A 57671-nucleotide genomic window follows, 5' to 3' on the forward strand; every position below is an offset into this window, starting at 1 on the left:
GGGTGGGGCAAAGCTGCCGCTTTGCCCTGACTTTGGCCTTCACCGCCGGCCTCTCAAATGAAACCGCCCCCCGAAAAACACAGCTCTCCCTGTCCTCAGTCTTGTTCATTCACCCTTTATAGACTTGTGGGTAATGCTCAGCCTCAACGGCGTGAGGGTGAGAACATCAAAAGCATTACCCCTGAATCTACGCTTTCTCAGAATGCACTATCCCTCTATCTTTTTCGCGTGGCAAAACCGCAACACATGGAACTCGGCGAAGGCCGGAACATCACGCGCATCCCCATTCTCTATGAGGATCGCTCCGTCATGGCCATTGATAAACCCGCTGGCTGGCTCCTCGTCCCCTTCTCCTGGCAACGCACGCAGCGAAATCTCCAAGCCGCGGTCACGTCCTCCATCTCCGCTGGTCACTTCTGGGCACGCTCGCGTAATCTGAAGTTCCTCCGCCACGTCCATCGACTCGATGGCGACACCAGCGGCATCCTCCTTTTCGCGAAAAGCCTCGGCGCCGTGGATACCTACAGCGACCTCTTCGAAACCCGTCAGATGGAGAAAACCTATCTGGTCGTCGTCCACGGCGTTCCCAAGCAAACCGAATGGACCTGTACCGCCAAGCTCGCTTCCGATCCGCAACAGGTCGGGCGCATGCGTGTGGATAACAAAGAGGGCAAAGACTGCGAAACCTCTTTCCGCGTCCGTGATACCAATGGCACCTGGAGCCTCGTCGAAGCCTTCCCAGTGACCGGTCGCACACATCAGATTCGTGTCCACCTATTAGATTCGGGTCATGCCGTCGTAGGCGATGATTACTACGGCCCCGACGCTGGCGATGGCCATAAACACCTGCCACCTCAACGCACCCCCTACCCCTTAGGCCTCCGCGCCGCCACTCTCGCCTACTTCGATCCTTTCCTACGCAAGAACACCCGCATCAAGGCTCCGATGGACGACTTCATCACCGCCTTCGGTTTCCAACCTCCTCCTAAACCAACCAAGCCGGAGGCACGCACTGGTCCCCATCTGAAAACTGAAAACTGAAAACTTAGAACTCTTTCCTCATTCCTTCGTCATTCTTTGGCCGTATGGCTCGATGTGTACCAAGACATCCTCCACCTGTGGCATCGCACTTTTGATCCTGTCTTTCACCTGATGTGCGATATCATGAGCGCTCAAGACGGTCATCTGCGGGTCCACTTGCACATGAATATCCACAAAGAGATGTGGACCCGCTTTGCGGATCAGACACTTCTCAATATCTTTCACGCCCTCCACTGCTCCGCCCAAAGACCTCACTTGCCTCTCGATCTCTGGATCCGCTTTGACATCCATCAATTCATTGGCGGCATTACGAAAAAGTCGTGAACCATTCCAGCCAATGATACCCGCAGCAAAAAACGCAGCCCAATCATCAGCCGCTTCGTAGCCTGGACCACCGAGCAAGGCCACAGCGATGCCGATGAAGGCGGCAGCGGAAGTAAGCGCATCGCTCCGATGATGCCAGGCATCCGTCTCCACAGCCGTGCTCTCAACCGTGGCCGATTCCTTTAGCACATGACGAAAAAGGGTTTCCTTCACCAACACGACGCCAAGCAAAACGATCAAGGTGAATGGAGCGGGCATGGAATGCGGCGTGAGAATCTCCCGGACCGCCGTGATGCCGATCCAGACGGCGGCAAAGATGAGCATCGTGGACACCACAGCAGCCGCGATCGGTTCGGCTTTGCCATGACCGTAGGGATGATCCTTGTCCGCCGGCTCCTTCGCCACTACCAACCCGCGCCACACGATCACCGAGCTGAATACATCCGCCAGCGATTCCACCCCATCCGCAACCAAGGCATGCGAATGCCCCACCACACCGGCGATCGTCTTGCCTGCGGCCAATACCGTGTTCACGATCATGCCGATGAATGTCACCCGTAGACTGCGCTGTAAACGATCCATTTCCATGCGACCAATAGCTTTGTCACTCTACCATTCCATCTCCCCCTCGGTAATGGCAAGCCAGTCAATGTTAGGCAAACCAATGAATTTGCCTCCTCCGCACTTCGTCAAACCCCGAGATTTCGGTCACGATTCACAGGCCTTTTGCATTGACCGCCCATCGCTCAAAACTAACATTCACCTCCATCGCTATGACCCGGTTCAAAACGTTGCCATTTTTGTTCTCTTTGCTGCTCTGCACCGCCTGTGCCACTACGGATAAAGGTGCTTCCACCCCCCGCAAAACCACTGGCGTCAAGATTACTAAGGATGATACCGCGCTCAGCATCAAAGTGAACGGTGCCCTCTTCAGCGTTTACAACTACAATGCCGACGGCGCGAAACGCCCCTACTTCTATCCCGTCTACGGTCCCAGCGGCAAACTGACCGTTCGCAACTGGCCGATGAAGGAAGTGCCCAACGAAGAACGAGATCACCCGCACCATCAAGGCATCTGGTTCGGCCATCGCGAGGTCAACGGCATGACCTTCTGGGATAACAACACGAACGGTGGCTACCAGGTCCACGAGAAGTTCGTCGATATCAGTAGTGGCAAGAAAGCGGGCCAGTTCACCGAAAAAGTCCGCTGGGATGATAAGGATGGCAAGGAAGTCTGCCGCGATGTCCGCACCATCACCATCCTGAACAAGCCCGAGGGCTACTTCATGGACTTCGAGATCACCCTCTTCGCTACCGGCGGCAAACTCCATTTCGGCGATGACAAGGATGGTCTTATGGCCATCCGCGTGGCCGAATCCATGCGCCTGAAAATCCCGAACGAATGGAACAAAGCCAAGTCCGGCACTAAAGCAGGTGAAGGCCACATCGTCGTAAGCGATGGTTCACGCGATGATTCCGCCTGGGGCAAGAAAGGCCCTTGGTGCGATTACTACGGCCCCGTTAACGGCGAGACCATCGGCGTCGCCATCTTCGATCACCCGGACAACCTCCGTTATCCCACCTGGTGGCACGTTCGTGATTATGGCCTCTTCGCCGCCAATCCCTTCGGTAAACGCCATTTCGAGAAGCTTGCCGACACCAAGGCGGGCGACTTCGAACTCCCCGCAGGCAAAAGCATCACCTTCAAATACCGCTTTTACTTCCACAAAGGCGATGAAAAGCAGGCCCGCGTGGCCGATCATTACGCCGATTATCTGCGCGAAACCTCTTTGCGCCTGACCAGCCGTTGATTTAGACTGTCCCCATTCTCCTATGAAGAACCAAACACGTCGTAACTTCTTGAAGACCTCCCTCTTCGCCGGAGCCACCATCGCGTGGACCGCGAAGTCCTGGGCGCAAGTCCCGGGTGCCAACAGCTCCATCCGCGTTGCTACTGTCGGCTTCCGTGGCCGTGGTAAAGATCACATCGGCGGCATGCTCAAGCTCGCCCCGGAAGGTGTGAAATACGTCGCCCTGTGCGATGTGGACCAGAAAGTTTTGGATAGCGGCAAAGACGCCTTCGCCAAGATGAAGGAACCGCTGACGGTGGATACCTACACCGACATGCGGAAGATGTATGACCGCAAGGACATCGATGTCGTCACCATCGCCACGCCGAATCACTGGCACGCTCTGGCTGCCATCTGGGCCATCCAGGCGGGAAAAGATGTGTATGTGGAGAAGCCCGTTTCTCACAACGTCTGGGAAGGCCGCAAGATCGTCGAAGCCGCCCGCAAGTACAACAAGATCGTCCAGACCGGCACGCAAAGCCGCTCCAGCCATGCGATCAAGGAAACGATCGCTTGGGTGAAAGCTGGCAACCTCGGCAAGATGAAGGTCGCCCGTGGTCTGTGCTACAAGCCCCGCGCCAGCATCGGAGACACCGAAGGCGCACAAACCGTTCCTGAAACCGTCAATTACGACATCTGGTGCGGCCCCGCCCCGCTCACGCCGCCGATGCGTAACAGCAAGACCTACGGCCCCATCCACTATGAGTGGCACTGGTTCTGGGCTTACGGCAATGGCGACTTGGGCAACCAAGGCATCCATCAGATGGACATCGCCCGTTGGTTCCTCGGCGTCGATCACCTTTCACCCAAAGTGTTCAGCGTCGGTGGCCGTCTTGGTTACAAAGACGATGCCGAAACCCCGAATACACAGATCGTCTATCATGACTACGAAGGCACACCCTTGATCTTCGAAGTCCGTGGTTTGCCCCAAAAGACCGGGGCCAAAGAAATGGACAAATATAAGGGCGGCAGTGTGGCGGTTATCATTGAATGTGAAGGCGGCCACGTCACCGTGCCGAACTACACCAGTGCCACGGCGGTGGATAAGGACGGCAAGACCATCAAGGAATGGAAAGGTGCCACCGACCACTACGATAACTTCATCCAATGCGTGAAGAGCCGCAAGGCATCTGACCTGCACGCGGACATCTGGGAAGGCCACCTCTCCAGCGCCCTCTGCCACACTGGCAACATCTCTTATCGTCTCGGCAAGAAATCCTCGCCGGACGAGATCAAGGAAACCATCAAGGGCAGCCCGGATGCCGTTCCGACCTTTGAGCGCATGGCCGAACACCTCGCTGCCAACGGCGTGGACATCAAGGCTGACAACTTGACCGTTGGTCCCGTGCTCACGATGGACCCCAAGACCGAGAAGTTCGTCGGCAATGCCGAGGCAGACAAGATGCTGACCCGCGAGTATCGCGCGCCTTACGTGGTGCCCGAACGCGTGTAAGCGGAATTCTCTTCAAATCAAAACCGGGTTTCGGCGAAATGCTGAAACCCGGTTTTTCTTTTTCTGAAATCTTACACCTTACGATTTGATGTCACGCAATTGAAACACCGTGCAGCCTACCACCAGAAAGGTCAGGTTGAACCCTGTCAAAATACTCACTGACTCCCAGATTCGCGCCACGGGGATAGGCTGCGCCAGCATAAGCTGCCAGAGGTTAAGATGATAAGTGAGAAACCAATGCTGAATATCTTCAAAAAACGGGATATTCATCAGTATTATGTTCAGAAAAATGAACGAGAGCCCCAGTATGGTTGCTGCTGCGGGTTTCACGTTGAAACAGGAAAACATGAATGCCAAGGTCATGATCGTGGTCGCATTTAACGCCATCATCAACACCGCCCATGTATAATGGATAAGCCCATCGCTCGGCGAAAAAACGCTGAACAAGCCCGGCATAAACGCGAACATCCCTCCCCACGGGAACAGGATTTGTGCAAACAAAACTCCAAATGCCCCCAGACAGATCGCGCAAGAGATGGAGAAGATCACTCCAGCCAGCCATTTGACCATCAACAAACGCAAGCGGCTGATGGGCCGGGACAATATCATGCGCAATGTTCCATCTTCCGCTTCCTTGGCCACCATGTCTCCCCCCACCAAAGATACGTAGAGCGGTAACATCATCATCGCTATGGGGATAAGCATGAGAGTTGCCACCGTCAGACTGGTGATGAACTCTTCCGGAGCATAACCGTTTCCAACCAAGGTGCTCCTCATGTTTTTGAGACCTTGAAATTTCGCGATGAGCACGACTGTGCATTGCGTCAGCAGAAACATCAGGAAGCCAATATACGTCCGCTTCTTCCCGAACAGTTTCCAGAGTTCATTGCGTAATTGCAGCCAAAGCATCTTATGTCCCTCAGTTCTTTTTCCCCGCTGCTTTCACCAGTGATAGATAAAAATCCTCCAGCGTCGCCTGATGCGGTGCCATCTCCTGCACGCGGAACCCTCGTTCCACCACGCACTCCACCAACTGATCCGGCGTGACCTTGTCTGCCAGCGCAAACAGATCTCCCTCCCTTTCATCCACCACCATCCGCATATGCTTCAATTGTGCTCGCAAGCGTTCCGGCTCCGAAGTCCTCAGTCGCACCCAAGTCTTATCCCCGCGCACATCCTTCAAGGTGCCTTCAAACACTTTCACCCCTTTCTGCATCACCGCTATACGCGTGCAAAGTTGCTCCACTTCATTGAGCAGATGCGAGGAAAGCAAAATAGTTAGGCCCAATTCGCGTTGCAGCCGCAAGATCGTCTGCCGCATTTCATGGATTCCCTCGGGGTCCAGACCATCACTCGGCTCATCCAAAATGAGCAGTTCCGGATTCGGCAGAAGGGCTTGGGCCAAAGCCAACCGTGTCCGCATGCCATGCGAATAGGTCCTCACTGCCGCTTTGTCACGTCCCGTCAACCCCACCCACTCTATCACTTCCCGCAAACGCTCCGGCGGAGTAGGTGCTGTGTAATGGCTGAGTATCTCCAAATTCCTCCAGCCACTGAGGTAATCGTAGAAGACCGGCGTCTCGAAGATGGCACCCACTTTTTCCAAAGCCTTCTGACGATGCTGTGTCACATCATGACCGCAGACCCGCACCTCACCCTCTGTCGGCCATACCTGCCCCAGCATCATGCCGATGCATGTGCTCTTGCCCGCCCCATTGTGACCCAGCAAACCAAATATCTCTCCCTTCGGCACGGTCAGATCGATCCGCTCCACGGCAGCCCTTTGCCCGAACACCTTGCGCACCCCTTTGAGCTCGATCACTTGGTTCCCTCCACAGCCAGCAGGTTTTTCAAATGCCCGTCAGCATACAGATAGTTCACCGCTTTATCTTCACCTTTTGCCCGGTGAAACGATTCCTTATCAAAGAACAAAGGCACTTGGTACGATTTGAAATTCATCGAAAAAATACGGAACCGGTCTTCCGCCTGCCCATTCACGAGCACATTCCATGCATAGCTCGAGCCGGTTTGCTGAAAAAGTTGCTTGTCATCCGAGGGGCAACGCCACACCTGGGCCGCACCGACGAAGTTCGAGAGAATCCGATCCGGACTGCTCGGAAAGTTCGTCATGAACGTGTTCGTGCTCACCGGGCGATCATACATCACCGGCATGCGTTGCTTGTTCTGATCCACATAGAGCTGCAAGCCGATGCCCAGTTGCCTCAGATTGCTCAGACACTGAGTGGCTTTCGCTGATTCCTTGGCTTTGGAGATCACCGGCAAAAGCATGGAAACCAAAATACCGATCACCGCGATCACCACCAGCAACTCCACCAAGGTGAAAGCTTTATGGGATGTGCGATGTGCTCTCATGCTTAACGCCGGAACAACCGGCCGCTCTCCATTGTTTTCTGCAACTCTTCCATGAAAGGTGCCAGCTCGGCCTTCGTCTGGGCTGAACTGTCTTTGTAAAAAGAGTTCAACCCCATCTTCATCACCTTCGCTTGAAGTTCCGGCGTCAATTCCGGTTCACGCTCACGCCGTTTGGCTTTTTCTTTGCTCTTTTCATCACCTGCAGATGCCATCTCCGTATCTTGCTCTTCGCGCGCTTTCTTCATCCGCTTGATCGCCTCACTCACCGCTTTCTGCCGCTTGTCCTCCGGCATTTCTTCAAACGCCGTCATCATCTGTTTGAAGCCCGTCGGCAATGTATCCTCCAAAAATTGCTCCTTCTCCGCATCGGTCATCTGCTTGAAAAGCCGCCCCCATTCATCATCCATCCGGGCACGCCGACGGTCTTCGTAACCAAGTGCATTCAACATGGCGGCAAGTTTCTTCAGCCGTTTTAACCTTTCTTCCGGAGAAAGGCTGCTGAGATCGGTGTCATGAAGGGAAGTGACGATCTTTTCCACCGTCACCTTCGCATTGCGCGCGAGGACAAAGCCAGTGATCGCCACCACCCACACCGCCACAAAGACGGATACGGCGATCATCACCACTCGTTTTTGTCTTTGGGTCACAGCCATAGCTTATGCCAAACCAGATTGGATGCCACTGAAAAACTACGATTGCGATTTGCCGAAAAACAAATCTGCAGTTATGCATCCTGTGTGCGACGCTCCTTCTGTCACGCTCTCGACTGGCTGGCCATCCAGTTAGCCTGTCGAAGTCCGCAACGTGGCATCCATCTGCCTGAGCCGCATAATCGCATCACCAACTTGCTGGCTCTTCCCGATTTCTTTTCCGATCAAGTCGCACCATTGGCTGAGATACATTTTGACGGCGATCATCATTTCTCCTTTCCCTCGCCGCTGCCTTGTCCTTGGCCTGCCAATAATACTGTTCACGGCAGGATCTATCGTTCGGAGAACGAGTGGATGAAGCGCCCTGTTGTGCTTCTACTTCACGGTTGGAACGGGGAATTGAATTATGAGCTGCTCTTTCCTTGGATGGGTCGCAGACTGGCTGCGGAAGGTGTGACCGCACTTAGCGTCCTGCTGCCTTATCATGGCAATCGCAAACCGAATGAACCGGGAGCCATCCGTAATTTCATCTGTGATGACGTCGGTTCCGTCCTGGCTGCCGCCCGTCAAAGCATTGCCGACTGCCGCGCACTGATCCGTTGGCTGCATGCGCAAGGCTGTCCTCACATCAGCGTATTTGGATTGTCCTTCGGTGGCTGGCTGACGGGGTTGCTAGCTTGTCATGAACCACTTCTCTCCAGCGCCATCCTAGGCACGCCCATCAATCGCATGGATCGCTCCTTGCGTGAACTTGCCTTTTGCCAGCCCCTTAAGGAAAAACTTGAAGAACACCAACTCGGCGTGACTCAGTTTGATCTCGCTAATCAAAAGCCGCTGCTATCGCCGAAACAGATACTTCTCCTTGAATCCACTCACGACCTGTTCACCCCTGCCGAAGCCGTTGAGGAACTCTGGCAAACTTGGCAGCAGCCGGAGATATGGCGCGTTCCTCACGGTCATATCAGCGTCCTTTTCTCCAGGAAAATCATGACCCAAGTGTGCGATTGGATCGTCCAGCAATCCCAGATCAACAACAAGCCCGCACGATAAGCAAAACAGCCGCCAGAAGTTCATCTGGCGGCTGTCGCTGATAAACTTTTCAGGTCCGCCTAAATCACCGTCCCGCTCGGCACCACGCCATTTTTCGGGATGATGACGATACCATCACGCACATAATAGAGCGGATGATCGATGTCTCCCGTTTTGCCATCAGCAGTGATCGTCACGTTGTCACCGATACGCGCATTCTTATCGATGATGGCATTCTCGATCTTGCAGTTCTTGCCGATACCGATCGGCGGACGCCCCTTCTCGCTGTTCTGCTGGATGGATTCCATGGACTCGTAATAGTCCGAGCCCAGCAGGATACTGCGATGAATACGTGAACCCGCTCCCACCAAACTTCGGATGCCCACCAGTGTGTGGCTGATGCTCGCGTAGTTCAAAATACAACCGTCCGAAATGATCGAGTGGCTTACTTCGGCACCATTGATCTTCGTCGCCGGCAGGAAGCGCGGACGCGTGAAGATCGGAGCCGTCATGTCGAAGAAGTTGAAGCGCGGCAGCTCTGCCGTGAGATCAATGTTCGCATTGAAGAACGAACGGATAGTTCCAATGTCCTCCCAATAGCCTTGGAAGACATAGGAGAACACCTTGTGCGTGTTGATGGCACCCGGGATGATGTGCTTGCCGAAATCCGTCAGATCATTCTCCAGCAATTTCAGCATCACATCACGGTTGAAGACATAGATGCCCATCGACGCGAGAAACAGTTCGCCATCCCCTTCGATGCCCAGCTCGGGATACCAATCTTTTTCCAACACCAACGTATCCTGCACAGCGGGATCTTTCGGCTTCTCGACGAAGCGCGTTATCCGGCGTTCCTCGTTGATCTGCATGATCCCCAATGCGGAGGCATCCCCACGTGCCACCGGTATGGTCGCGATGGTCAACTCCGCACCTGTAGCCTGATGCTGGGCCACGATCTTCGCGAAATCCATGCGATAGAGCTGGTCACCGCTCAAGATCAAGGCGTAGTCGAAATCATGATTGCGGAAATGCATCAAATTCTTCCGCACGGCATCAGCCGTTCCTTGATACCAGGTAGTGTCTGTAAAAGTCTGTTCCGCCGCGAGCAATTCCACGAAGCCACCGGAAAAATGATCGAACTTGTAGGACTGCGAGATATGCCGGTGCAGGGAGGCTGAGTTGAACTGCGTAAGCAAGTATATCTTGTTCACGCCTGAGTTCAGGCAGTTGGAAATGGGGATATCGACCAGACGGTACTTCCCCGCCAACGGCACGGCGGGTTTCGCGCGCTCTTTCGTCAGCGGAAAAAGCCGCGTCCCTTGCCCGCCACCCATGATGATGGCCAGGACTTTCAGAGGTTTACCAGTTGGCACAGCCGTTCCATTGGGCATAGAATCCTTTTTCTTGCGGTTCGTTTGACCGTCTCTATACCCTGCTCTATCAGTTGAGGGCAACGAGATTCGTTTATCTCAATTTGTTCAAAGCTTTATAAATCATGTGCGGAATCATCGGATACGTCGGCAAGCAACAAGCCACCCCCATCCTGCTGGAAGGTCTCCGGCGTCTGGAGTATCGCGGCTATGACAGTGCCGGTGTTGTAGTCAGTCAGAATGGCGACCTTGCAACCCGCAAGAAGAAGGGGAAAATTGATGAGGGCCTCTCACGCCTCGTCACTCAACAACCAGTTCAAGGAAACACTGGTGTAGGCCATACCCGCTGGGCGACCCATGGTGCCCCTTGCGATGAAAACTCCCACCCCCACCTGGATCAATCCGGCAAGATCGCCCTCGTCCATAATGGCGTCATCGAGAACTACGAACGCCTGAAAGCCCGCTTCCTGAAGGCCGGACACATATTTCATTCGTCCACAGATACTGAAGTCCTCGCACATCTGGTTGGCGAACATTACGAAAAGCTGAATGGCCATGCCGCACCTGGTTCCAAACTTGCCCAAGCCGTGGCGAACGCACTCCGTGAAGTGATCGGCACCTACGGCATCGCCGTCATCTGCAAGGATGAACCCGGCGTCATCGTCGGGGCTCGGCGCGGATCACCCCTCATCATCGGCGTGGGCGAAGGTGAAAACTTCCTCGCCAGTGATTCCAGCGCCATCGTCGCTCACACTCAAAAGGTCGTTTACTTGAACGACTACGATGTGGTGACGCTGGATAAGGACGACTTTAAAGTCATCAACCTCGGCACGGACACTGCCAAAGTCCAAATCAGCCAGATCGAGTTCAATGCTGATGCTGTGGAGCGTGGTGAATATGCCCACTTCATGCTCAAGGAGATCTTTGAACAGCCCCGCACCGTGGAAAATGCCATGCGTGGCCGAATCGATCTCGATGAAGCCATGGCCAAATTCGGCGGCCTGAACATGACCAGCGCTGAATTGCGGGGCGTGGACCGTGTCGTCATCTCCGCCTGCGGCACAAGTTGGCACGCAGCTCTAGTGGGTGAATACCTTTTCGAAGAATTTGCCCATTTGCCGACCGAAGTGGAATACGCCAGCGAGTTTCGCTACCGCAACGCTCCCATTGAAAAACACACTCTTGTCCTCGTCATCACCCAATCCGGCGAAACCGCAGACACTCTGGCATGCTTGCGCGAGGCCCGCCGTCGCGGTCACAAAGTTCTGAGCATCTGCAATGTCGTCGGCAGCACGATCGCTCGTGAAGCCGATGGCGGCATCTACCTGCATGCCGGGCCTGAGATCGGTGTCGCCTCTACCAAAGCGTTCACCTCACAGGTCACAGTCCTTACCTTGCTTGCGCTCTACATGGGCCGTCTGCGCATGCTCTCTCATGGTCGCGGCCAGCAGATCATCAAGGCGCTGGAGGCCGTGCCCAAGCAGATCGAATCCTTACTGGCACAGAACGAGCGCATCAAGCAGATCGCCCTCAAGTATTCGCACGTGGAAGACTTCTTCTTCCTTGGCCGCCAATACACCTTCCCCGTCGCGCTTGAAGGTGCCTTAAAGCTCAAGGAAATCTCCTACATTCACGCGGAAGGCTATCCTGCCGCTGAGATGAAGCACGGCCCTATCGCGATGATCGACGAACGCACACCAACCGTGTTCATCATTCCGAGCGATGGCCTCTATGAGAAGACCTACAGCAATCTCCAGGAGATCAAGGCCCGCAAAGGCCCCATCATTGCGCTCGCCACGGAAGGCAACAAGGACATCAGCACGAACGTGGAGGATGTCATCTATCTTCCCGCCACGCTGGAGCCGATCTTCCCTTTGTTGGCCGTTGTGCCGCTGCAACTGCTCTCTTATCACATCGCCGTGGCACGCGGTTGCGATGTGGACAAGCCACGCAATCTGGCTAAGAGCGTGACGGTGGAGTAATCATTTCCTTTCAACCAAGATCCACACCATGGCAACCAATCGCATCGGTATCATCGGCGGCAGCGGCCTGTATCACATCGAGGGCTTCACCAATCAGAAATGGGTGAAGGTCAAGACACCCTTCGGCGATCCTTCAGATGAATTTCTTACCGGCACACTCGCCGGTCGCGAAGTCGTCTTCCTGCCCCGCCATGCTCGTGGTCATCGCATTTTGCCTGCTGAGTTGAATCATCGCGCGAATATCTGGGCGATGAAAAAACTCGGCGTGCACTGGATCATCAGCGTGAGTGCCGTGGGTTCCTTGCAAGCGAAGTATAAGCCGTGCGACATCGTGCTCATTGATCAATTCCTTGATCGCACCAAGCAATCATTAAACCACACCTTCTTCGGGCGCGGGATCGTCGCCCACATCGCCTTTGCCGATCCAATCTGTGAAGAGCTCCGTCAGATCCTTTACAAGACCGCGAAATCCTGTAAAGCGCGCGCACACAATGGCGGCACCTATGTGAACATGGAAGGTCCCGCCTTCAGCACACGCGCCGAATCCCTTACTAATCACGACCTCGGCTACGATGTCATCGGCATGACGAATCTAGGCGAGGCAAAGTGCGCTCGTGAAGCCGAAATCGCCTACGCCACCATGGCGATGGTCACCGACTACGATTGCTGGAAGACGGATGAAGCGCACGTGACCTTGGAAATGGTCATCGAGTATCTCCATCGCAATGCGTCCAAGGCGAAAGAGATCGTCACCAAGGCCATCGCTCAAATCCCGCAAGAACCAAACTGGTCCTGCCACAGTGCGTTACACAACGCCATCATCACAGACAAGAAACTGTGGCCGAAGAAGACAGTGAAAGAACTGCAACCCGTTCTGGCAAAATATCTCTGACCATCACTCCAACGTGTGCCCGGCGACAGTGCACGTGGCTTTATTGGTCAGCGAGTTGATCGCATAATTGCCATTGTTTGGACAGCCGATCGCGTATCGGAAATAAGGTTGCAACTCCGCCATGGTGGGTGTGTCGCCTCCCTCTTTTTGGTGCTCCACAGCCCATTGCTGCTTCACGTTTTCCAACTGCCGCAGATTGGCCAAGCACGTCACCAGTTGAGCACGCTCCCTTGGTTTGGAAACGGTGACAATCGCAATCGCAGCCAACAAGCCCAATATCCCCGCCACAATCATGACCTCGATCAAGGTCATGCCTTGGCAACCCTGCTTTGCGGTTATTCTCACTCTTTGCATGATAGCATTTTACCGGCCAACAAGCCATATGGAATAATTCCAAATGAATCCAGACATCTGCCCCTGTTGTAAAAGATGACAAACAAGATGGCATTCCCTCCATTTTCGTTCTAAGTTGCACAACATGAGCATGTTCCCCGTGAGCCATGAAAAGGAAGATCAGCTCAATCAACGCATGTCTGCCCTGGGAATCAACGAGGCGGACATTGAGGAATCCTTTGTCCGTTCCGGCGGTCATGGCGGGCAGAACGTGAACAAAGTGGCCACCTGCGTCATGCTTTTGCATCGCCCTACCGGCATTCAAGTGAAGTGCCAGGATACCCGTCAGCAAGGCATGAATCGCTTCCTCGCCCGAAAACTCCTGCTCGATAAGATCGAAGCAGAGCGCAAAGGCAGGATTGATGCAGAACGTTCTCGCGTAGAGAAACTCCGCCGCCAGAAGCGCGGTCGCAGTCGTGGTGCCAAACAACGCATCCTCGCAGACAAAGCCCGCAACTCCGTGAAGAAAAGTTTTCGACGCCGTCCAGCCGATGATTGACGTAGCCGCCGAAGTAATAAGGCGGAACTAACTGACCCCTATGAAAAAGCTGCTCTCCCTTCTGATGATGCTTTTCACCACCAGCATCCTCGCACAACAACCCGCTCCCCCTCGTCTCATCGTCCGAGCCGATGACATGGGCTACTCTCACGCTGGCAACGAAGCCATCTTGAAATCCTATAAGGAAGGCATCGCCACCTCCGTCGAGATCATCGTCCCCTCCCCGTGGTTTCCTGAAGCCGTGAAACTCCTCACCGAAAACCCGAATGTCGATGTCGGCATCCACCTCGCCCTCACGGCGGAATGGGACAATGTGAAATGGCGACCTCTCACCGATTGCCCCAGCCTCCGCGATCCCGATGGTTACTTCTTCCCTATGGTCTATCCGAACAAAAACTATCCCGGCCGCTCCATCGCCGAGAACGCGTGGAAGCTCGAAGACATCGAGCAAGAAGTCCGCGCCCAAATCAAGATGGCCAAGAAGAAAATCCCTCGCATCAGCCATGTCTCCGCACACATGGGCTTCACCTCGCTTGATCCCAAAGTGCGCGCCCTCGTCGAACGCCTTAGTAAAGAATACGGCCTCATGTTCGACACCGCCGGAGCCGATGTAAAACGCGCCACCTACCTCGGCCCCAAGAAAACTTCGGCAGAGAAAATCACCAGCTTCATCAAGATGATTGAAAGCCTCGAACCCGGAAAAACCTACCTCTTCGTCGATCACCCCGGCCTAGCCCCCCCGAAGTCCGCGCCATCCATCACCTAGGCTACGAGGATGTAGCGATAGACCGACAAGGCGTCACCGACACCATGATCAGTCCCAAAGTAAAAGAAGCCATCAAAACTAAAGGAATCCAATTGATCAGCTACAAAGATTTGAAAAAGTGATGCTCTTGCAGGAAGTAAATTTTACATCTTGGCAGGCACATTAAGATTCATTCAAATCACAGCATGAGGTTGTTGTTCCTCCTGATATTTTGCAGCTCACTCGCTGGCGCTCATGCGCAAACGGAAAACGATGCTGTCGCGCAAAGGAATTCTGAGCTCAGGCTGTTGCGGGCCCGCGCTGTCAAAGGAGATCCCGAGGCCCAAACGCGATTGGGCATGAAACATTCCTATGGCGATGGCATTGCCCAGAATGAAGCGGAAGCAGCCATATGGTTTCGCAAGGCTGCACTCCAAGGCAATCCGCTGGCCCAGTATGAACTGGGAGTTTTACACACCCTCGGAGGCGGTGTTGTCAAAGATTATGATGAAGCGTTCAAATGGTTGCGCATGTCCGCCGATCAAGGTCATCCGGACGGAATGATGGCATTAGGGCTCGCATACAGTTTTGGGCGGGGCACAGCCAAGAATGACGCGGAGGCTGCCAAATGGTACCGGCAGGCCGCAGAGAAAGGCAACGCACAGGCCCAGCAAAACTTGGGCACAGCTCTACTGAACGGGCTCGGTGTGCCAATCGATGAAATCGAAGGAATCAAGTGGGCACGTAAAGCAGCGGACCAAGGACGCGCCGATGCACAATATAACATGGGTGTCGCTTGTCGCGATGGGCTTGGTGGCACGAAAATCGATACGTCTGAAGCAGTGAAATGGTTCCGCATGTCAGCCGTTCAGGGACTCGCTGACTCTCAGATGAGCCTTGGTGCATGCTATGAGACTGGAACAGGTGTCGCCATAGATTGGGCGGAATCGGTCAGGTGGTATCGCATGGCTGCGACACAAAACAACATTGAGGGCCAATTCTACCTCGGCAGGGCTTATACTTATGGTTCCGGGATAGCCAGAGACGAGGCCGAAGGGGCCAAATGGTTCCGCAAAGCCATTGCTCAAGGACATACCCGTGCCATGTATGAGCTGGCGCTTATGTACCGCTCAGGCCGCGGAGTGCCTGAAAATGATGAAGAAGCTCTAAAGCTCCTGCAACAGTCTGCCAAAGAAGGCTACGATCAGGCAGAAGCATTCATTGGTTCCTTGTATCTCAGGGGAGATTCAGTCCCTAAAGACGAACGTCTTGGCTTGGAATACCTGAATAAGGCGCTCGCCAAAGATTCCTCAGAAGCCAAATATTTTCTCGGGGTCGCTTACGCAGAGGGGTTAGGTGTCCCTAAAGACAACACCAAAGCCATCCACTATTTTAAACAATCGGCAGAACAAGGATACCACACCGCTCGCGTGATATTAGGCGATTGTTATTCGCGAGGCGCCGGCGTTTCTCAAGACCACATCGAATCGGTGAAATGGTATCGCCTCGCAGCAGAACAAGGTGACCGCGAAGCCCAGTTCCAACTAGCCAAATCCTATCGCTTCGGCATCGGGGTTCAGAAAGATGAAGTCGAAGCGGGAAAGTGGAATCTACAAGCAGCGAACCAGCACCATGGTGCGGCACAGTATCGACTGGGGCTCATGCATGCCGCTGGCGAAGGAGTGCCGAAAGACTTCGTGCAAGCCTACAAATGGCTTTTGCTCGCTAAAAAAAATGAAGAAAAAGAGCCGCAAGTAGGAATGGCTGCATTGAATCATGCAATCTCTGACATAGAGAAATCACTGACTGAAGAACAGATCGCCCAAGCTCAAAAGCTTTCACGTGAATTTAGAACAGGCCGCGTAAAGTAAGTGATATATCGACGAAACCCACGCCATCCTCGTATATCAACAGGGTGAAAAAGTGGTGGGCTGGGCGAGACTCGAACTCGCAACCAACGGCTTAAAAGGCCGCTGCTCTACCATTGAGCTACCGGCCCACCGAAGAGGGGCGAAAACTAAGCTCCAAACGCCTCAAGCGCAAGCATCATTTCTTGGGGCCTTTTAAAAAATCAGCGGATTATCCTTAAAATATTCCAGCCGTTGTAACAGGCTAATTTGTCACCCTGCCGGGTTCTCTTACCCCGTTTCCTTTTCGATTAGTCAAGGAATCCCCCAAATCTTCCCGAGCCAGCTCTGCCAACTGCTGCAATCGCACAACGATTTCCGGGTTCTTGGCAGCCACATTCGTCGTTTCACTCAAGTCATTCTTTAAATCGTACAGCTCCAATTCTGTCTTCGCATTTTGATACTCTGCCGGCTTGCCGTCCGTGCCGCCAGATTTGTCACCCAGCGTGCGATATGTATGCGGGAAGAACAGCTTCCACTGTCCGCTGATCACGGCTTGAAGCTGGTTGTTCGCGTAGTAGATGTAATACGCCTCATGCGGACTCTTCGCCTGCGCATCGCCCTTTAGGAGAGGCCAGATATCTTTCCCATCGATCTTCTTCTCAGGCAGCGGTGCTCCCACCAATCCCGCAATCGTCGGTAACAGATCGATAGTCATCGTTGGAATTTCACTCACACGGTTCTGCGGAATCTTTCCCGGCCAACGCGCGATGAACGGAACCCGCACACCACCTTCCCACGACGTCCCCTTGCCTTCTCTCAAAGGCCCTGCTGAACCTGCATGCGTTCCATAAGAAAGCCACGGTCCGTTATCCGATGTAAAGATCACCAGCGTGTTCTCATCCAACCCATTCACGCTGAGCGTTCGCAAAATCTCCCCCACCGACCAATCAATCTCCATCAGCACATCTCCGAGCACACCCTTCTCCGATTTGCCTTTGAACTTGTCGGAAACATAGAGCGGCACATGCGGCATATTATGCGCCACATACAGGAAGAACGGTTTGGCCTTGTTCTTCTCAATGAATTTCACCGCCCGTTCCGTATACCAAGTCGTAAGCTGTGTCTGATCTTCGGGTGTCAGCTTGGGATTCACCACCTTGTCTCCTTCGATCATCGGCAAGTCAGGCCAACGCTTTTTCTTCGGAGAATCGTCCGGCAGATCAACCACCTCCGGGTGGAACGGCCACATATCGTTGGAATACGGGATTCCGAAATACTCTTCGAAACCCTGTTTCACCGGCAGCAATGAAGGATGATCGCCCAGATGCCATTTGCCGAACATGCCTGTGGCATAACCTTTTTGCTTCACTACCTCGGCGATGGTCATTTCAGAAGGATTCAACCCCACTTTCGCTCCCGGCCCTAACGCGCCATGGATGCCCAGACGGTTGTTGTAACATCCCGTGAGCAATGCCGCGCGGGAAGCGGAACACACCGCTTGGCTCACATGAAAGTTGACGAAGCGAATCCCCTCCTTCGCCATACGATCAAGGTTTGGTGTTTTAAAACCCCTGCCACCGAACACGCCGACATCCGCATAGCCCAAGTCATCCGTGAAGATGATGACCACATTAGGCGGGCGTGTCTCCGCCCTGATTGCCGAATTACCGATCCACAAGCCAACCACCAGCAACAGACACAACACTGTCAGTCGCCGTCCGACAAAGGGCAGATGAGTCCCGGTTTTGCTCATTTGCCTATTTTGCTTCTGCGGACTTCTCCGCGGCCGGAGCCGCATCTTCAGTCGAAGCATTGATTTGCAATAACGCGCCTTGCGCTGCTCCGCTGATTTCCTCGTTTCGGGATTTGGCAAGTTTTTGAAGGATTGGCAAAGCCTCTTTGGACTTGGCACCATATGAGCCTAGTGCGGACGCCGAGTTCGCCACCACACCAGTATCTTTGTCATCCAGCAAGGCAATCAAAGCTGGGATCGCCATTTCTGGATTCACTTGAGCCTTGCCCACCGCTTTCGCCATCCAGCTCCGAGTATTGCCGTCGGGGTCTTGCAACCCTTTCATCAGGGCATCCGAGGCGGAAACACCTTCGCCTGTTTTCATGCGGGCAAACGCTGCAGCGGCCATCGCGCGGACTTGAGCATCACTGCTCTTAAAACTTTCAGTCAATGCCGGGATCGCATCTTTTCCGATGGATGCCAATGCGCCAGCCGTATCCAGACCGGCATCCTTGTCACCCAGCAACGGGATCAACTGCGGGATGATGGGTGCCGCCGAAGCGCCCAGAAATGAAATCGCCCGGTTGGCGCTCAATCTCAAACCATAGGCCGGTACATACTCTACTTTCAACACAGTTGACCATTTTTGACGTTCCTCCGAATCTTTAGCGTTCATCATGCCTGCCAGGTGCGGCAAAAATTCTTTCACATTGCTTTGCAACGACTGCTTCGCCTTCTCCCGGACCGCCCCATCACGCGAAGCCAGTTCCTCAGTCCACACCACCACACGTTTCCCCTCCACCTTGGGGCCGCTCAAGTTCGAAACCACCACTCCATATCCGATGGCCAGAATGGCAACGAACACGATGACACCAATGATAAAGGGCTTTTTCATGATTTCGTCCTTAATGCGTCAAACCGCCTTTTCCGACAAGCAAATCTTCTCGTCTGGGCCATAATGGCTTAATTTTATTTCTTGCGGCAAGTCGTGATGATGGCCCCGATCACCAGCGCATTCCCCACCCAAAACCACAAACTGGCTCCTGCAGCACTGCTCTGCAGATATTTCCCACCCCAATCATACAAGAGCAGCAACCCGGCCGCGCCGATACCGAAAGCCCGCCACCAGCGCGCCCCATCCCAGATCGGATGCGCCACCATGAGCAGTATGGCCATCAATAGTATCAGCGATCTCCCAGCCGGAAACTTGTTGATATGCGCCCATGAAAGCAAAAACGTGTTCGCCCCCGGCAACTTCACTTTGAGTTTACCATCCACGCGTTGGAAATTTTTATCCGCCTGTGGGCTCATCACCTCGTTCGTCTTGGTTGCCACCCATACATGACTGAGATTCCCCACAATCCGAACCTCCTCAAATCCGCGTGACTTCAGAATGCTCGCGGCTAAAACTGCCAGTCCGTCACAATCTTCCCTTTTGCTCTCCCATACTTCCGTCACAGTCGGCCAGTAATCTGTGTTGCCCCAGACATCCCAATCGTAACCATACTTCACCTCGCGATACACAAACCGCTCCACCGTCTTCAACTCCTCCAATTTCGTTCCATCCGGCTTCAACTGTTCATCGATCTTCTTATTGATTTCCACCATGAAGGGCACATCCGTTTCGATGAGCGAATCCGGATTCTTCCAGCGCGGAAATTGTTTCACCAACTGATCTGGTCGCGGAAAGAAAACCGCCAGCGTGAACAGCCCAAGCAAGAGCGCCTTGATGAAAACGCGTTTCCCTAAAGGCTGCACCGCCAGCCAATCCCACGCGGATTTAAGCCGTTGCTTCAAGCCTTCGCCTCCAAGTAACCGCGCAACGTCGCTAAGTCCTTGCGATACGCCTCTCGCAACACCTTCACATCTTCCGGCAAAGGATACTCCACATGCAGCAAGATCGGCGGGTGATAGCCGCTCGCCTTCACCATCTGATAAAACTTCGGATTCACCATCCCCTCACCGAGCGGCACGTTCTGCGCCACCTTGCCCTGCCACGCAAAATCCTTCGCATAAACCAGGCCGAGATGCGATTTGATGAGATTGAAATTCAACTCCCAAGCCGTCCCGCCTTCCACCGTCGCATGCCGGATATCAAACGCGATGGCGATGCGCTTCGGATCATACTCCTTGAACAAACTGTAGATATCCCACACAGCTGCACCGAAATAACTCGCCCCTGAATGCACCTGATAAAGAGCCGTCAGCCCCAGCTCCTTGTTCAATGCCACGATGTCCTTCACCACCGGCCGCATCGCCTCCACCTGCGCCGCGATCGGCTTCTTCAAATCATACTTCCACGCTCCCAAGCGATACCGCTTCACCCCCAACTTCGCCGCTATCTTCAACACCTTCTGCGATAACGGATCAGATACATCCGTTATCGCCGTCGTGAGTTCCGTGATCTCCAACTTCCTTTGCTTCAACACCTCCACCAGTTTCGGCAAATCTTCTTCCACGCGCTCTGGCAAGACACGACCTTTGGGCCTCACCGTCGTCGCCACGCCCATGAAACCCAGCTCCGCCAGCATATCCGCCATCTGTTCCGCAGTTAGATGCTGCATCGCCTTCTCAAACGCCGCGATGGGATATGCCTTCTCTGCCGCCAATGAACTCAGTGGAAAATTCGCGATCGCTGCCGAAGCGACAGCCGCACGCTCAAGAAAATTTCGCCGAGAAACGTGTTCGCTATGGGAAAGCATGCCTCTCTTTTAGCAGCACAGAAACAACGTCCAAGGCAAAAGCACCGCAGCCGCCCTCGACTGCTTCCTCCATGTAGTGGGACAGCGCCACCGCATGCAGTGCCCCGTACCTCTGGTCGGGGTCCAGTCTCCCCAGCTTAACTCAGCCTCCGAATTTGCTCACCCGTTCTCAACCCCTCACTCAACTCTCTCACCGTCTTCCCCTGCCCGACCAAAACCAACTCCGGCGCAATCTCCGCCAGCGGCACCAGCACAAACTGCCGCAGATGCGCCCGTGGATGCGGCACCACCAACGCCGCCGTATTCCTCTCCTCATCCCCAAACACAATGATATCCAGATCCAACGGCCTCGCTTCATTCATCACCTTCTTCGGCCGCCGCCCAAACTCCTTCTCCAACGCCTGCAACTTCTCCAGCAAACTCGCCGGCGTCTCACTAGCTCTCGGCACCAAGCCCACCACCGCATTCACAAAATCCGGTGAACCCGGCGGACAATCCACCGGCGAAGTAGCCCATAGTGAAGAAAGCAAAAGCGGCTGGTCTGATAACTCAGCCAGCCGCTTCATCGCTTCCGTTAAGATTTGGACAGAATCACCTAAGTTGGACCCCAGTGCAATGTAAGCCCTTTCGATGTTGGACGTTCGATGTTTTGGCCAGCCGGTGCAACCGGTGTTCGATGTTTTTGAATTACTCAAGATTCGAAATCAAACCGATCGCATCCAAATGTTCTCCCTCTCCTCTAATGAGGAGAGGGCCGGGGTGAGGAGTGAGCGAGCCAAGCGCTACCCACTACTTCAACCCCAACACATCCTGCATGCTATAAATCCCCGGTGCTTTGCCCACGACCCACTGCGACGCGCGCAATGCCCCGTTCGCAAACGTATCGCGGCTCGACGCCTTGTGCGTCAACTCCACCCGCTCGCCGATGGCCGCGAACATGACCGTGTGATCACCCACTACATCGCCGCCGCGCACCGCATGGATGCCGATCTCGCTGCTCGTGCGCTCACCCACGATGCCCTTGCGCCCATGCCGCAATTCTTCCTCAAGCTGCACCTTGCGCACATCGCCGAGGATTTCCAGCAACGTCGTCGCCGTGCCGCTCGGAGCGTCTTTTTTCAAGCGATGATGCATCTCCACCACTTCGAGATCGAAGCTCGGTCCGAGGATTTCCGCCGCCTTGCGCGTAAGCCAGAACAGCGTGTTCACGCCCGTGGAATAGTTCGATGCCCACACAATGGGGATCGACGCCTTGCACGCCGTGATGCGCTTCTTGTCTTCCTCGTTATGACCCGTCGTGCCGATGACCAACGCCTTCTTATGCTCCACGCACAATTCTGCGATGCCCGCCGTCGCATTGTGAAAGCTGAAATCAATCACCGCATCGCACTTGTCGATGATCGTACTGATATCATCGCCTTGATCGATCAGGCCGACGACTTCCAACCCCGCAATGTTCTTCGCGCAAGTCTGCAAGGCCACACCCATGCGGCCCTTCGCGCCCGTGATGATAATCTTCGTCGTGCTCATACGCGCTCCTACTTACTTGATCACTCCACACTGCTTCATCGTCGCCGTGAGCACTTCCTGGCTCTTCGGCGCGAGCGACACCAACGGCAACCGCACGCCACCTTCGATGACACCCATCATCTCCAACGAGGCCTTCACCGGCACCGGGTTGGATTCGATGAACAGGTTCTTGAACAGCGGATAATACTTCGTGTGCAGCTTCAGCGCTACAGCGGGCTTGCCTGCGGCGAACGCATTGACCATCTGGCTCACCTGCTTCGGGATCACGTTGGACGCTACACTCACCACGCCATCCGCACCGACGGCCATAAAGGTCAGCGTCAACGAATCATCACCGCTCAGGATGACGAAATCCTTGTCCACCACCTGGCGCAACTGGCTCACGCGCTCCGGCGTACCGCCCGCTTCCTTGATGCCCACGATATTCTTATGCGCATCGGCCAGGCGCTTCACCGTGTCGATGCCGATCTCGATGCCACAACGGCCGGGAATGCTATAGAGCACCAGCGGCAGCTTCGTGGCCTTCGCGATGGCGGAAAAATGTTGGAACAGGCCTTCCTGCGTCGGCTTGTTGTAATACGGCGCGACTTGCAGGGAACCATCCGCGCCCACTTCCTCGGCGCGCTTCGTCAGATAGATCGCTTCCTTCGTGGAATTGGCGCCCGTGCCCGCCATCACCTTGACCTTGCCCTTGGCGAATTTCACCGCCAGCTCGATGATGCGGATATGTTCATCATAATCAACGGTCGGCGACTCGCCCGTGGTGCCCACAGGGACGATACCATCGACGCCACCTTTGATCTGGAGCTTGATGAGGCGCTCCAGCGCAGCTTCGTCGAGGACGCCATTCTTGAACGGCGTGACAATCGCAGTATAGGTTCCAGTAAACATTTTAGTTACAAATGGAGGGCGAGATTTGGGCAAATCCCCCCTTTTGGCGAGTGTTTTTTCACACGCATTCCGTCCCTTTTACCCCTCTTTCGCATTTCCAACCGCCTCCGCCTCAGTTACAACCATGGCCATGTCAACCCGTTGTCTCGCCCTCGGCCTGGCTCTCCTGACCGCCAGCCCGCTTCTAGCCGCCCCTTTTGCTGACAATCTCGTGGTGCAAGGCGTGCCGCAAATCACTGCCGAACTACAAAAGGAAGTGGGCCGTTATCTGGAATTCCGCGGGGCTGGCATGGCGGATTGGCACCCGACCAAACGCGAAATGCTCATTGCCACGCGCTTCGCCGATACCCCCCAGCTTCATTATGTGAAGTTCCCCGGTGGTAACCGCAAGCAGATGACCTTTCTGTCCGAACCGATCGGTGGCGGCTCGTTCAAGCCCAAGACGGGTGAATTCATCGTCTTTGCCCAAGACAAGGGCGGCAATGAGTTCTATCAATTCTACCGGTTCGATTTAAAGGATGGTCGGATCACATTGCTCACGGATGGGGCCTCACGCAACACGGGTGCCAAATGGTCCACCAGCGGCAAGGAGATCGCCTATACCTCCACACGTCGCACGGGTCGCGATAATGACCTCTATCTGATTAATCCCGCTAATCCAAAGAGTGATCGCAAGCTCATCGACCTCAAGGGCGGTGGCTGGGGCGTGGCGGATTGGTCGCCAGATGATCAGAGCATCCTGCTCGCGGAATACGTCTCCATCAATGAGAGCTACCTGCACAAGCTGGACATCGCCACGGGTAAGATAGAACTGCTCACGCCGAAAGGTGCGACCAAGATCGCTTATGGCGGGGCCAAGTTCACGAAAGATGGCAAGTGCCTGATCGTCACCACGGATCAAGATTCCGAGTTTCAACGCCTTGGCCGATTCGATCTCGTTACGAAGGCATTCACGCCTTACACCTCGCATATCAAGTGGGATGTGGATGAGTTCGAGTTGTCCAAGGATGGCAATACCATCGCACTGGTCACGAATGAAGACGGTGCGGGCATCTTGCGCTTGATGGACGCCAAGACAGGCAAGGAACATAAGACGCCGAAACTGCCCATCGGCACCGTCTCCAGCCTGAACTGGCATGAGAACAATCGTGATCTCGCCTTCAACCTTAGCTCTTCTAAAGCGCCGTTCGATGTCTATTCATTGGATGTGAAGGATGGCAAGGTAGAGCGCTGGACGGAGAGCGAAACAGGCGGTCTTGATTCTTCCACCTTCTCGGAACCGGAGATGATCCGCGTGAAGAGCTTCGATGGCTTGGAAGTCTCCGGCTTTATCTATCGCCCGGATGCGAAGAAGTTCCCCGGACCGCACCCGGTCATCGTGTCCATCCACGGCGGACCGGAAAGCCAGTCGCGCCCGCGCTTCCAAGCGCGCTTGAACTATTACCTGAACGAGATGGGCATCGCCCTGCTCTACCCGAACGTGCGCGGCTCAGCGGGTTACGGGAAAACATTCCTCACGCTGGACAATGGTTTCAAACGCGAGGATTCGGTGAAAGATATCGGCGCGTTCCTCGACTGGATCGACCGTGATGGCAAGCTGGACAAGCAACGCATCGCCGTGATGGGCGGCAGCTATGGCGGCTACATGACGCTCGCGTGCATGGTGCATTACAATGACCGCATCCGCTGCGGCAATGACATCGTGGGCATCTCGAACTTCGTCACATTCTTGAACAACACTCAGGATTATCGCCGCGATCTGCGCCGCGTGGAATACGGTGATGAGCGTGATCCCAAGATGCGCGAACATCTGGAGAAAATTTCACCGAATCGCAATGCGGATAAGATCAAAAAGCCGCTCTTCGTAGTGCAAGGCCAGCAAGACCCGCGCGTGCCTTACACGGAAGCAGAGCAGATGGTGGAAGCCATCCGCAAGAATGGCGGCAAGGTCTGGTACATGATGGCCACGGACGAAGGCCACGGCTTCGGAAAAAAGAAAAACGCGGACACGCAATTCCTTGCGACAATCATGTTTTTGCAAGAGAACTTGTTGAAGTAAGCCTATGCTGAACACACCTAAACGCACCCGTCACTTCGCGAGCGATAACTACGCCGGCATTTGCCCGGAGGCTTGGAAAGCATTGGAGGAAGCGAACACAGGCCATTGCCCCGCATACGGTGAAGATGAATGGACTCGCAAAGCGTCCGATCTCATCCGCGAGATCTTTGAAACGGAGTGCGAGGTGTTTTTTGCGTTCAGCGGCACGGCGGCGAATTCCCTCTCGCTCGCATCCACCTGCCAATCGTATCACAGCATCATCGCACATGAGACGGCGCATATCGAGACGCATGAGTGCGGTGCGCCGGAGTTCTTCTCCAACGGCACCAAACTACAACTCGTCTCCGGCCCGAACGGCAAGATGAGTGCGGCCTCCATCGAGCACGTCATCACGCGCCGGAACGACATTCATTATCCGAAGCCCAAGGCCATCAGCCTTACGCAATCGACGGAGTTCGGCGCGGCTTACACACCGGATGAACTGAAGGCGATCTGGTCCGTGGCGCGAAAACATAACGTGAAGATCCAGATGGATGGCGCGCGCTTCGCCAATGCCGTCGCCTCGCTCGGTGTGAAGCCCAAGGAGATCACCTGGCAGACGGGCGTGGACGTCCTCTGCTTCGGCGGCACTAAGAACGGTCTGCACGTCGGTGAAGCCATCGTGTTCTTCAACAAGCAGATGGCAGCGGAGTTCGACTATCGCTGCAAACAGGCCGGTCAGCTTTGTTCCAAGATGCGTTTCATGTCTGCGCCGTGGCTCGGTGTGCTACAGAACGGCGTCTGGCTCAAGCACGCGCGTCACGCGAATGCTATGGCCAAGTTGCTGGAATCCAAGCTGCGCGACCTGCCCGGCCTGCGCCTCGAAGTGAAGACGGAGACGAACATGGTCTTCGTGGAAATGCCTAAATCGGCCATCGAGGCGATGTATGCGAAGGGATGGAAATTCTACACCACGTTCGGGGATTGCGGCTGCCGATTGGTCTGCTCATGGGATACGACGACGGAGGATATCGAATCCTTCATCGGCGATCTTACCCCACTGCTTTAAAGGCCGACTTCGAACACATCCAATATCTCGCGCATGGCTTCCATGAGGCGCACGATCTTACCGCCAATGGTGTGCACCAAGAAGCTTCATCGACATCAGCAATAGTCCTACTGCACCCTTTGTATCCGCTTAAAACGGCTCGATTCGATCTGCTCCATCTTGCCGTCCTTCAACTGCACGATAAGTGCAGCCGTGTTCGTCTTTTCCTCGATGAATTTCATCCCCTTCTCAGCACCCAACACACTGGCAGCTGTATCAAAGGCATCGCTGTCGGTCGCATGTTTCGCGATGACGGTCACTCCGATCCGCTCGCGCAAGCCGATGCCCGTCTTTGGATCCACGATGTGCGAGTAGCGCTGACCATCGATCACCGTGAACTGCTCGGTATCGCCCGAAGTGGAAAGGCCGCAATTCTTCACGCTCACAATGCGCGAGTGCTTGCCCTCGGCTGCATCAATGGAATCGATGCCGATATTCCAGCCTTCACGTCCGGGCGGCGCATCACCGATCGCCAAGTCCCCGCTCGCTGCCACCATGGCGCGAGTTATCCCTTGCTGCTTCAACACTTTGAGAGCTTCTTCTGCTGTGTAACCTTTGGCGATGCCACCTAAATCCAACACCATGTCCGGCTTGAGCAATGTTGCGGTACGTTTTTTGGCATCCAGTTTCAGATTCTGATAACCGGAAGCTAACTTAGCAGCCGCGATGAATTCTCCCGGCGGCAATTCCCGCTGACGTCTCGCCCGTCGCCATAAACGGATGATTGGTCCGAGCGTGATATCGAATGCACCATCCGTCTGTTCTGCCACCCACTGCGCCTTGGCAATGACTGAAAACAAATCCTCACTCAACTTCACTGGCTGGCCATGAGGCGAAAGGCAGAAACGCATCAATTCACTGTCACGATTATAATCCGTCATCATATCGTTCAACTGCACGACGCGCGCAAACGCCGCATCCGCTGCTTGCTTTCCCCTTGCTTCATCTGGCGCGTACAGCGTGATGGTGAACACCGTACCCATCGCCCCTTTATGAAAAACAAAGCGCTGCAACTCAGCCGATGAACTCACAGGTATCACCGAACGACACCCCGCCAGCACGAACGCACCGCCCACGCCCATCAGCCAAGTGCGTCTGTTCACAGCATTTGTTTTCACACTTCTAATCACCTTGAAAATGACAACACCCGCACGAGTTGCCGTGCGGGTGTTGCCTGTAATATTCAAACGCTTATCAGATGACCACCGTCTTACCCGGCACCGGCAACTGGTAGTAACCATCCTTGCCCGGCAATGTCGGCGGATTCATCTTCAACGCCTCGGCAAAGGACACCTTGTCGATGCCCGGCACCATCGTGTCGATCTTCGATTTAATAGCCGCATCCCATTCGATCTCCTTGCCGGAGTAGGTGGCCATACGACCCAGAACTGCAGTCATGGAGCTGGTCGCGCCGTATTCCGCTTCGTTGAACGGTTTGTTGTTACGGATCGCGTCGAACAAGTCGTCGTGCTCCTGCTGATAAGGATCCACCTTCTTCTCCTCACGGAAGCGCCACGGAGTATCACCTGTGATGACGTAGCGATGGATTTCGCTGCGGCCCTTCGTGCCCACGGCGTATTCGGAAACTTCGTTCCAGCAACCGAGCTGGTGACGGCACATGCTGTGGCAGATGGAACCATCCGCATAGGTGAACTCGACCGAGTGATGATCGAATATCTCGCCGTAGTCGATGCCCTTGCGGGTCTCGCAACCGCCCATGCCGCGCGCCTTCACCGGCGGGCCCTTCTTGAGCCAGTTGATCACGTCGATGTTATGGATGTGCTGCTCGCAGATATGATCACCGCACAGCCACACGAAGTAATACCAGTTGCGAAGCTGGTATTCCATTTCCGTCATCTTGCGATTGGCCTGTTTCTCGAGTTCCGCACGGGGGCGCACCCAAGGCGTGTTGCCGTTCCAGTAGCAGCGCATGCTCACGATGTCACCAATGGCACCATCATGCAGGCGCTTCATCGTTTCGATGTAGCCTGGTTGGTGATGGCGTTGCAGACCGACACCCACCTTCAAATTCTTCTTTTTGGCTTCCTGTGCGGCCGCCATGAACTTCTGGAAGCCCGGAGCGTCCACGCACACCGGTTTCTCGGTGAACACGTGCTTGCCCTGCTTCACCGCCTCTTCGAACATCATCGGACGGAAGCCCGGAGGTGTCGCGAGGATGACCACGTCCGCTTGGGCGATGGCCTTCTTATAACCATCGAAACCGAGGAACTCGTTCTCCGGTTTCACATCGACCTTCGTCGGATGCTGACGGCGCAGATTGCTCAAGCTGCCGGTCAATTTGTCTTCATGGATGTCCGCCACGGCCACGAGTTTGATCGCACCTGTAGTGCTGAGCGCCTGATTGGCCGCACCGGAACCACGACCGCCGCAACCGACCAAGGCGATCTTCAACTCATCGCTGCCAGCCGCATGAGCTGCGCGCTCGATGCTTAACCCGCCCAACATGGCTGCGCCACCGAGGGCCACGCCCGATGTCTGCAGGAAACTGCGGCGTGTTACGTCCTGCCGCTCTGGGGAATTCTGGGATTCGTTCATAGTTGTATGGACTGTCAGACCGAATGTTCGTTCAGTTAATTAATCCTTCTCCACACCATTGTTCCAAATCTTGTGCAGCTCTTCCGGTGCTGGCACCTTCAGAGGACGCACCACGCGGATACCGAGGAATTGCGCATCCGTGTGATACCAGATGCTCTTCGGCAATTGCGGGTCCTGAATCTTCCAAGCCGGACCAGAAGCGCGGCGTGCACCGCTGCGCAATTTATCCGGCGTGTCATCCCAAGAACCACCGCGAGCCACATGCGGATACGGTGTGGAGGATTTCACCCATGGATTATCCAGCACCTTGCCGCCAGCGCCGACCTTGTAGGTATCCGCGCTGTATTGATCCAAGCACCACTCGATCACGTTGCCGTGCATATCGTGCAAGCCCCATGGATTCGCCTTCTTCTTGCCGACCTTCTGATACTTCCAATCGCTGTTGCCTTCGAACCACGCGTATTCACCGATCTTCGAGGCATCATCGCCGAAGGAGTAAACCGTCGTTGTGCCCGCACGGCAGGCGTATTCCCACTCTGCCTCAGTCGGCAGACGATAATATTGCCCCGTCTTCGCACTCAACCACTGGCAATACTTGTTCGCTGCATGATGCGTCATGCTGATGGCCGGGAAGCCATCCTTGCCCATGCCGAAGCTCATTTCCACGTACGGTTTGGTCGGACGGCTCACACCATCTACCACGGCATCCTTCGTCACCGTGCCACCGGCAGCAGCAAGGCGTTGGTCTTCTGGATACATGAAAAGTTCATACTCGTTCCAAGTCACCTCGGTCTTGCCCATCCAGAAAGGCTCGATCTTCACCTGCACCTGCGGACCTTCATCTGGCTTATGGCCCTTTTCCGTATCCGGCGTGCCCATCTTGTAAGTGCCCGCCGGGATCGGGATCATGTCAAACGCCACGGACGTGCCGGGGATGACCTGATTGTATTGCTTCATGTCCGCACCAGTCTTTTCCTTCTGGTTCGCCACGATGCGCTTATGCATCTCCACCACCAGCGCGAGGTTGTCGCCGCCAGTCGCCTGATCCGCCTTCTTTGGTGTCAGCGCGATACCATCCGGCCAGGCAGCACCTTGATTGATCCATTCTTTAAGGATGTCCTGCTTGTCCTTCGGCAGCGGACCGCCCTTGGCCGCTGGGGGCATCAAGGCTTCGTCATCCTTGGAAAGCGTCGTGGAAGTGAACGTCTTGCTCTTCTCCGCGAAGAACGGGATGATGCTCGGGCCGCTATCGCCGGACTTCAGAGCGAACTCCTTGCCGTCCAACCGCACACCGCCCTTATCATGTCCCTCGCGATGGCACGCCACGCAGTTGAACTCCAAGATCGGCTGCACATCCTTCACGAAGCTGATACGCTGGACTTGCTTGAGCTCCACGCCATCCGGCCAGACCGCACCTTCCGTGATCCACTGCTTCAAAATCTCCGATTGCTCCTTGGTCAGCGGTTCCTTGCTGCTGGGCGGCATGATGTCATCATGATCTTTCGGCAATACGGTGGTCGTGAAGAGCGGGCTCTTGGCCGGATCTTTCGGCACAATAGCTGTCCCGCTGAACGCCGCCGCTTTCGTGTGAAGCTGGAAATCCCCCTTCGGCTTCTCTGCCCCGTGGCAGCTTAAGCAGGCGGATTCCAGCACAGGTTTCACCTGCCGCACGAAATCAACCGCTGCATAGGAGGACACAACGCCTGCCGTGAACAGGCCCGTTAGCGCGACCGCGCCGAATTTGAAACGCTGACTCAATTTCATGACTCAAAGAGATGACCGCTACTTTTGACGCCTCAATGGGCTTTGTCAATCAGTTGGACGAACTGAAACACCAAGTGCTTCAGCCTAAATATCCTCCCAGTTACCCCCTTTCACAGTCGTTTCCTCCTCCTTTCCCCTTATTCCATCATCTTCACCAAATTCTTCACACAGTCTGGACATGCCCCATGAGTGATCCTTGGCATGGGCATCTCCGCGAACAAGTCCAGCTCATGCACCGCCTCCTCCACCTCTACCCAATGCTTCCCGCTCGGTATCTGTATCTTCTTGCACCATCCACAGCAGTGCATCATCTCCTCAGTCATTCTCGTGCTCTCCGCCAATAGCAATGGTGTCTCCCGCATCTCTTCTCGGACTATTCTGCTGGAAAACTCCACCAACTCATCATTTCTCATTCGCACCGTCATTTTCATGAACCGACGCCTATTCGGTGCATCGCACCGGAAAGGCACCTCCACCGGCCCCTCCTTCCGTCTCACCTTCGCCAGCATCACCTCGAAGACAAACCGTGTCTCCATGCCGCTGATGTATTTCCAGATCGGTTCTTTCTTGATAAAAACTTCCGTCAGATGCGCCACATCATTCTCCACGGCGAAATCCACCCAATCTTGATTGATCAGCACGATACGATTCTGCGCGTCCACATAGTGAACGAACTCCCTCTCATCCGTTGATGCTGCAACCGCCATAACTGATTTACTTCACTGACACTCTTTGTCCGTTATTCGTTTAAAATCAATTTTCTCAACGCCATCACATTCCAAACCGCCTTGGGCACGATGCACGGGACTTCGATATATTCCTGCTCTTTGCTGCCATCCGCACTGCGCTCGGAACAATGGCTGTTATCACCCCAAGGCCCGAGTCCATCCAACGTCGGCACCGCATCCCAGATCAAATTGCCATCGCTCAACCCGCCGCGTTCCTGATGCCCCACGAGCATGCCCAACTCCGCTCCAGCTTGTTCCCAAATCTGGCACAGATGTTCCGATTTGTCATTTTTCGGCCACGGACGGCTCACCGTCTTGATCTCTGCTTTGACCTGACAAGTGAATCGATCCGCCGGACTTTGCACCTCACCCGGCCCATTCAATTTTAAGAATGCCTGCTTCGCTTCCTCGAACACTTGTGGATCAAACGACCGGAACTCTCCCTCCGCCATCGCCTCATGAGGCACGCGATTTATGACTGTGCCACCTTGAATCGTTGCCACGTTCACCGTCAGTTCGCGCTTATAATCCGTCAGCGCCGCGATCTGTTGCACCGTCTTGCCGATCTGCACAATCGCGTTCACGCCATGCGAATGCTTTGAGCCCGCATGCGAACCGCGCCCGTTTGCCGTCACCCGCCATGTCGCCCGTCCTTTGCGTGAAGTCACCACCAAGGCTTGTTCACCCAAACGCCCTTCCGATTCAAACACCAGCGCGCCCAATGTATTCGGTGCAAACCGCTCTTTGCACACTTGCCCAAAGTCCGGCGAATATTCTTCCTCTGAGGAATTGAGGAACAACTTCCACGTCACACTCTCGAAAGTCTCCGGTTCCAGATCGCGCATCGCTACCAGCATCAGCCACATCATCACCGTGCCGCCCTTGATGTCGTTCGTGCCTGGCCCGTAAATGCGATCCCCCTCCACGCGCCACTTGAAATCATTCCGCTCCTCTTCCTCCGGTGGAAACACCGTATCCAAATGCGACACCATCGCCACCGATTTTGCCCCTTTGCCCGCCCTCGATAAAATCAGATGCTTCCCATACTTCGGATTCGTGGATTGCACATATTCCGCCGTGAACCCCAGCTTCCCAAACACCTCCGCCGTGAACTCCGCCAGCCGGTTTACTCCCGCAACATTCTGCGTCCAGCTATTCATCAATACCATTTGTCGCAAAAGCTCCAAATACTCCGGCAACTTTTTTCCCAGATATGATTGCAACTGTTCTTTATTCATCACGAATAAACTTCCTCTCCAATCCATCTTAGCGCCCGCGTTCCGGGGCTGTCCGTCGTCGTCACCCATGCTGAATCATCCTAACAGCTCTGCCACCTTTGCCTTGATGTCCTTCTCCCGCATGAGGGATTCACCTACCAGAATCGCCTGTGCACCACATTGTTCGAGCCGCGCCACATCCTCGCGCTTATGAATACCGCTCTCCGCCACCAGCAAGCGTTCGCTCTTCAATCCCGGGATCTGCGTCGCCAACCGCTCCGTCGTGCCAAGGTCCACCTTGAACACCTTCAAGTCGCGATTGTTCACGCCGATGAACGTCGCCCCCGTCGCCAGCGCGCGCTTCAATTCCTCTTCATCATGCACCTCCACCAGTGCCGCCATACCCGCGCCTTCCGCCAGTTCGCGGAACCGCTTCAGCCGGTCGTCATCAAGGATGGACACGATCAAGAGAATGCAATCCGCACCCCACTCTGCCGCTTGCAGGATTTGCCGTTCATCGATGATGAAATCCTTCCGCAGCAGCGGCAGCTTCACCGCCTGCCGGATGGCCCGCAGATAATCCAGCGAACCTTGAAAGAACTTCTCATCCGTTAACACCGAGAGACACGACGCACCCGCCTCTTCATACTCCACCGCGATCTTCACCGGATCAAAGTCCGGTCGGATCACACCGGCGGAGGGCGACGCCTTCTTCACTTCCGCGATGAGGCCCACCTTGCCCTTGCGCGGTTGCAAGAGTGACCGCACGAAATCGCGCCGCTCACCGCCGCGCTTCACCAACACCGCGCGGATGTCCTCCACCGTCGGCACACGCGGCGGTAACTGCGCCACCTCCTGCTGCTTCACCGCCACGATCGTATCGAGAATGTTCGCTTTGCTCATGGCTGCTTTATTCATCATCCATCGAGGCACCCTGGATGCGCTTTGTCGGGCAACCCGCGCGGAGCCACGCATTCACATACGGGTCCAGCTCGCCATCCATCACGCCCTGCACATCGCTCGTCTCGCAACCTGTGCGCAAGTCCTTCACCATCCGGTAAGGCTGGAACACATAACTACGAATCTGATTGCCCCAAGACACACTGCCCTTATCGCCGTAGAAGCGCTCCATCTCGTTTTTCTGCTCATCCTGCCGCAAGGCGAAGATTTTCGAGATCAGCAACGTCATCGCCGTATGCCGGTTCTGATGTTGTGAACGCTCCGTTTGCGAAGCAGCGACAAGTCCCGTCGGGATGTGCGTGATACGCACCGCCGTCTCCACCTTGTTCACGTTCTGACCGCCCTTACCACCGGAGCGGAACGTATCCACGCGCAATTCACTCGGCGGAATGGAGATGTTCGGATCCGTCTCCTCGATCTCCGCCATCGCGTCCACGCTCGCGAAACTCGTGTGCCGCCGTTGATTCGAATCAAACGGCGAGATGCGCACCAGGCGATGCACCCCACGCTCCGCCTTGCAGAAGCCGTAGGCCATATCGCCCTTCACCATCATCGTCACACTCTTCACCCCCGCCGTTTCACCCGGCAGCAAATCCGTGACTTCAAACGTCCAGCCTCGCAACTCGAACCACCGTTGATACATCCGCATCAACATGCTCGCCCAGTCGCACGACTCCGTGCCACCCGCGCCGGCATTGATGCTGAAGATGCAGTTACGCTTGTCGAAAGGACCATTGAGGAAAACCCGCAGCTCGAGCGCATCCAGGTCACCCTGCACCTTCGTGATGTCGCGCTCCACTTCCTTCTCCATGGAGACCTGGACATCCGCCGGCTCGGCTTCACCCAGCTCGATCATCACCGCCAGATCAGCCAATTGCTTCTCCGCTGCGATGAACGGCTCCACCTTCTTCTTGAGCCCGTTGCATTCGTCGATGAGCTTCTGGGCCTTCTCACGAACATCCCAGAAATTATCCCGCGTCATCTCGGCCTCTACCTCCGCGATGCGCTTATGTGCTCCCGGCACGTCAAAGAAACCTCCGTAACTGGGAGGCCTTATCCTGTGCCACTGCCAACGTCTGCTTAGCCGTCTCGAACATAGAACGGACAATGTAAGAAACCCCCACGCCCTTTGCCCAGCAGATTTTCACCCCATAACGTAGCCGTCCCGCATGCGGGATAATGAGGCGGAACTGACTTTTCCTTCACCCTCCGTAGCCGCGGTCGTGAGACCGCGCTAACTAAACCGGTAAGGACCGGTTCCACCCGGTCCCTGACTAAACCTTGAGGCCAACGCACACCAAGAGCAGGAACTTGGAAACACTTACGCCTCCGAACAGCTTCCCCTTCATACCTCATCCTTCATAATTCATACATTCCCCCGAAGCGGCCTTCCCATCTCGTCCAGTCGATGTGACACTCCCCGATAGCATCCTGTCCTGCGGCACTCTAGCCACCAGTCCACACCAATCGAATCCGACCCTCGCCAGCCACTCCACAAAGAAACGCAGTAGAAAAATGTTTGAAGCTTACGAATGCACCTGTCCTATTCTTCCTTCTCCCTCACGGGAGAAGGATTGAGGATGAGGGTGCCCCCATTCTTCATTCACTATTCTTAACTCTGCGTTCCCCTTAAGGAACTATGTCAAAGAGCGATGAAACCATCCGACCCCTGTCGATGTATCTGGCCTATGGCTCCTCCTCACAGGGAGGCCAGACTCTGGCGCCGTCCAAAACCCGGCTGGTTCCGCAGTGGGTACCATGGTCACACCTGTGACCTAGAGATTCCCCGGTGAGTCATAAAATCCTACGCCCACCGACGTCCCGTTCCCCCTCCAGCTTACGAGCCCCGATCCAGCACCCGATACACCCACAGATCCTATTCCAAACCCGGTGGGGCAAAGCTGCCGCTTTGCCCTAACTCTTTTCGCAACTGCACCACCAAGTTTGAAACAGCAGACTCAACGCTAAGAGAGCTTTCCCCCTTCTCATCTCGTCCTTGATAATCCCATAAGGCTGCCATCTCCCCACCAACGCAGGACACATCGACGCAATAAATCACATCGCTATGCTTGATGACTTTGGGATTTTCGGCTCTTTCCTGTTCCTAATTTAAAACTCTGAACTAAGAACTTAAAATTACCTTCGCCCCGCCTTTACCAGCAGCGAGCTGCCAGCACTGAAAATAATATCAACCCCCCGCAAGAAAACCATCACTTTCCGCTAAAATTTGCAGAGTAACCCCAACCTTTTCCCAATCAAGAACATCCAAAAACTCCAATCCACGTAACTCGCATTTATCACCTCCGTAGCGCACGCTTCCAGCGTGCGGGTTACGCTGCATCTTGCTGCGCCTCCCATTTCCCCTGTTCGCGTATTTCGCGTCGTTCGCGGTTACTTCTCCTGCGCCACCACGACCTGAAACATTAGACTTCCCTCCCAAACCTGTCCCTCCTGTTAATCCTGTCAAAAAAACTCCCCATTCGCCTGACCCCATTCGGTTGAAAATCTTTCCTCTATCCTTGCACATGTCTCGCAGCCACTCCCACCCGAAACGAGAAACCAAAAACTCGAAGCAAGCTCCCTAAGACCTTAGACTTGAAACCCATCCCCTCCCCATCTACCAAATCCCATGGCCAATGCGATTGTGACCCCCTACGCCGATTCCCTCCACCGCGCCCAAGTTATCGCCCTGTGGGAAGCCGTGTTCGGTTACCAATCCGCCCACAACAACCCTTCCCTCGCCATCGATAAAAAACTCGCCGTAAAAGACGGCCTCTTCTTCATTGCCCTGAGCGATGAAACCGTCGTCGGCACCATCATGGCCGGATACGATGGCCATCGCGGCTGGATCTACTCCGTCGCCGTCAGCCCGCACCACCAACGCCAAGGCATCGGCACCCAACTCATGATCACCGCCGAAGCCGCCCTGCGCGACCGCGGCTGCCTGAAGATCAACCTCCAAGTCATGCCCAACAACGAAAAAGTCACCGCCTTCTATCAAGCTCTCGGCTACGACATCGAAGAACGCATCAGCATGGGTAAGAAGTTGGAGGAAAATATTCCTCCAACGTGATTAGCTCATGACGCGAATGAAACTATCGCACACTCGTCGTGGGCGTGAACTCCTTGCATTCCGAGATGCTGCAACTCACCCCATCACTCTGAACCAACGTATCAAAATTGACGATCCTCGCAGTCGTGACTCCTTCAACTGCCGCAAACTCGAGCATCAACTCATTGTAGATGTCATTTCCCCCGTGGTAGCCATAGGAGTAAGCGTTGTAGTTTTTCCCCGCAGACGTCGTGATCAACCGAAAGTTTGATCTTATTGATCCCCAATCCTGAGGGACCTCCGTATAATATTTCCTCAGCTTCGGATTAATAAACTTAGCCCAACGTTTCCATTGCTTTTCCCCTGTCGGATCTTTGGGCAGCATCTCCAGATAAACCGTGTCGTGCAAAGATGGCTCCGTGCCTGGCAACGGTATCGGCACTTCGGGGCCAAACACGGCCCGTTTCTCTTGTGGCAGATCAGCCTCATGATGACGACGAAGCACTGCGTGCACCTCTTCTGGCGAGTGGCCGACCGACAGATAACTATACTCACTTTTCCAAGTCATCGGCAGGTGCTCTATCTGGTTCACATTGGTTAAGATCGTCTGAAATCCTCGCGGCTTGTGCGTGACTATCGCCATGTCTCCGATGCGGGCCATCTCCCAAATCACCCGGCAGGCACGCAAGTCGATTTCTCTCAGATCAATGCAGGCCTTGTGTCCCCACACCCGGCCATCCCCGGATGGCAGATCAAACCAGACGACATTGGGGTGACGCCGCGTGATTCCGCAGCCCACCGATGCTCCAGCGTCCAGGTAGCTTATGAATTCACCCAGCACCTCGGCATGCTTTGGAACCCGATACGCCGTGCGGCTAAAATGGCAAAGAAAAACATGATAAAACCAGACCGGTGGCGGCACGACTAACGCAGACGGAATCGGCACACTCGCTGGTTTAGACTCAATGCTGGCCGACTGCTTGCCCGCCTCTTCATCAGTTTTCAAATCTTTTTGAAGGACTTTCTTGGCAAACGCTTTGTGCACCCTATGCCATGACCGCAGTAGCTTTTGAAAATCCAAGGCATCCTTCGCCACTGGAGACAGCTCAGGCTGCCGCCAAGATTCTTCCGGCAAATTCGATCGCTGACTCTCATCCACCAGGACCACCGGATATTTCCCTCCCTCAGTCACACCTACTAGGTTACCCGCCTTAGCGATGGCAAACGCCAGGCTGCAAGTAAGCAGATCCAGTTTGGGCATTTGCAAAACCGCATGATCATCCGAGACCTTGATCGTAGTGTTCTCCAGATCGACACAAAAACTCCCCTCCTTCCCGATGGTCAACAATTCCATCGGTTGTTGAAACTGCTTCAGCACTCCCTCAGCCGCCCGCTTCATTTCAACAACTCCACCCTCCTCAGAGTTGCCCCCAAAACGTCCCAAGATCAGTTCTATGCTCATGAGTTAAACTTCATGCAACCAGCCTGCTCATAACCCTTGAAAGACTTCTTTGATGAAACAACTAGAAACTGAAAACTCCCGCCTTTCAGGCGGGTTGCAACACATGCAGCTTCACTGAAACCACATAATCCTTCACCTTCCCACGATACTCCAGCATGTGCGGAGCTTGCAGATGCGCTTCCAAGGCAGGCAGGTCCGCCCACTTCTCCACCACCGTCACCACATCCTCACGCGCGTGTCCCTGCGCCGGGATGGACGTCTGCAAATCGATCGTCGGACCGTATTCAAAACAACCATCCTCCGCATGCACCAAAGGCACCAGACGATGAAACTCCTGCAAAAACGCCGGACGCTTGCCCGGGTGCAACTCGATAGTGGCGATGACGTGGATCATTAGTGCGCATTGCCGCATAAAATCAGCCCCAAAGTCAATCGCCCATCTTGGCACAATTCATCACAGAAACGGGCTGAAAGGCTTTGATGTTTGGTTTTTGAAGTTTCCCTGGTGTTTCGAGCTTTGGATTTGGAGCTTCATACAACCCCTCTCGATGTTGGACGTTGGGCGTTCGATGTTCGATGTTTTCCTCATTCCCATATTGGCCCACCGGTGCAACCGGTTTCGATGTTTCCCTCTCCCCCAATTGGCCCGTCGGTGCAACCGACCCAGTAAAACCCCTTTACACGGCATTTTCTCTGCCTCTATGTTATTCCGCCTTTTTTAAGAGGCTGTCTTAAGAATGTTGAGTGCCGGACACACCCACCTGCCATGCGTTTTTCAGACAGCCTCTTGAAGTCCCTTGTTTGTGTCGTTTGAATAACTGAAACCTGAAATTGGAATAGTATGGCTAAACAGATCGCTGAAATGTTGGTGGAAAAGGTGACCATGGAGTTGCCTGATGTGAAGACCGTCCGCTTGCAATGGCCGGAAGGCTATGACCCCGGCGAATTCAAGACCGGCCAGTTCATCACCGTCTATCACCCGCACAAGCCCAAGTACAAGCGGGCCTACTCACTCTCATCCTGCGCACTGGACAAGGGCTTCTATGAAGTCTCCGTGAAGCGCGATGGCAAGATGGGCACCAGCATCGTGGACTGGGTGGAAGCGGGCGACAAAATGTTCGTCATCCCGCCCGTGGGCAAGTTCCTCCCCGTGTTCGATCCTCCGGGCAAGCACCTCATCTGCGTGGCCGGTGGTTCTGGCGTCACGCCGTTCCGTGGTTTCGTCCGTGAAGCCACCGAGCGCAACCTGAACACGAAGATCACCATCCTCTACACCGTCCGCACTCCGATGGACATCATCTTCGAGAAAGAGTTCCGCGAACTCGAAGCCCGCAACCCGCATTTCAAGTTCCACGTCACCTGCACGCGTCTGGCTCCGGATGCCGAATGGACCGGCCGCCGTGGCCGCATCACCCCGGAATGGGTGAAGAGCTTCGTGAGCGACGCCCCGAACACCGTGTTCTACGCCTGCGGCACAAACGCGATGGTGGAAGCTGTCGAGCACCTCGTGCTCCACGACCTGAGCCTGCCGAAGGAACAGATGAAGCTGGAGAAGTGGGGCTAAACAAAACCTCATGAGTGACCGGACCTCCATCCTCCATAAGAGATTCGAGATCTGGACCAGTTTCACTCCGGAAATTAGCAAAGCCCTGAGCGAAAACATCGTCGCTCAGGGCTTTCTGCTGTTGTTCACCAGCATGATCCTTGATGGCGGCGTGATTTTCCGGATTGTCAGTATGGCTGCATTCGCGTACTGGATCGCGATATTCCCCATCCTCTGGCGTCGTCCCAAGACTACCAACAAGTTCGAGCTCGGCTTGGTAAAAATCGGCTTCGTTTGCTTCCTCCCCTTGAGCCTTTTCTCCATGCCACTCTGGGGCTGGCTCCGCGAACTGATGAAGTGACTGCAAAACGCCAAACAACGTCAAATGTTCTCCCTCTCCTCTCAACGAGGAGAGGGCCGGGGTGAGGAGTGAGATAGCCTTGCGTTCACGTATAGTTTATCGCCACCCCGCTTGCTTTCCTTCCCCTCCCTCAGCTAACCTTCTCCCATCAATTGATTATGTCTGCCTCGTTGAAACGCACGCCCCTCTACGCCACGCATCAGGCCTTGAACGGCCGCCTCATCGAATTCGGCGGCTGGGAGATGCCCGTGCAATACACCAGCATCATCGACGAGCACCAGACCGTCCGCACCGCTGCGGGCATCTTCGATATCTGCCACATGGGCGAGGTCTTCATCAGCGGCGCCAGCGCCCTCCTCTTCCTGAATCACCTCCTGACGAACGACGCCAGCAAACTCGCCGTCGGCCAAGGCCAATACACCCAGATGAGCCAGGAAGACGGCGGCACCGTGGATGATCTCTACCTCTACCGTCTCACGGATAAGGAATATCTCCTCATCATCAACGCCTCCCGCATCGATGCCGATGTGGCGTGGATGCAAAAGCAACTCGCCGCCTTCCCGCAACAACACCTGCTCACCTTCGAGAACCGCTCGGACAAATACGGTGCCATCGCCGTGCAAGGCCCGAAAGCCGCCGAGTTCATCAACGACGTTTTTCCCGGCGGTTCTCACGCAGGCACCCATGTGCACAAGGTCACCGAGCTGCACAAAAATCAAATCGCCACCTTTAATCTCAAAGCCACCGGCGCACTCTGCTGGGTCGCCCGCACGGGCTACACCGGTGAAGACGGCTTCGAGATCGTCACCACCGCCTCTCGCATCTTGGAAGTCTGGGACACCTTGATGGACGCCGGCAAAACCCACGGCCTCAAGCCCGCTGGTCTCGGTGCCCGCGATACCTTGCGCACCGAAGTCTGCTACCCGCTCTACGGCCACGAACTCGATGACAAGACCAGCCCCATCGAAGCGGGCCTCGGCATCTTCGTCTCCTTCGAGAAAGGCCCCTTCATCGGCCACGACGCCTTGCTCGCGCAGAAAACCAAAGGCCCGCAGAAACGTTGCGTCGCCTTCAAGATGACGGATAAATGCGCTCCCCCTCGCCCCGGTTACACCGTGTGGAGCGGCGAGGAACAAGTCGGCCAAGTCGTCAGCGGCACCCTCAGCCCCAGCTTGAACGCCGGCATCGGCCTCGCCTACGTGAAGCCAGAACTCGCGAAGAAGGAGACCGTCATCCAGATCGATATCCGCGGCAAGAAGTTCGCCGCGCAAGTTGTCGGCAAACCCATTTATCGAAAAGCTGTTTAAGCTCGACGAAGCACGAACCCCGTGCTGCCGGATTCCAGCCGGCAGTAAGAGAGCGTTCGCCGCAGCATAAGGTCTCTGTGATCACACACGCGCCATCCTGTCGGATTAAGATAGCGCACCTAACCATCGAATGATGCATCGTCACAAGTCAGACCCTTTACTGCCGGCTGGAATCCGGCAGCACATTGTTTAAGATTTGACCTGCGCGCCTTCCCCGTTTTCAATTCCTCAACTTTATATGGCCAACGTTCCAGCAGATCTCAAATACGCCTCCTCGCACGAATGGGTGCGCGTCTCCGGTGACATCGCCACTGTCGGCATCACCGATCACGCCCAAGCGGAACTCACCGACATCGTGTTCGTGGAGCTTCCCCAAGTCGGTCGCAAGCTCGCCGCTGGTGAAGCCTGCGCTGTAGTAGAATCCGTGAAGACCGCGAGCGATATCTACTCGCCCGTCTCCGGCGAGATCGTGGAAGTGAACCAGCCTATCGCGGACAATCCCGCGCTCGTGAATCAATCCGCCTTCGGTGACGGATGGTTCTTCAAGATCAAGCTCGCCAACCCAGGCGACCTCGCCAAGCTCCTGACGCCCGACGCCTACAAAGCGCAAATCAGCTAAAGCATTTTCAAAAAAGCAAAAGCCCCGCCAGTGATGAACTGGCGGGGCTTTTTTATGTAATTCCGGTAGGGCGAGAGTCCTCTCGAGTCCTAACTAAACCTAGAGGTTTATGAAGTAAGGAACCGTCACTCTGGCAATTCTAAAGTATTCGCACGTCTGTAGTATTTTGCCAATGCATCGTTTTTGAATGACGAATACATCAATATCTGGTTTGGGCTCGAGAGGACTCTCGCCCTACCATTCACGTATTAAACCACACACCGCGCGATCTCCGCTTTCGTCAACGCCGCTTGCATCGGACGTTCCAACGCCTCGATCATCACATCCAGCACTTCACGCAAGGAATATGGCTTCTTGATGAAGCACGCCGTGTCCTCGACATCCAATCCCGCTATCTCAGGCCCGAAACCACTTGTGTAAACCACCCGCAACGCAGGCCGTTGCTGCCGCAGCTTCTTCACCAGATCCACACCTGTTGCGCGATCGGGAATCATCACATCGGTGAACACCACATCAATCTCCCGCTGATGCCGTTGCCATAGCCACAAAGCCGTTTGCTCAGAGGTGGCTTCAAACACCCGAAATCCTTCCCGCTGCAGAATGCGACGATTCATTTCCATGAGATTTGCGTCATCTTCCACCAGCAAGACGCCAGGCAAACGCTCAGTCATCGCGATTACGTTCAGAAGATTCTGTCCGTTGGTTTGTTTGTATGCGCTCATAGATTTGTTGCGTTCGTTCATTCCAACCGTTGCACTTAGGCCGCTTGGCCCTATTTAAGAGACACTCACTGTCTTATCTGGAGACAAGCCCACTCAACATTACTTGCTCTTGTATCTATCCCCACCTCCTTAGCTCATCTGCTAAGCCTCTTCATTGCAATCACTTGCTCGCGCGGTCACAGCCACTATGTCTTTTGCTTCGGCGACGCAGGCTATGCATTGTTTAGCAGCGGCCATGCCAATGGGGTATTTGCCTCATTTTGCCTCAGGCCGTTGATGGGAAGATTTCGCTTATCAATCGCTTCTAACTATCCGATAAAAAGGAAATGGCAAAAGAGTCTAAAAAACCTGTTGACTCTTTTGACGATTAAATCAATCTATCCGTATCCGTTGATACAACGGTCTCATTCAGAGTGACTGAGGGACTGGCCCAGTGAAGTCACGGCAACCGGTTAAAGTGCAACTTTAACGCCAGGTGCTAACCAGCTCGGAACGCAGTGCGTTTCGGGGAAAATGAGAAGAGCACAATTGTTTTCACCTCTTCTCCAACCTCGGGAAGAGGTTTTTTGTTTTGCCTCTCCCGTACCGAACAGAAGCGATATGGCAAACGAGAAAAGTTTCATGAAGGCGTTGAAGTGCCGCGAGTGCGGTCACGAATATCCGCTCGCCGCCACCCACGTCTGCGAATTCGATTTCGGCCCCCTCGAAGTCGTCTATGATTACGAGTCCATCCGTGGCTCGCTCACCCGCGCCTCCATCGAGAGCCGCGCCAAGACGATGTGGCGTTATCGTGAGTTGCTGCCCGTCGCCGGTGAACCCACCGTCGGCACGCAAGTCGGCTTCACGCCGCTCATCAAGGCAGACCGTCTCGCCAAGCGTCTCGGCATCCGCGAACTGTGGATCAAGAACGACGCCGTGAACTACCCCACACTGTCCTTCAAGGACCGTGTGGTCAGTGTGGCCCTCAGCCGCGCTGTAGAACTCGGCTTCACCACCGTCGCCTGCGCTTCCACCGGCAATCTCGCGAACTCCGTCGCCGCCAACGCCGCTTCCGCTGGCTTGAAGGCTTACGTCTTCATTCCTGCTGACTTGGAACAAGGCAAGGTCGTGAACTCGCTCGTTTACGGCGCGAACGTCATCGGCATCAAGGGCCACTACGATGAAGTGAACCGTCTCTGCGCCGAGATCGCCGGCAAATACGGCTGGGCATTCGTGAACGTCAACATGCGCCCCTACTACGCCGAAGGCTCCAAGAGCATGGGCTTCGAGATTCAGGAACAGCTTGGCTGGCGCATTCCGCAACACACCGTCATCCCGATGGCGTCCGGTTCATTGCTCACCAAGATCCATAAGAGCTACCAAGAATTCTCCAAACTCGGTCTCGTGACGAATTCCAAGTGGAAGATTCATGGTGCGCAACCCACGGGTTGCAACCCGATCTCCGCCGCGCAGAAGCAAGGCTTGGATTTCTTCAAACCTGTGAAGCCGAACACCATCGCGAAGTCTCTCGCCATCGGCACGCCGGCGGATGGCTTCTACTCCCTCCGCGTGATGAAGGAAACCGGCGGCCATAGCGACGACGTCACCGATGACGAAGTGCGCGAAGGCATCAAGCTCCTTTCCGAGTGCGAAGGCATCTTCGCCGAGACCGCTGGCGGCGTGACCGTCGGCGTCGCCAAGAAACTCATTGCCTCCGGCAAGATCCCGGCGGAAGATTCCGCCGTCCTCTGCATCACCGGTAACGGTCTGAAGACCCTCGACGCCGTAGTCGGCCACGTGGGCAACACCCGTGAGATCCGTCCGAGCCTCCGCGAATTCGAAGGCTTGTTGGATACCGAGACTGCAGCGTGCAAAGCCTAACTTTATTATGCCAGTGAAAATCCGTATCCCGACTCCGCTCCGCAAGCTCACCAACAACGAAGAGCTGGTGGAAGTCACCGCGAACACCATCGGTGGCGCGATCAACGAATTGCAGACCCGCTATCCCGGCATCCAGGAACGCCTGCTGGATGAGAATGGCACGGTCCGCCGCTTCGTGAATGTCTATGTGAATGAGGAAGATATCCGCTTCCTCCAGAACAAGGAAACGCCGCTCAAAGACGGCGACGAAGTCAGCATCATCCCGGCCATCGCCGGAGGTTAAAGGATTTCTATGGCCGCCAAGAAAGCGCCTAAAAAAGCCGCGAAAAAGGTCACCAAAGCCGTCTTGCCCCGTCAGGAGCAGACGCGCCTGTGGCTGATGTATCCGCCCAAGCAGATCACCCAGCCCATCATCTGGGAGATCGCCCAAAAGTTTAAAGTCATCACGAACGTCCGTCAGGCCAGCGTAACTGGCGAGATTGGAATCGTTTGCTTGGAATTATCCGGTGATCGCACCGAGGTAAAAGCGGCCATCAAATGGCTCGTCAGCCTCGGCATCAGCGTGGAACCAGTCGAAATTAGCGTCGTGGAGAGCTAAATTTAGCTGGTCTTATCGCATTCTCTACCATCCCGGCCTTAAAAAGCCGGGATTTTCTTTTTCTTGACCTTTGCACACAAAGGAGTTATGAATACCGGAAGCTAAAAGAAACGGGCAAGCAACCAGGAGAGGCTATGACTAAGAGAGACTTGGTAGTGCGGATTGCCAGCGAAACTGGACTCGTTCAGCAACAGGTATTGGACGTCGTTCAAAAGACTTTGGATTATATTTCCCAAGCTGTCGCTGAAGGCAAGAATGTGGAACTTCGCAACTTTGGCGTTTTTGAAGTCAAAGTACGTAAAGCCCGCATTGGACGTAACCCTAATGCGCCTGCAACGGATGTACCCATTCCTCCCCGGGCCGTGGTGAAGTTCAAGCCCGGCAAGGAGATGCGTGAGTCCGTGCTCAAGCTCACTCCCAAGCAGATTGAGGATGCGATTGCCGCACAAAACAGTCTGCCCCCTTCTGGTCCAGATATGTAAGCGCCTCTGCCTCAACTTTATTGAAACGCCTTGAGCCAACACTCAAGGCGTTTTACTTTTGTTTGGAGCTTTGAGCTTTGAATTTGGGATTTATCCACTATTGTCCCCGCTCTGTTTATGGAACGTTTGCCCGGATTTCGTGATTTTTATCCTGAACCGCTACCCGGTAATGAACCGTGGAGCTGCGATGCACGCCAATACATCTTCGATACATGGCGCTCCGTCGCACGCCGTTATGGCTTCCGTGAATACGATGGCCCTCCGCTCGAGCCCTTGGAACTCTACACGAACAAATCTGGTGCTGAAATCGTTGGCCAGCTTTTCAACTTCGTGGATAAGGGCGAACGCGCCGTCTCCATGCGTCCAGAATTGACACCGACAGTTGCCCGTATGGTGGCCAGTGCCGAACGCGCCTATAAGAAGCCGATCAAGTGGTTCGCCATTCCGCAGTTGTTCCGTTACGAGAAGCCAGGCAAAGGACGGCTACGTGAACACTTCCAGTTGAACTGCGACATCTTCGGTGAGAACGATGGTGCCGCTGATGCCGAAATCATCGCTCTGCTCATTGATGTCTGCCGCGCTTTGGGCCTTACCTCAGAAGATTTCGTCCTCCGCTTGAGCAACCGCCAAGTTTGGGAAAAATTCTTCGCTGACCGCAGTGGCTCCAAGGAAAAGGAATACGAGTTCTTCCAGATCGTCGACAAGATCGATCGTGAGAAACCCGAAGTCTCCCAAGAAAAGCTCAAAGCTCTCGGCATCAATTACGATGATGTCACCTCGTTCATCCAAAAGAGCGAGCCCACACCTGAACTGCAAGCATTGCTGGATAACCTCGCGGCTCGCGGTCTCAGTGAATTCGTGAAGACAGATTACGGCGTCATCCGCGGTCTCGCGTATTATACAGGTGTCGTGTTCGAAGCCTTCGATCGCAAAGGCGAGTTCCGTGCCATTGCGGGTGGTGGGCGTTACAACAATCTCATCAAGCTCGTCAGCAACGGCAAGGTGGACCTGCCCGCGCTCGGCTTCGGCATGGGCGATGTCGTGTTACTCGAACTCCTGAAATCGCGCGGCAAGCTGCCCAAATTCAATGCGAACCTGAACGCCTTCATGATGATCGAGGATGAAATGCTTCGCGCTGAATCGCTGAAACTCATCCAGCAACTGCGCGAAGCCAATTTCATCGTGGACTACTCGCTGACACCTGCAAAAGGTGACAAGCAATTCAAACGCGCCCAAGAACTCGGCAGCAAATTCACTGTGCGTTTGGAGAAGACAGATGCGGGCACCATCGCTGTAGTGAAGAATCTGCAAACACGTCATGAAGAGCGCGTGAGCCCGGCAGAAGTTCACTCCAAACTGCTCTGATACTATTCCGCAAATGAAAAGGGCCGACGAGTAGTCGGCCCTTTTTTTAATTTCACACGTCAGAAAACATCATTCTCCCCGCAACACAAACTGCCGGTGCCGCGTGAAGACCCCGCGCAGGCTCTTGGAGAGATCATCCTGCAACGCCTGCACCTCGGCATAGGCCGCGACTGCTTTCGCATTCGGCTCAGCTGTTTCTTTTGCATTCACTTGCACGAACTGATCCGTGATCTCATCGATGCCCACCTTTTCGCCGACTTCCACCAGCGAACACCAGAGCGCCTGCAATGCCGCACCATATGCCGCGCCTTCGCTTACCTGCAACGTGACCACTTCCGCATTGAAGATGTCCGCCATGATCTGACGCCACAGCTTCGACTTCGCACCGCCACCCGTCACGCGGATCTGTTGCGGCTTCACGCCCAGTTGCGCCAGACGACGTAATCCGTAATTCATCCCCAGCGTCACTCCTTCCATCGTCGCGCGTGCATAGTGACCGCCCTTGAACGTCTTCTGCGTCACGCCGAAATAAACGCCCGTGCCATCCGGCACATTCGGTGTGCGCTCGCCTTCCAGATACGGCACCAGAATGAGCCCATCACTGCCCGGCTTCACCTTCGCAGCTTCCGCGGCGAACTTGTCATGCGTCCAGCCGAAATCATTGCGCACCATCTCCGTCGCCACCGTCACATTCATCGTGCAGAGCAAGGGCAGCCAGCGATTCGTTGAATCACAGAACGCCGCGATCTCACCTTGCGGATCCACGACCGGCTTGTCCGCACAGGCATAGATCGTCCCGCTCGTGCCGAAGCTCGCCGTGATGACACCCGCGCGCGTATTGCCCGTGCCGATCGCGCCCATCATGTTATCGCCACCACCCGCGCTCACGATGACATCGGTGGACAGCCCCAGTTCCTTCGCCGTGGACGGCTGCAGATAACCCACAGGTTGCTCACTCGAAATCAAGGGAGGCAATTTGCTTGCGAGATCGCTATCGATCGCCTTGAGCACATCCGCATTCCACTTTCGCTTGCGCACATCCAGCAAGGCCGTGCCGCTCGCATCGCCATATTCCATCACTGCTTCGCCCGTGAGCCAGAAATTGATGTAATCATGCGGCAACAAGATTGTATGAAGTCGCGCGAAATTCTTCGGCTCATGGTTCTTCAGCCACAAAATCTTCGGAGCCGTGAAACCAGGCAGCACCGCATTACCGATCGCCTTGACCGTCCCCTTCGCTCCGCCCAATGCCGCCGTGATCTCTTCACACTCGGCGATCGTAGAAGTATCGCACCAGAGCTTCGCCGGACGGATGACCTTGCCATTCTTATCCAATGGCACGAAACCGTGCTGCTGACCGCTCACGCCGATGGCTTTCACCTCGCCCGCTTTGGCCTTCGCCTGCTTAAGCGCTTTCCTGATGGATTTGGAAGTGGCCGCAATCCACTCATGCGGATGCTGCTCCTTCGCGCCCGCAGGCAGATCAGGGATCAAACCGTAAGCCTCTGAAGCCGATCCCAAAACTTTTCCATCTCTGGCATCCACCACCAACGCCTTCGTGGATTGCGTTCCGCTGTCGATACCGATGAGCAATGTGCGCATAAAAAGAAAATCTCGTATCTCTTCCCCTCCGATGCCCTCTCCGACAACGACTCCATTTCTGCCGGGACCAGAGTGAAACGCCGCATAAGATACTCCTTCACCTCCATGTTTCCAATGCGAAACTGTTTGACGAAAATTTTTGCAGAAAAGAACTTGAGACAGTGAAAAAGCAGGACGATATTTCACCAGAAATAAACGGTGGTCAGCAGATGATGAGATCACCGGTCGCTCTTTGAAGATTTAATATTTACGAGCCGGTCTGAAAGCAGACACAGGCGCTGCATAGAGTCCTAAAAGTGTCAGGGCATTGAAGAATGCGATCAGCAGGATCGATTCCACATGCGACGATATCCGAAAAACAAGGACCAGCGGATAGACGCCCGTGCGTCTTCCAAACCGGCTCACCATTTACCCTGCGCTGTTCGTGATTGCGCAACAAAGTCCTTGGACCGTAATTAATCAATGCGGGGCCTTAACTTCCATGGCTTACGACAGGCCTTTATTGGACGTCGGATGCCTAAGATTCGGTCCCACCTATATCAGGGCAGTTCATAGGTACCGTTCCACACGGCAGAGGTGGGGTAGCTTTTATGGTGAAGCTCGAATGATGAAGAAGTGAATCAGGCCGCAGAAAAAAGTGACGACCGACCTCTTCAGCATTCGAGCTTTTCTTTTTAATACTCATCAGGCTCATAACCTGACTAGCTTGGCTTCATCCGATTTCTTAAAATAACGCCTGTGTGTGAAAACAAAAAATCCCTCAGACTCACATCTGAGGAACTTTGAAATTGGTTGCGGGGCTAGGATTTGAACCTTGGATCCTGCATGCGGGATTATGAGCCTGCACTCCGCGTCAGACCGGTCATCCGATAAAATCCATCTCCACCCTTCTGCCGTTTCAGCTCATTCTCCAGCTTTTTTCGCCTCACTTAATGTCATCGAACTGCTTACCCATACCAATCGCCACGACCCGCGGTTCTTGGTCCATTTGGACACCCCACTATTGTGATCCACCAAACGCTGCTCCACATCCTCAGACAACCCGATGTAGAACCGCCCTTCAGTATTCTGAATCACATAAACTTGGCAGCTCTTTTCCATCCCTTGATACAAAAGAATCCCTCAGATTCACATCTGAGGGATCTTGAAATTGGTTGCGGGGCTAGGATTTGAACCTAGGACCTTCAGGTTATGAGCCTGACGAGCTACCGGGCTGCTCCACCCCGCGGTTAAGGGACGCGCAAACTAGGAGCTACCGTAACTTCACGCAAGCCTTTTCGCAAAAAATTCTTTCACATCAATACGCCGCTTCACGAACGGGCACATGGGCCGTCGCCCGGCGTTCACCTTCGTGGATCTGGTCCGGCGTCATCCGCTCGGATAGCATATTCTTGAGTTCTATCGCCTGTTCGTGGCCATGCGCTGCCGCGATGGTAAGCCACTTGTAGGCCGTCACCACATCCTTGGTCACCCCGCGCCCAGAGGCATAGCGGAAGCCAAGTTGATACTGCCCCTCGGGGTCCGCCGGTATCTCACCTGCAATGCCCCGGGTAGCGTCTTCAGCTTTTTTGAACAGATTGAACCAGGCCATAATGACTACGTTGTTGAAGAAACACAATTGAGGTTGCCGTTCCGTGAAACCCAGCCTGCCGCCGTGCGAAATCATTCCGCATCCGCATCAAGTCCAGCATCGTCGCCCCGGCCTTCCGGTTGGTTGCCATCGGCGCCCCCTGTCTCGCTAGCTGGACTGGCTTCGCTGGTTTCATGAACTTTTCCCCACCACCCCTTCATAGGATGCGCGGGACAATTCTGTTAGCATCTGCGATGCCAACCCCTTTATCCGGTGGTATTTGCAGTATTTCGGGAAATCCTGCTCAACCCCTGTCCACTTGTGTCTTTCCCATGGACACTCCTCCTTTTCCCGCTAAACGCCTTTCCTGTGAAATTCATCTCACTCATGAGAAAAATCGCTTGCACCATTGGCACTGCCGAAGCTATCTCTAGGTGGCTAGTGGACGCCAGTTTAGCTCAGTGGTAGAGCAGCTCATTCGTAATGAGCAGGTCGTCGGTTCAAGCCCGACAACTGGCTCCATCCTTCTTTCTCGGTTTTCCCCTTCATTAAGGCTATAAACAAGTTTACCTAAGACAGCTAAAGCCAACCTGGACAAATCGTTGGATCATATCAAATCGCTCAATGATCACACATGCACGCGTATTCCGCCCGCTTGCATTTACCACAAGTGCTCATATCCAGCTTGAAGCGCAGGTTCTGCGGTTTGGCCTCTGCTGTCTGCTTGAACTGCACCACCACATTGTAACCATCACCCTCCGGCAACTTGCCCGTGCTCACCAGCGAATCGCCCTTCTTCTCGAACTGCAGCGTCGTCTTGCCGCTTTTCGCATCCGCGATGACCGTCACCTTCTGCGTCGTGGCCGCAATCGGCTTCATCGCTTCGCTGTAAAAATTGATCGTCACGCTCCGATCCTTTTCCACCACCAGCTCGGCATGCGGCTCCGTCTTATCGAGCAGTCTTCCACCCTTGGGGGTGGCAATGTGCTTGTGATCATGCTTCTCCGCGGCATTGACCGTGAGTAACCCGCCGCATAATACGGCGGCCATCATGAGAATTTTTGCTTTCATAGATTTTGATCAGATTCTTGTGTTCTCTTGGCTGTTTTACGTTCCACCCATTCGTAAAGCGCAGGCAGCAGCACCAGTGTGAGGAAGGTGGAACTGATGATCCCACCGATGACCACTGTGGCCAAAGGCCGCTGCACTTCCGCTCCCGCACCGTTGGCGATCGCCATGGGCACAAAGCCCAGAGATGCCACCAAGGCCGTCATCAGCTTGGGCCGCAACCGCAGCAGCGAGCCATCCCACACCGCTGTGCGGAGGTCAGCGCCGCGATCACGCAATTGATTGAAGAACGTGATGATCATCAACCCGTTCAGCACCGCGATACCGCTCAAGGCGATGAATCCAACGCCCGCCGAAATACTGAACGGCAGGTCGCGTGCCCATAATGCAAACACACCGCCCGTCACCGCCAAAGGCACCGCCAGAAAAACCAGCACTGATTGGCGCAGGCTTTGCAGCGCCATGAAGATGAGGATGAAGATCAGGGCCAATGCTGCTGGCACAACGACGGCCAGCCGCTTGCGCGCTTCCTGCAGATTCTTGAATTGCCCGCCGAACTCGATGATGTAGCCCTCCGGCAGTTTGATCTGCTCCGCGATCTTCTTCTGCGCCTCCAGCACGAAGCTCTCCACATCCCGGCCACGCAAGTTCACCATGATGGCTGCGCGCCGCTGGCTATATTCACGCGCCACCGCAGCCACCTGCTCCACCACGCGAAAATCCGCGACCTGTCCCAGTGTCAGAAGTCCACCGTCATCCAAGCGCACAGGCAGGCGTTTCAAGTCGTCAATCTGTCCCCGCAGATCTTCACTCAAGCGTACCACGATATCGAACCGGCGATTGCCTTCAATAAGCTTGCCGACTTCCTGCCCAGCCAACGCCGTGTTCACTACGCGATTCAGCTCCGCCGCATGCAAGTTGTATTTGCTCATCGCTTCCCGCTTGGGAACGATCTCCAGCAACGGCGATTTACCGAGCGCATCAAATTCGACATCTGCCGCACCCGGCACTTTCTCAAGAATCTCCCGCGCTTCACTGGCGATCTTCTCAATGACCGCAAAGTCATCACCGAAAACTTTCACCGCTATGTCTGCACGCGTGCCTTCAAGGATTTCATTGAAACGCATCTCGATCGGCTGGCTGAACAGATGTCCCTCGCCCGGCACATACTTGCCCAGTTCCTCCGTCATGATTGCGGCAAGCTCTTCTTTGCTGATCGGCTTGCTATTCACTTTACGCCACTGGTCGAGCGGTTTGAACATGATGTAAGTATCCGCCACGTTCACGCCCATCGGGTCGCTGGCGATCTCGGAAGTTCCGATGCGGCTGAATGTATAAGCCACTTCCGGAAACTTCTCCAAGAGCACCTTCTCCCCGCGCTTTTGCATGTCGATACTGGCATCGATACCGATGCTCGTCGTGCGGATCATGTGCGTGGCGAAGGAGCCTTCATCCAGTTGCGGCACGAACTCCGCCCCTAAACGGTTGAATACCGATACCGCGAGGATGAAGATACCCAATGCGGCCGCTGCAACGAGCCAGCGGAAGCGCAGCGAGAAACGCAAGATGGGCGCATAAACCGCCTTTGCCCAACGCACCAAGAAGCTGTCCTCCTCCTTGATATTTCCGCCCAACAAGTAAGAGCACAGTGCCGGCATCAGCGTGAGCGCCAGCACCATGGAACCGACGAGGGCGAAGATCACCGTGATCGCCATCGGCTTGAACATCTTCCCCTCGATGCCTGTAAGCGCAAGGATCGGCACATATACAACGGTAATGATGCACACGCCGAAGAACATGGGGCTCGCCACTTCCTTCGCCGAGACCAGCACTTCATGCAGACGTTCCGAAGCGGTAAGTTTACGCCCCAGCTTGTGCTGTTTCTCCGCCAGATGACGGATGATATTCTCCACCATCACCACAGCACCATCGACGATGAGGCCGAAATCGATCGCGCCCAAACTCATCAAATTACCCGAAATGCGGCTCTGCACCATGCCAGTCATCGCGAAGAGCAAGGACAATGGAATCGCCAGCGCCACGATGAATGCGGCGCGCCAATTTCCGAGCATGATGAGCAATACCACCACCACTAGGATGGCCCCTTCAAACAAGCTCGTCTCAACGGTGCGGATGGTTTTATCCACCAGCACCGTGCGGTCATAGACCGGAATGATGGTAACGCCCGGAGGCAGCTTGGGTTGGATCTCAACCAGTTTCTCCGTCACCGCCTTGGCCACCAACCGGCTGTTCTCACCCGCCAGCATCAACGCCGAGCCCAGCACCGTTTCATCCCCGTTGTAAGTGCCGGTGCCAGTCCGCACTGCCTTGCCGATCACCACATCCGCTACATCACGGACACGCAATGGCGTGGAGCGAGAACCGAACTTGAGCGGCACATTGGCGATATCTTCCAACGTCTGCACTCGGCCAGCAGCACGCACCGTCACCGTTTCGCCACCCAGTTGGATCACACTGCCACCCGCATTCTCGACATTCTCGCCGATAGCTTCCGCAATCTCGTTGAACGACATGCCCTCGCTCTTCAACTTGTCCGGATTTGGCTGAATGATGATCTGTTTCTCATAACCGCCCGTGGCATTCACTTCAGCCAGTCCGGGCGTGGAACGAAGACGCGGCTTGATGATATAATCGTGGATCTGCTTCAGCTCCATCAACTGTTCGACACGACTGGCCGCTTTATTGGTGGCGTCAGGCGCATAATCCACCACGTAGTAGTAGATCTCACCAAGGCCCGTGCTGATGGGGGCCAGCTTGGGCGTCACCCCTGTCGGCAGTTCATCCGCAACAATCTGCAATCGCTCGCTCACCAGTTGTCGCGAGCGATAGATATCCGTGCCGTCCTCGAATATGAGGTTGATCTGTGACAACCCGAACTTCGAGAGCGATCTCAATTCAATCAAACCGGGAATGCCCGCCATCTCGTTTTCGATCGGGAACGTGACAAGTTTCTCGATCTCTTCCGGTGCCAACGCTGGCACCGCTGTATTCACCTGCACTTGCGTATTGGTGATGTCCGGCACGGCATCGATTGGCAATCGCAATGCGGAAAACACTCCTACGCCAACAAGCACGAGAGTGGCCAGCAACACGAAGACACGCTGGCGGATGGAAAATTCCAAAAGACTGTTTAACATACGTATTCCCTTTTAGTGGCTATGCCCGCCTCCCTTGGTGGCACGCAGCTCGATCAGCCAGAGCGTCTCCAGCGCCGTCACCACCACGGCATCACCCGCCAGCAAACCATCCTTGATCTCTACCCATCCCTCTGAGATAGCCCCGGTTTTCACTGCGGTACGAAAATAGGCTTCTCCATTCACCGCATACACGAACGAACCTTCGGACGTGCGCAGCAAGGCGGATTGCGGCACCGACGTCACCGATTCGGAACGAGGTTGCAAGATACGTGCGGGCACGAACTCTCCTGATTTAAGCGCAGTCGAAGCGTTCGAGACACCTACCACAATCTCTCCCTCACCCAAGGCCAACGCCTTTTGTACCGCCAGCACGACACCCGTCAAAGGCACATTGGTGCCGCGTGACAAGTAAACCGGTTGTCCGGCTTTTACGGTGCTCAACGTCTCCATGGACACCAGTCCGGAGCCGTAAGTATCGCACGCGGAATGATCCTCCAGATTGGCCGCGTGGCGATGCTGCTCGCCAAAGACCTGCACGGTGAAGCGCACTTCATCCGGCAGTTTCTTTTCCGCCACTTCAACCGTCTCTAGCTTCAGAATCTTCTTTGTCTCATCCGTCACCATCACGCCCTTGCCCGCTTTGAAGGACGCGCCTGAAGGTGATTCCTCGCCATGGCCGTGGCCATCACCATGACTGTGACCAGACTCATCGTGATCATGACCGTCGCCTTCTTTGTGACCACAACCCGGCAACAAAGACGCAGCTGTGACGATGAAGGCTGTCAGCATAATGATTCTCAGCGGTTTCACTTTGCCTCCTCGCGTGCAGTGATCTTAACCAACGGCTCGGTCAGACCTGTCAGCGACTCCAATTCCACAGCCGCTTTCAACGCCTCTGCTTTGGTCTCCAACAATCCTTCCACCGCTTCCAGATATTGCTTTTGCAATTCCACATACGTGGAGATCGGCACCGCGCCCAGACGGTAATGCCGGTCCGCCAATTCCGCAGCGGCGCGGAAATGCTGCACCGCATCGGGCTTCCACTTCGCCATCTCTTCCAGTTTGGAAGTATAGGTCAATGCCGCTTCAGCCACGTTCCGCTCCACCTCGCGCTGCGTGGAATAGAATGACGCTTGCGCCTGTTGCTGCTTTGCCTGCGCTGTCTCGATGTTACCCTTGTTCTTGTTCCAGATAGGCAATGGCACCGTTACTCCGATGCCCACAATACGCTCACGATCACCCGCCGCCCGCTCCTCGGAATACGTCGGCCCCACTGAGATCGCCGCATAACGCTCGTTCTTCGCCAAGTCCACGCGGAAGCCTTGCTGCGCCAGTTCCACCGCACGCACGCGCACCTCGAAATTATTGGTCCGCGCCATCTGGATGAACGGCTCCATCTGACTCATCGGCTCAAATGTCACATCCTGTTTTCCGATGATCATGGCTGTTCCAGCCGGGTTGCCGCGCAACTGGCTCAACTCCAGCAAGGCAGCCTTCGTCTTCAAGGCCGCTTCACTTGCTTTGCGTTGGGCATTCAGTTCTGTCGCTTCGATGACACGCGTCTCCAATAGCGGCGTCAGTCCGGCGGGATCGCGTTGCACCAACACCTCGCGCAATGCTTTAAAACGCTCCGCCACCTCTTCCGCTGCCGCGGCCTTTTCCTGCGCCGTCATTACTGCGAAAGCCAACGCTCGCGTGCGTGTCGCCAACGCCAGCTTGAAGCGCTCATAACCCAATTCCGCCAGTTCCACATCCCGGTTCGCGATGGCTTTGCGTAATCCAATGCGTCCCCGCCATTCAAAAGGTTGCATGACAGAGGCCGACCAAGCCACGCCATCGCCACTGCCTCCAGCACCGCCAACGCTCTTGTGCCCTGCGGTCACATTCAATTCCGGATTCGCCCACACGCCAGCGGTCTTCTGTCCGGCCTTTGCGGCAGCGATCTCCGCTTCGTAGAACTGGCGCTCCGGATTTTTCTCCAAGACCTCACGCACCAAGGCATCGATCGTGATGCTTGATGGCGACTCGGCTGCCTGCACGGAATCAGCAGCAATACCCGCCATAAACGCCATTATGGCCAACGGACGGCAATACTTCCCAACATTAAAACGCTTCATAAAATCAAAATCAGTTACGGACCAAATCTCAAAACAAACGGAAACAAACACGGTTTACCGGCGTCATGAAGACGCGCAATCGGACAAGAAAAGCCCCCTCACCAGGAAAGGTGTGGGGATTAGGAAGCGAAAGAAGGAGCACGGACAGGAAGGGCCGTGCGGGAAACAAACTGCCAAGATCGGGCCAGCTCAGGCGGAGCCGCCGTGAGGACACCGAGATTGATCGCCGCCGGCAGCACGACTTCAACCGTCATCACCACCGGCTCGATCTCGAACAAAACCAAAGCCAGAGAGACACTGTTCTCTTCGTGGCGGGAAACCTGATAGCTGGAAGACTCTACAGCGCAGCAACCGTGCTCATTACAATCATCACCGGAAGGAGCCTCGTGAGAAGCGCATTCAAGAAAAGCGAGTCCCGGCAGCGACTCCATCTGGCAATGCGCCACCACTGGCAACCACGCCAGCACGAGGAACAACGCCACGAATGACCGAACTATTCTCACTGGAGCAATGGATAGTTCACCTAGGGGATTTGTTCAAACTATTTTGCAAAACGCCCATAAAACAAAAAGCCGTTCCGCATCGCACGGAACGGCGTTTGTTAGCCTGCGAGCTACTGGCTTCCTCAGGCTTCGAAAGAGCGCCCGCATCCACAGCTTTGGCGGGCATTCGGATTGACGATCTTGAAACCGCCACCCGTCAGTTCATCTTTAAAATCGACTTGGCAACCGCGCAGATAGCTCAAGCTGAACTCATCCACCACGACAGCAACACCATCGGTTTCAACCACGGCATCCCCATCACGCGTTTCGTCAAAAGTCATCCCGTATTGTAGACCGGAGCAACCACCGGCTTCCACGTAGAGGCGAAGCGGCTTCCCTGCGTTCTCCGACTGCGTCTGGTGGATGACTTTGATCTGCTCCACGGCGCTTGGAGTGAGGGTGACGACGGCTTCGTTTGTGATAAGACTGCTCATGGCTGCGACTACATTTGAACCTTAGTCTTTTTAGCGAATCGTGTCAAACCCGATGCCGGAAATTTTTCTTAAAATTCCTGCTGGTTCAGCCTGCGATTTCACTTACCATTTCGCGTGAAAACCGAACAAACA

At 54.9% G+C, this 57671-nt stretch carries 53 protein-coding genes, 3 tRNA genes, 1 other RNA gene and 1 riboswitch; of the genes, 23 read left to right on the forward strand and 34 right to left on the reverse strand.

The window, feature by feature from the left end; translation table 11 throughout:
• The first annotated feature begins 228 nt into the window (after positions 1–228).
• Positions 229–1041 (forward strand): RluA family pseudouridine synthase, encoded by an 813-nt coding sequence (locus VGH19_18930; GenBank protein HEY1173450.1) that lies wholly within the window; start codon positions 229–231, stop codon positions 1039–1041.
• Between the two features lie 18 nt (positions 1042–1059).
• On the opposite strand, the gene VGH19_18935 is transcribed toward VGH19_18930, so the two are convergent.
• Positions 1060–1953: a cation diffusion facilitator family transporter gene (locus VGH19_18935; GenBank protein ID HEY1173451.1), complete on the reverse strand. Its 894-nt coding sequence runs from the start codon at positions 1951–1953 to the stop codon at positions 1060–1062.
• Positions 1954–2138: 185 nt separating this feature from the next.
• Here VGH19_18935 and VGH19_18940 point away from each other — a divergent pair, with 185 nt between their 5' ends.
• Together VGH19_18940 and VGH19_18945 are read left to right on the forward strand one after the other, a co-directional pair.
• Positions 2139–3176, forward strand: coding sequence for a PmoA family protein (locus VGH19_18940; protein ID HEY1173452.1), 1038 nt, complete (start codon positions 2139–2141; stop codon positions 3174–3176).
• Between the two features lie 22 nt (positions 3177–3198).
• Positions 3199–4668, forward strand: a complete 1470-nt coding sequence (locus tag VGH19_18945; GenBank protein HEY1173453.1) for a Gfo/Idh/MocA family oxidoreductase — start codon at positions 3199–3201, stop codon at positions 4666–4668.
• 78 nt (positions 4669–4746) lie between these two features.
• Here the strand turns inward: VGH19_18945 and VGH19_18950 are convergent, their stop codons facing one another.
• From VGH19_18950 to VGH19_18965, 4 genes are read right to left on the reverse strand one after another with little or no spacing between them, the layout of a single operon-like run.
• Positions 4747–5577 (reverse strand): ABC transporter permease subunit, encoded by an 831-nt coding sequence (locus VGH19_18950; protein HEY1173454.1) that lies wholly within the window; start codon positions 5575–5577, stop codon positions 4747–4749.
• Between the two features lie 10 nt (positions 5578–5587).
• Entirely contained in the window at positions 5588–6490 is a 903-nt protein-coding gene (locus VGH19_18955; protein HEY1173455.1) for an ABC transporter ATP-binding protein, read from the reverse strand.
• On the reverse strand, positions 6487–7041 hold the full coding sequence (locus tag VGH19_18960) for a type II secretion system protein (GenBank protein HEY1173456.1): 555 nt from the start codon (positions 7039–7041) through the stop codon (positions 6487–6489). Before VGH19_18960 ends, VGH19_18955 begins: the two co-directional genes overlap by 4 nt.
• Before the next feature lie 2 nt (positions 7042–7043).
• A complete protein-coding gene (locus VGH19_18965; GenBank protein HEY1173457.1) occupies positions 7044–7694 on the reverse strand; it encodes a hypothetical protein in 651 nt (216 codons plus the stop codon).
• A gap of 84 nt (positions 7695–7778) precedes the next feature.
• Between VGH19_18965 and VGH19_18970 the strand changes: the two genes are divergently transcribed.
• Positions 7779–8741 (forward strand): alpha/beta fold hydrolase, encoded by a 963-nt coding sequence (locus tag VGH19_18970; GenBank protein ID HEY1173458.1) that lies wholly within the window; start codon positions 7779–7781, stop codon positions 8739–8741.
• A 59-nt stretch (positions 8742–8800) separates the two neighbouring features.
• Here the strand turns inward: VGH19_18970 and VGH19_18975 are convergent, their stop codons facing one another.
• Entirely contained in the window at positions 8801–10111 is a 1311-nt protein-coding gene (locus VGH19_18975) for a glucose-1-phosphate adenylyltransferase (protein ID HEY1173459.1), read from the reverse strand.
• Between the two features lie 104 nt (positions 10112–10215).
• Here VGH19_18975 and glmS point away from each other — a divergent pair, with 104 nt between their 5' ends.
• Both glmS and mtnP read left to right on the forward strand, forming a co-directional pair.
• A complete protein-coding gene (gene glmS, locus VGH19_18980) occupies positions 10216–12072 on the forward strand; it encodes a glutamine--fructose-6-phosphate transaminase (isomerizing) (protein HEY1173460.1) in 1857 nt (618 codons plus the stop codon).
• A gap of 28 nt (positions 12073–12100) precedes the next feature.
• Positions 12101–12964 (forward strand): S-methyl-5'-thioadenosine phosphorylase, encoded by an 864-nt coding sequence (gene mtnP / locus VGH19_18985; GenBank protein ID HEY1173461.1) that lies wholly within the window; start codon positions 12101–12103, stop codon positions 12962–12964.
• 3 nt (positions 12965–12967) lie between these two features.
• Here mtnP and VGH19_18990 read toward each other — a convergent pair whose 3' ends face one another.
• Positions 12968–13276, reverse strand: a complete 309-nt coding sequence (locus VGH19_18990; protein ID HEY1173462.1) for a prepilin-type cleavage/methylation domain-containing protein — start codon at positions 13274–13276, stop codon at positions 12968–12970.
• A 166-nt stretch (positions 13277–13442) separates the two neighbouring features.
• Between VGH19_18990 and VGH19_18995 the strand changes: the two genes are divergently transcribed.
• The 3 genes from VGH19_18995 to VGH19_19005 all read left to right on the forward strand — a co-directional run bounded on the left by VGH19_18995 (position 13443) and on the right by VGH19_19005 (position 16472).
• Positions 13443–13856, forward strand: coding sequence for a peptide chain release factor-like protein (locus VGH19_18995; GenBank protein HEY1173463.1), 414 nt, complete (start codon positions 13443–13445; stop codon positions 13854–13856).
• 40 nt (positions 13857–13896) lie between these two features.
• Positions 13897–14622 carry a polysaccharide deacetylase family protein gene (locus tag VGH19_19000; protein ID HEY1173464.1) on the forward strand — a complete coding sequence of 242 codons (726 nt, stop codon included), beginning with the start codon at positions 13897–13899 and terminating at the stop codon, positions 14620–14622.
• Positions 14623–14807: 185 nt separating this feature from the next.
• Positions 14808–16472, forward strand: coding sequence for an SEL1-like repeat protein (locus VGH19_19005; protein HEY1173465.1), 1665 nt, complete (start codon positions 14808–14810; stop codon positions 16470–16472).
• Between the two features lie 53 nt (positions 16473–16525).
• Here VGH19_19005 and VGH19_19010 read toward each other — a convergent pair.
• From VGH19_19010 to dapA, 8 genes are all read right to left on the reverse strand, one after another.
• Positions 16526–16600, reverse strand: a tRNA-Lys gene (locus tag VGH19_19010).
• Positions 16601–16713: 113 nt separating this feature from the next.
• The gene (locus VGH19_19015) at positions 16714–18204 is read right to left on the reverse strand and encodes a sulfatase (GenBank protein ID HEY1173466.1); all 1491 of its coding nucleotides are present in this window, start codon (positions 18202–18204) and stop codon (positions 16714–16716) included.
• Positions 18205–18208: 4 nt separating this feature from the next.
• A complete protein-coding gene (locus VGH19_19020; GenBank protein ID HEY1173467.1) occupies positions 18209–19078 on the reverse strand; it encodes a HEAT repeat domain-containing protein in 870 nt (289 codons plus the stop codon).
• Positions 19079–19152: 74 nt separating this feature from the next.
• Positions 19153–19980, reverse strand: a complete 828-nt coding sequence (locus tag VGH19_19025; GenBank protein HEY1173468.1) for a hypothetical protein — start codon at positions 19978–19980, stop codon at positions 19153–19155.
• Positions 19977–20885 carry a TIM barrel protein gene (locus VGH19_19030; protein HEY1173469.1) on the reverse strand — a complete coding sequence of 303 codons (909 nt, stop codon included), beginning with the start codon at positions 20883–20885 and terminating at the stop codon, positions 19977–19979. Before VGH19_19030 ends, VGH19_19025 begins: the two co-directional genes overlap by 4 nt.
• A gap of 137 nt (positions 20886–21022) precedes the next feature.
• Positions 21023–21517 (reverse strand): 2-amino-4-hydroxy-6-hydroxymethyldihydropteridine diphosphokinase, encoded by a 495-nt coding sequence (folK, locus tag VGH19_19035; GenBank protein HEY1173470.1) that lies wholly within the window; start codon positions 21515–21517, stop codon positions 21023–21025.
• A gap of 157 nt (positions 21518–21674) precedes the next feature.
• A complete protein-coding gene (dapB, locus tag VGH19_19040) occupies positions 21675–22415 on the reverse strand; it encodes a 4-hydroxy-tetrahydrodipicolinate reductase (protein HEY1173471.1) in 741 nt (246 codons plus the stop codon).
• A 12-nt stretch (positions 22416–22427) separates the two neighbouring features.
• The gene (gene dapA / locus VGH19_19045) at positions 22428–23306 is read right to left on the reverse strand and encodes a 4-hydroxy-tetrahydrodipicolinate synthase (GenBank protein HEY1173472.1); all 879 of its coding nucleotides are present in this window, start codon (positions 23304–23306) and stop codon (positions 22428–22430) included.
• Positions 23307–23436: 130 nt separating this feature from the next.
• Between dapA and VGH19_19050 the strand changes: the two genes are divergently transcribed.
• On the forward strand, positions 23437–25365 hold the full coding sequence (locus VGH19_19050; GenBank protein ID HEY1173473.1) for a S9 family peptidase: 1929 nt from the start codon (positions 23437–23439) through the stop codon (positions 25363–25365).
• Positions 25366–25369: 4 nt separating this feature from the next.
• Complete coding sequence (locus tag VGH19_19055) at positions 25370–26413, forward strand: low specificity L-threonine aldolase (GenBank protein HEY1173474.1); 1044 nt, start codon at positions 25370–25372, stop codon at positions 26411–26413.
• A 107-nt stretch (positions 26414–26520) separates the two neighbouring features.
• On the opposite strand, the gene VGH19_19060 is transcribed toward VGH19_19055, so the two are convergent.
• The 7 genes from VGH19_19060 to prfB form a co-directional block, all read right to left on the reverse strand.
• Entirely contained in the window at positions 26521–27555 is a 1035-nt protein-coding gene (locus VGH19_19060) for an FAD:protein FMN transferase (protein HEY1173475.1), read from the reverse strand.
• Between the two features lie 91 nt (positions 27556–27646).
• The gene (locus VGH19_19065; protein HEY1173476.1) at positions 27647–29008 is read right to left on the reverse strand and encodes a Gfo/Idh/MocA family oxidoreductase; all 1362 of its coding nucleotides are present in this window, start codon (positions 29006–29008) and stop codon (positions 27647–27649) included.
• A 39-nt stretch (positions 29009–29047) separates the two neighbouring features.
• Complete coding sequence (locus tag VGH19_19070) at positions 29048–30772, reverse strand: SUMF1/EgtB/PvdO family nonheme iron enzyme (GenBank protein ID HEY1173477.1); 1725 nt, start codon at positions 30770–30772, stop codon at positions 29048–29050.
• Between the two features lie 137 nt (positions 30773–30909).
• Positions 30910–31479: a hypothetical protein gene (locus VGH19_19075; protein HEY1173478.1), complete on the reverse strand. Its 570-nt coding sequence runs from the start codon at positions 31477–31479 to the stop codon at positions 30910–30912.
• 32 nt (positions 31480–31511) lie between these two features.
• Positions 31512–32738, reverse strand: coding sequence for a M20/M25/M40 family metallo-hydrolase (locus tag VGH19_19080; GenBank protein HEY1173479.1), 1227 nt, complete (start codon positions 32736–32738; stop codon positions 31512–31514).
• Between the two features lie 75 nt (positions 32739–32813).
• Positions 32814–33620 carry an indole-3-glycerol phosphate synthase TrpC gene (gene trpC / locus VGH19_19085; protein HEY1173480.1) on the reverse strand — a complete coding sequence of 269 codons (807 nt, stop codon included), beginning with the start codon at positions 33618–33620 and terminating at the stop codon, positions 32814–32816.
• Positions 33621–33627: 7 nt separating this feature from the next.
• The gene (gene prfB, locus VGH19_19090) at positions 33628–34734 is read right to left on the reverse strand and encodes a peptide chain release factor 2 (GenBank protein HEY1173481.1); all 1107 of its coding nucleotides are present in this window, start codon (positions 34732–34734) and stop codon (positions 33628–33630) included.
• A 1572-nt stretch (positions 34735–36306) separates the two neighbouring features.
• On the opposite strand from prfB, the gene VGH19_19095 reads away from it, so the two are divergent.
• Complete coding sequence (locus VGH19_19095) at positions 36307–36750, forward strand: GNAT family acetyltransferase (protein ID HEY1173482.1); 444 nt, start codon at positions 36307–36309, stop codon at positions 36748–36750.
• A 22-nt stretch (positions 36751–36772) separates the two neighbouring features.
• Here the strand turns inward: VGH19_19095 and VGH19_19100 are convergent, their stop codons facing one another.
• Together VGH19_19100 and VGH19_19105 are read right to left on the reverse strand one after the other, a co-directional pair.
• Positions 36773–38191, reverse strand: a complete 1419-nt coding sequence (locus tag VGH19_19100) for a hypothetical protein (protein ID HEY1173483.1) — start codon at positions 38189–38191, stop codon at positions 36773–36775.
• Between the two features lie 85 nt (positions 38192–38276).
• Positions 38277–38585, reverse strand: a complete 309-nt coding sequence (locus VGH19_19105; GenBank protein ID HEY1173484.1) for a putative quinol monooxygenase — start codon at positions 38583–38585, stop codon at positions 38277–38279.
• Positions 38586–39032: 447 nt separating this feature from the next.
• On the opposite strand from VGH19_19105, the gene VGH19_19110 reads away from it, so the two are divergent.
• From VGH19_19110 to gcvH, 4 genes are all read left to right on the forward strand, one after another.
• Positions 39033–39755, forward strand: coding sequence for an FAD-binding oxidoreductase (locus VGH19_19110; protein HEY1173485.1), 723 nt, complete (start codon positions 39033–39035; stop codon positions 39753–39755).
• 10 nt (positions 39756–39765) lie between these two features.
• Complete coding sequence (locus VGH19_19115) at positions 39766–40095, forward strand: hypothetical protein (protein ID HEY1173486.1); 330 nt, start codon at positions 39766–39768, stop codon at positions 40093–40095.
• Between the two features lie 158 nt (positions 40096–40253).
• A complete protein-coding gene (gene gcvT, locus VGH19_19120) occupies positions 40254–41402 on the forward strand; it encodes a glycine cleavage system aminomethyltransferase GcvT (protein ID HEY1173487.1) in 1149 nt (382 codons plus the stop codon).
• Between the two features lie 238 nt (positions 41403–41640).
• Positions 41641–42021, forward strand: coding sequence for a glycine cleavage system protein GcvH (gene gcvH / locus VGH19_19125; GenBank protein ID HEY1173488.1), 381 nt, complete (start codon positions 41641–41643; stop codon positions 42019–42021).
• A gap of 248 nt (positions 42022–42269) precedes the next feature.
• Here gcvH and VGH19_19130 read toward each other — a convergent pair whose 3' ends face one another.
• Positions 42270–42743, reverse strand: a complete 474-nt coding sequence (locus VGH19_19130; GenBank protein ID HEY1173489.1) for a response regulator — start codon at positions 42741–42743, stop codon at positions 42270–42272.
• Between the two features lie 401 nt (positions 42744–43144).
• Positions 43145–43263: riboswitch (SAM riboswitch) on the forward strand.
• Between the two features lie 80 nt (positions 43264–43343).
• On the opposite strand from VGH19_19130, the gene thrC reads away from it, so the two are divergent.
• The 5 genes from thrC to hisS all read left to right on the forward strand — a co-directional run bounded on the left by thrC (position 43344) and on the right by hisS (position 47048).
• Positions 43344–44603 carry a threonine synthase gene (gene thrC, locus VGH19_19135; GenBank protein HEY1173490.1) on the forward strand — a complete coding sequence of 420 codons (1260 nt, stop codon included), beginning with the start codon at positions 43344–43346 and terminating at the stop codon, positions 44601–44603.
• A gap of 7 nt (positions 44604–44610) precedes the next feature.
• A complete protein-coding gene (locus VGH19_19140; GenBank protein HEY1173491.1) occupies positions 44611–44886 on the forward strand; it encodes a MoaD/ThiS family protein in 276 nt (91 codons plus the stop codon).
• 9 nt (positions 44887–44895) lie between these two features.
• Complete coding sequence (locus VGH19_19145; GenBank protein HEY1173492.1) at positions 44896–45201, forward strand: NIL domain-containing protein; 306 nt, start codon at positions 44896–44898, stop codon at positions 45199–45201.
• Between the two features lie 134 nt (positions 45202–45335).
• Entirely contained in the window at positions 45336–45683 is a 348-nt protein-coding gene (locus VGH19_19150) for an HU family DNA-binding protein (protein HEY1173493.1), read from the forward strand.
• Positions 45684–45800: 117 nt separating this feature from the next.
• A complete protein-coding gene (gene hisS, locus VGH19_19155; GenBank protein ID HEY1173494.1) occupies positions 45801–47048 on the forward strand; it encodes a histidine--tRNA ligase in 1248 nt (415 codons plus the stop codon).
• Between the two features lie 69 nt (positions 47049–47117).
• Here hisS and xylB read toward each other — a convergent pair whose 3' ends face one another.
• Positions 47118–48650 carry a xylulokinase gene (xylB, locus tag VGH19_19160; GenBank protein HEY1173495.1) on the reverse strand — a complete coding sequence of 511 codons (1533 nt, stop codon included), beginning with the start codon at positions 48648–48650 and terminating at the stop codon, positions 47118–47120.
• A gap of 407 nt (positions 48651–49057) precedes the next feature.
• On the opposite strand from xylB, the gene ssrS reads away from it, so the two are divergent.
• Positions 49058–49237: non-coding RNA, 6S RNA (gene ssrS, locus VGH19_19165), on the forward strand.
• Positions 49238–49801: 564 nt separating this feature from the next.
• On the opposite strand, the gene VGH19_19170 is transcribed toward ssrS, so the two are convergent.
• Together VGH19_19170 and VGH19_19175 are read right to left on the reverse strand one after the other, a co-directional pair.
• Positions 49802–49878: transfer RNA gene (locus VGH19_19170), tRNA-Met, on the reverse strand.
• Between the two features lie 69 nt (positions 49879–49947).
• Positions 49948–50241 (reverse strand): SEL1-like repeat protein, encoded by a 294-nt coding sequence (locus VGH19_19175; protein ID HEY1173496.1) that lies wholly within the window; start codon positions 50239–50241, stop codon positions 49948–49950.
• A 426-nt stretch (positions 50242–50667) separates the two neighbouring features.
• Here VGH19_19175 and VGH19_19180 point away from each other — a divergent pair.
• A tRNA-Thr gene (locus VGH19_19180) sits at positions 50668–50742 on the forward strand.
• A gap of 99 nt (positions 50743–50841) precedes the next feature.
• On the opposite strand, the gene VGH19_19185 is transcribed toward VGH19_19180, so the two are convergent.
• The 6 genes from VGH19_19185 to VGH19_19210 form a co-directional block, all read right to left on the reverse strand.
• Positions 50842–51291: a hypothetical protein gene (locus VGH19_19185; GenBank protein HEY1173497.1), complete on the reverse strand. Its 450-nt coding sequence runs from the start codon at positions 51289–51291 to the stop codon at positions 50842–50844.
• Positions 51288–54446: a CusA/CzcA family heavy metal efflux RND transporter gene (locus tag VGH19_19190; GenBank protein ID HEY1173498.1), complete on the reverse strand. Its 3159-nt coding sequence runs from the start codon at positions 54444–54446 to the stop codon at positions 51288–51290. The genes VGH19_19185 and VGH19_19190 overlap by 4 nt, the downstream gene beginning before the upstream one ends.
• Positions 54447–54458: 12 nt before the next feature.
• Positions 54459–55235: an efflux RND transporter periplasmic adaptor subunit gene (locus tag VGH19_19195; protein ID HEY1173499.1), complete on the reverse strand. Its 777-nt coding sequence runs from the start codon at positions 55233–55235 to the stop codon at positions 54459–54461.
• A 17-nt stretch (positions 55236–55252) separates the two neighbouring features.
• On the reverse strand, positions 55253–56563 hold the full coding sequence (locus VGH19_19200; protein HEY1173500.1) for a TolC family protein: 1311 nt from the start codon (positions 56561–56563) through the stop codon (positions 55253–55255).
• 119 nt (positions 56564–56682) lie between these two features.
• Positions 56683–57066, reverse strand: a complete 384-nt coding sequence (locus VGH19_19205; protein ID HEY1173501.1) for a hypothetical protein — start codon at positions 57064–57066, stop codon at positions 56683–56685.
• A 122-nt stretch (positions 57067–57188) separates the two neighbouring features.
• Positions 57189–57539: an iron-sulfur cluster assembly accessory protein gene (locus tag VGH19_19210; protein ID HEY1173502.1), complete on the reverse strand. Its 351-nt coding sequence runs from the start codon at positions 57537–57539 to the stop codon at positions 57189–57191.
• Between the last annotated feature and the right edge of the window lie 132 nt (positions 57540–57671).

The organism is Verrucomicrobiia bacterium, assembly GCA_036405135.1.
Classification (GTDB): Bacteria; Verrucomicrobiota; Verrucomicrobiia; order Limisphaerales; family JAEYXS01; genus JAEYXS01.

Bases quoted from the DNA above. Each gene is read 5' to 3' on its own strand.
- VGH19_18935 (HEY1173451.1), bottom strand. From the start codon at position 1,953: ATGGAAATGGATCGTTTACAGCGCAGTCTACGGGTGACATTCATCGGC.
- VGH19_18940 (HEY1173452.1), top strand. From the start codon at position 2,139: ATGACCCGGTTCAAAACGTTGCCATTTTTGTTCTCTTTGCTGCTCTGC.
- VGH19_18945 (HEY1173453.1), top strand. From the start codon at position 3,199: ATGAAGAACCAAACACGTCGTAACTTCTTGAAGACCTCCCTCTTCGCC.
- VGH19_18950 (HEY1173454.1), bottom strand. From the start codon at position 5,577: ATGCTTTGGCTGCAATTACGCAATGAACTCTGGAAACTGTTCGGGAAG.
- VGH19_18960 (HEY1173456.1), bottom strand. From the start codon at position 7,041: ATGAGAGCACATCGCACATCCCATAAAGCTTTCACCTTGGTGGAGTTG.
- VGH19_18965 (HEY1173457.1), bottom strand. From the start codon at position 7,694: ATGGCTGTGACCCAAAGACAAAAACGAGTGGTGATGATCGCCGTATCC.
- VGH19_18975 (HEY1173459.1), bottom strand. From the start codon at position 10,111: ATGCCCAATGGAACGGCTGTGCCAACTGGTAAACCTCTGAAAGTCCTG.
- glmS (HEY1173460.1), top strand. From the start codon at position 10,216: ATGTGCGGAATCATCGGATACGTCGGCAAGCAACAAGCCACCCCCATC.
- mtnP (HEY1173461.1), top strand. From the start codon at position 12,101: ATGGCAACCAATCGCATCGGTATCATCGGCGGCAGCGGCCTGTATCAC.
- VGH19_18990 (HEY1173462.1), bottom strand. From the start codon at position 13,276: ATGACCTTGATCGAGGTCATGATTGTGGCGGGGATATTGGGCTTGTTG.
- VGH19_18995 (HEY1173463.1), top strand. From the start codon at position 13,443: ATGAGCATGTTCCCCGTGAGCCATGAAAAGGAAGATCAGCTCAATCAA.
- VGH19_19000 (HEY1173464.1), top strand. From the start codon at position 13,897: ATGAAAAAGCTGCTCTCCCTTCTGATGATGCTTTTCACCACCAGCATC.
- VGH19_19005 (HEY1173465.1), top strand. From the start codon at position 14,808: ATGAGGTTGTTGTTCCTCCTGATATTTTGCAGCTCACTCGCTGGCGCT.
- VGH19_19015 (HEY1173466.1), bottom strand. From the start codon at position 18,204: ATGAGCAAAACCGGGACTCATCTGCCCTTTGTCGGACGGCGACTGACA.
- VGH19_19020 (HEY1173467.1), bottom strand. From the start codon at position 19,078: ATGAAAAAGCCCTTTATCATTGGTGTCATCGTGTTCGTTGCCATTCTG.
- VGH19_19030 (HEY1173469.1), bottom strand. From the start codon at position 20,885: ATGCTTTCCCATAGCGAACACGTTTCTCGGCGAAATTTTCTTGAGCGT.
- dapB (HEY1173471.1), bottom strand. From the start codon at position 22,415: ATGAGCACGACGAAGATTATCATCACGGGCGCGAAGGGCCGCATGGGT.
- dapA (HEY1173472.1), bottom strand. From the start codon at position 23,306: ATGTTTACTGGAACCTATACTGCGATTGTCACGCCGTTCAAGAATGGC.
- VGH19_19050 (HEY1173473.1), top strand. From the start codon at position 23,437: ATGTCAACCCGTTGTCTCGCCCTCGGCCTGGCTCTCCTGACCGCCAGC.
- VGH19_19055 (HEY1173474.1), top strand. From the start codon at position 25,370: ATGCTGAACACACCTAAACGCACCCGTCACTTCGCGAGCGATAACTAC.
- VGH19_19065 (HEY1173476.1), bottom strand. From the start codon at position 29,008: ATGAACGAATCCCAGAATTCCCCAGAGCGGCAGGACGTAACACGCCGC.
- VGH19_19070 (HEY1173477.1), bottom strand. From the start codon at position 30,772: ATGAAATTGAGTCAGCGTTTCAAATTCGGCGCGGTCGCGCTAACGGGC.
- VGH19_19075 (HEY1173478.1), bottom strand. From the start codon at position 31,479: ATGGCGGTTGCAGCATCAACGGATGAGAGGGAGTTCGTTCACTATGTG.
- VGH19_19080 (HEY1173479.1), bottom strand. From the start codon at position 32,738: ATGAATAAAGAACAGTTGCAATCATATCTGGGAAAAAAGTTGCCGGAG.
- trpC (HEY1173480.1), bottom strand. From the start codon at position 33,620: ATGAGCAAAGCGAACATTCTCGATACGATCGTGGCGGTGAAGCAGCAG.
- VGH19_19095 (HEY1173482.1), top strand. From the start codon at position 36,307: ATGGCCAATGCGATTGTGACCCCCTACGCCGATTCCCTCCACCGCGCC.
- VGH19_19100 (HEY1173483.1), bottom strand. From the start codon at position 38,191: ATGAGCATAGAACTGATCTTGGGACGTTTTGGGGGCAACTCTGAGGAG.
- VGH19_19105 (HEY1173484.1), bottom strand. From the start codon at position 38,585: ATGATCCACGTCATCGCCACTATCGAGTTGCACCCGGGCAAGCGTCCG.
- VGH19_19110 (HEY1173485.1), top strand. From the start codon at position 39,033: ATGGCTAAACAGATCGCTGAAATGTTGGTGGAAAAGGTGACCATGGAG.
- VGH19_19115 (HEY1173486.1), top strand. From the start codon at position 39,766: ATGAGTGACCGGACCTCCATCCTCCATAAGAGATTCGAGATCTGGACC.
- gcvT (HEY1173487.1), top strand. From the start codon at position 40,254: ATGTCTGCCTCGTTGAAACGCACGCCCCTCTACGCCACGCATCAGGCC.
- gcvH (HEY1173488.1), top strand. From the start codon at position 41,641: ATGGCCAACGTTCCAGCAGATCTCAAATACGCCTCCTCGCACGAATGG.
- VGH19_19130 (HEY1173489.1), bottom strand. From the start codon at position 42,743: ATGAGCGCATACAAACAAACCAACGGACAGAATCTTCTGAACGTAATC.
- thrC (HEY1173490.1), top strand. From the start codon at position 43,344: ATGGCAAACGAGAAAAGTTTCATGAAGGCGTTGAAGTGCCGCGAGTGC.
- VGH19_19140 (HEY1173491.1), top strand. From the start codon at position 44,611: ATGCCAGTGAAAATCCGTATCCCGACTCCGCTCCGCAAGCTCACCAAC.
- VGH19_19145 (HEY1173492.1), top strand. From the start codon at position 44,896: ATGGCCGCCAAGAAAGCGCCTAAAAAAGCCGCGAAAAAGGTCACCAAA.
- VGH19_19150 (HEY1173493.1), top strand. From the start codon at position 45,336: ATGACTAAGAGAGACTTGGTAGTGCGGATTGCCAGCGAAACTGGACTC.
- hisS (HEY1173494.1), top strand. From the start codon at position 45,801: ATGGAACGTTTGCCCGGATTTCGTGATTTTTATCCTGAACCGCTACCC.
- xylB (HEY1173495.1), bottom strand. From the start codon at position 48,650: ATGCGCACATTGCTCATCGGTATCGACAGCGGAACGCAATCCACGAAG.
- VGH19_19175 (HEY1173496.1), bottom strand. From the start codon at position 50,241: ATGGCCTGGTTCAATCTGTTCAAAAAAGCTGAAGACGCTACCCGGGGC.
- VGH19_19185 (HEY1173497.1), bottom strand. From the start codon at position 51,291: ATGAAAGCAAAAATTCTCATGATGGCCGCCGTATTATGCGGCGGGTTA.
- VGH19_19190 (HEY1173498.1), bottom strand. From the start codon at position 54,446: ATGTTAAACAGTCTTTTGGAATTTTCCATCCGCCAGCGTGTCTTCGTG.
- VGH19_19195 (HEY1173499.1), bottom strand. From the start codon at position 55,235: ATGCTGACAGCCTTCATCGTCACAGCTGCGTCTTTGTTGCCGGGTTGT.
- VGH19_19200 (HEY1173500.1), bottom strand. From the start codon at position 56,563: ATGAAGCGTTTTAATGTTGGGAAGTATTGCCGTCCGTTGGCCATAATG.
- VGH19_19210 (HEY1173502.1), bottom strand. From the start codon at position 57,539: ATGAGCAGTCTTATCACAAACGAAGCCGTCGTCACCCTCACTCCAAGC.